This window comes from Vibrio lentus, from assembly GCF_002875945.1.
In the GTDB taxonomy this organism is placed as follows: Bacteria; Pseudomonadota; Gammaproteobacteria; order Enterobacterales; family Vibrionaceae; genus Vibrio; species Vibrio apostichopi.
In genome coordinates, this window is record NZ_MCZK01000139.1 from 28,324 (window position 1) to 79,135 (window position 50,812).

Here is a 50,812-nt window from a genome sequence, read left to right on the forward strand (position 1 = left end):
TCTCTATCTCTATCTCTATCTCGTATGAGCATAAAAAAGCCCCAACACGAATGTCGAGGCTTAGAGTATCTTTATCTATGTGGAAGCAGAGTGAATCCGCAGCTCACTACTCTTCGTTGTTTTCCGCAAACTTAGAGGGAGACATACCAAAGTGATGCTTAAACCTTTGGCTAAAGTAGGATGGGTCATTGAATCCAGAATCAAAGGCTACGTCTGACACTTTTTCTCCCGCGAGTAAGCGCTCACAAGCATGTTCGAGACGAACTTCATTCAAGTGTTCCTTGAATGTCTTGTGATAAGCTAATTTAAAGCGTCGTTGTAAGCTTCTCTCAGACATAAACAAATACTTCGCAGCAGTTGCTGTACCAAACTCAGCATCTGCGTAGTGTTCACTCACAAGCTGTGAAACTTTGTTTTTCCACTCTTGTTCCGCACTCACTTTCTGCTGTTCTGAGCTTGAGGTTGTGAGCTTAATCGTCTCGATTTGCTCTATGGTACTCGCCTCAAGGTTTTGCAATACTTGATATTCAATTGGCCAAGACAGCTGGACTTTATTTTGAGAATCCGAGATGAAGGCATTAAGTTCGCCACCACTTTGATTCATCAATAAGGGCAGCTTTTCAATATTAAGATCGGTTGATTTTCCACTGCTGTCATTAATCGCTGATGCCAGTTTAGGGAAAGGCATACCATGATCTCTTATCGTAACGACAAGGTGACCTTTAACCTCTTCAACCAATATCACCATACTCTGTGATTTGAAATTTCGCTTGATGATACTCGCGACCAAGCTATTAAAGATAATATCGAGATTAAAATACAGCAGCGACACATGTCGATGCTTGGTTTCTACACTGATATCCAGCTCTATTCCCGCTTTGGTTAAGTCATCCTTCCAAGCTTTGAGTACCGACTCCAAGATCAAAATCACGTCGTAACAAACCGTTCCCTCTCCCTCTTGGCTATTACTCAATTGAGCTAAACCATTTTTTAACGCTAGGATCGGAGACTTTCCTTGGTCATCATTCCAATTGGGTAGCATTACGGCAATCTGATTCACTTCATCGGACAATTCTTTCGCCGTATGAGAAACCAGTACATTTTTAACAGAGAGTTGCTTTTTGAGCTGTTGATTGGTCGTTAATAGAATCCGACTTTGATGCCTTAACTGATCGGTCTTTAAAGCGACTTGCGCTTTTAAATGTCTATTGGCAAAAGTCACATAGCGTGAACGCCAGAACACCAGAATGGTGACCACACAAATAAGGAGTATCAGGAAACTCGCGGCTGCCCAATTACTTAGATACCAAGGCTCAGCTATCGAGAAACTTTGATTAGTGGAAACAAAACGATAATGCGAGTCCTTCACCGGTTTCACTTCGAGCGTGTAGTCACCGGGAAGCAAGTGGTCTAGCGTGAGCAAGCCTCCCTCAAATTCGCTCCAAGGTTCATTGTCGTTGAGCCTATACTCCATAGCTGGAGCAAACGTCGTGGGTAAAATACCAAGCTTGAAACCAATGGAAGAGCCATAAGGTATCTCTTTTAAATCAATCGTTCTCCCGCCAAGCGATACAGTTTCTTGGTCAACACTGATCTTGCTTAATAAGGCTCGGCTATGAGGTGTCGTCGATACCAATAACTCATTAGACAATGCACTGACCACGCCATACTTAGAGCCTAAAACGAGTCTAGACGATTGATTTTCTTCACTGTAAAACAACGCACAAGCGCCCGCCGCTAATTCATTGGTGATCAAGCCAAATGGAGAACCGATGTGTTTATGCAACTGTCCATCGAGCCCGTAATAGCTGACCCCCTTAGATGATCCTAACCACACACCATTGTCATCGCTGATTAGACAATTCGGGCTGATATTGTCTTCGACAAGAGCGATCTCTTCGATGATATTGCTGTCATAAGGAATTCGGTACACACCGTAACTGCCAGCAAACCACTGAGAACCGTCCCTCGCTTGCTCAATATCGACAACTTTGCCAAATCGCTCACTCGAACGACTGAAACTGATTCTCTTATCGATAAATGAATAGAAGCCATGATCCGTACCGATGTAAACACTGCCTTGCAAGCCTATATTGAGGTCTGTAATTTTTGCGGGGAGAAACTTATCAACTAACCAATCTGTGCCGTAAGACGCTAACTGCATGGTCGGGATTGATAAAGAATACAGACTTTGTCCAGACGTCATCCACAAAATTTGGTTAGGCTGCAGAGCAAAATTCTCAACATGAACACCCTGAATCGCTCTCGGCAATTCAAGCGGCTCAGGAGCAAACGTCTGAGTATTAAAACTAAGAATGCCCTCTTCGGTGGCTATCCAGATAGAAGAACCTAAGACCTCAAAATCTTGAACGGGTTTTGTATAAACACGAATTGGAAGATCTTCACTTTGTGAATCGACCAAGTACAGGCCCATAGATGACGCGACCCAAGATAAATGTTCATCAACAGGCTGCACTTTGTTGATCACAACGCTACTCGAGTGCATCCCCATTCCGTTCAGTGGCGTTCGAGAAAAAGTCTCACTAAACAATGAAAAATAGCGAATGCCATTATTGGTCGCGACCCACATACCACCTGCATGATCATTAATCAGCGAGTATATTTTCTCACCCGGCAATGAAAAGTCTTGATTGGTCGCACGCTTGAAGTGAGTCGTTTGTCCCGTGATAAAATTGTAACTCACTAGCCCATGCTCAGTACCAATCCAATATTGGTCTGAGGTTTCAGCGAGAGATAGCACATGTGACCCCCGAACATAAGTCACTTGATCTGGGTTCGAGAGATCGACAATGACCGCGCCATTTAAGGTGCCGATGACGAGTTCACGCCGAGTGTTAGAGAAATAAACCGTTTCTATGTGATTCTTTTCCGATGCCGTGATGTGCGTAAACTCTTGTTGGTCAGAAAGATAGACACCAGCACTGGTCGCTAAGACCCACTTCGACAAGACCCACTCAGCATCGTTAATCGTAATATCACTGCTGTTGTTGTATCGGTACAACTTAAGCAGTGAATAGGTATTAAATTCTAAAGATTGAGTGTTATACGTATAGAAATTAGCGCCATCTGTGACCCAAATAAAGTCACCAGACGCACCGATATTAGCGATCTCAGCTCCGGGGCTCAAACTGAAGGCGAGTTCATTGCCGATACCAGGGCTATGTCGGTAGACCTCGTTGTCAAAAAACGTCCAAAACTCGTCATTTAGAAAAGCAACGCTTTCCGATGAAAACTGCAGAAGACTTCCCTTGCGCGGAAGTAGAGCTCGACCATCATAAAAGAGCACTTTCCCATGCACATCATGGATCCACAATCCGCCTCCCGCACCTAGATAGAGATTTTTGGCCGCAAGGAAGTTCCCCTGCGCTTGAACAGGCAAAGGATAAAAAACAGAGGGTGAGGTATTTACCGCTAATACGTTAAATGAAACGCTCATTAACATGAACATTCTTAAGATAATTTGAAACAACGTTTAATCCTGAACAGCAACAACACGTGAGGTCTCTGTCGCAATAATGTCTCATTATTGTTTACACAGAAGTTGAGTTTTTTTGTGCTTATTATTATCTTTCTATTTTAGCGGAAATTATCGAAGGAGGAAGAAGGTTTCTTGTTTGTTGGAAGGTTTTATCTTAGCGGTCACGAAAATGCCGCAAAAAGCGGCATGATTCATAAATTATCGAGAGCAAAGTAGAGTAAAAAATACTCGCTATTGATTACTTTGCACTTAAGCAGCTTGTGTAGCTGTCTGTAAGTTGTTGAAGAAAATCGAAATAACTTCCACTCTTCACCTCAACACTTGAGCCAATCGGGTCAAGTTGACCTTGTTTAGCGTTACTTCCACGCGTCACTGATTCGATTACAGCAGGTGTAAATTGCGGCTCAGAGAACACGCACTGAACATTTTCACGTACCAGCGTTTTCTTAATAGCAATTAGGCTTTTTGCACCCGGTTTACGTTCAGGGCTTACCGTGAAGTGACCTAGGTTATTCAGCTCAAACTCTTGCTCAAAATAGCCATACGCATCATGGAACACGTAGTAACCTTCGTCTTTGACTGGTGCAAGTTGCTCACGAATAGACTGTTGCTTCTCTTTCAATGCAATCAAGAATGAGTCTAGGTTCTCTTGATATGCCATTGCGTTGTCAGGGTCAGTTTCAATCAACTTAGCTGAGATGTATTTTGCTGCTACTTCAACTTGGTTGATACCTAACCAAAAATGAGGGTCGTGGCTGCCGTGATTGTGCCCTTCATGAGCATCGTGATCATGCTCTTCATGTCCGAACTCTCTCAAGTTAATACCAGGAATCTCACTGATCTGGATAACGTTCTCTTTTGAACCAATTACCTTAGTCAAGAAGGCTTCAAGGTCAGGACCAAACCAAACAACCATATCCGCACCATGAACTTTTTTCACATCAAATGGCTTAAGTGCATAATCGTGCGGCGAAGCGTTGCTGTTCATCAACACACCCGGTTCACTAACGCCTTGCGTTAATTCCGTCACAATCATTTGAATTGGTTTAAAACTTGTTAAAATAGTATTGGCACTTGCAACACTTGGCGCTAAAAGCAAAGTAGCAAGTATAAAAGATGAACGTGACATAATCCCTCGATAATAGAAAAGTAGCTTAGGCTTGAGGTAAATGTTACATTATAACATTAGCGAATTGCAAATGAGTTCTATTCATGGATAACTTAATCCAACTAGATTCTGTGAACGTCGAATTTGACGGTCGAAAAGTTTTAGACAACATCTCTCTAAATTTAGAGCGTGGCAGAATCACTACCCTAATTGGGCCAAATGGCGCGGGAAAATCAACCTTAGTTAAGGTACTACTAGGGCTCCAGCACAAATATTCAGGAAAGATCACCAAATCAAAAAAATTAAAAATTGGTTACGTTCCTCAAAAGCTAAAGCTGAACGATTCTCTGCCTCTCAATGTGGAGCGTTTCCTTAAGCTCACCGGAAAGTTCAGCAAACAAGAAATTCTAGAATCTTTGATGCTAGTAGGTGCTGAGCACCTAATGAAAAGTAACATGCATCAACTGTCTGGTGGCGAAAACCAACGCGTGCTGATCGCTCGCTCTCTTTTGAAAAGACCCGACCTGCTCGTTCTTGATGAACCCGCACAAGGTGTTGATGTTCAGGGACAAATAGATCTTTACGACCTGATAGATTCCATTCGTCACCGTTTTGGTTGCGCTGTCTTTATGGTTTCACACGACTTGCATTTAGTAATGGCAAAAACAGACGATGTGATCTGTTTGCATCACCATATCTGTTGCTCGGGCGCACCGGCTGATATCAAACACCACCCTTCTTATATCGCCTTGTTCGGTACTGCGGTTCAAGAAAGTTTGGCTTTCTACCACCACCAACATGACCACCATCACCATGACCTGGCAGGCCAGCCAGTTTCCGGGGATGTGCACGACTGCTCCAACCATAAACACGGACACCACCACTAATGCTTGAGTTTCTTTTACCTTCTATTCTTGCAGGCTTAGGCATTGCTCTTATTGCTGGTCCACTGGGTTCGTTCGTGGTTTGGCGCAAGATGGCTTACTTTGGTGACACCCTTGCACACGCCTCTCTAATGGGCTTAGCGCTTGGTTTCTTATTCAATATTAACTTGTACTTAGCACTGCTGATTTGTTGTTTGATGCTGGCGGTGTTGCTGGTTACGTTACAAAAGCAAAAGCTGGTCGCGACCGATACCCTACTCGGTATTTTGGCGCACAGTGCACTCTCATTAGGTCTTGTAGCAGTCAGCTTCTTAGACAATGTTCGTGTTGACTTGATGAGCTACCTATTTGGTGACTTGCTTGCGGTATCGCCAACGGATTTAGTGTTTATCTATGCGGGTGCTGCTGTGATTGGGGTGGTATTAGCTATCTTTTGGCGACCACTATTATCAACGACCGTTAACGAAGATCTCGCGGCGGTTGACGGCATTAACATTGATTTAATGCGTCTTATTTTGATGTTACTTGTGGGTATCGTAATTGCGGTAGGTATGAAGTTTGTTGGTGCGTTAATCATGACATCACTACTCATCATTCCTGCAGCAACGGCAAGAAAGTTCGCCAATACACCCGAACAAATGGCATTCCTTGCATCGATAATTGGTTCTATCGCTGTGTTCGGAGGATTGAGCTTGTCATGGTTCTACGACACACCAGCCGGACCTTCTGTTGTTATCAGTGCTGCGGCAATGTTTATGTTGTCTCAAATGTACAGAACCCGCGCCTAAAGAGAAAAGTCGGAGTTCATTCTGACTTTTAAAAACCAACCGTTGATGCGGCAGTCGTTTACAAAAGAATCGTTATACAAAGTAATCAGTTACAAAAGAAAAAGGCTTGGTCAATGACTAAGCCTTTCTTATATCGTTCAGTTAGCTTCTATCTCATTCGATAAAAGCCAGCTGATTACCAACCCGTGATTTCACGTAGGCCTTTACCGATGTCAGCAAGAGACTTAACAGTCTTAACGCCTGCTGCTTCTAGTGCTGCGAATTTATCTTCAGCAGTACCTTTACCGCCAGAGATGATTGCGCCAGCGTGGCCCATACGTTTGCCCGGAGGAGCAGTAACACCAGCGATGTAAGATACAACTGGCTTAGTTACGTTTGCTTTGATGAACTCAGCAGCTTCTTCTTCCGCAGTACCACCGATCTCACCAATCATTACGATTGCTTCAGTCTCTGGGTCTTCTTGGAAAAGTTTTAGGATATCAATGAAGTTTGAACCTGGGATAGGGTCACCACCGATACCAACACATGTAGACTGACCAAAGCCTTCATCTGTTGTTTGCTTAACTGCTTCGTACGTCAGAGTACCTGAACGAGATACGATACCTACTTTACCCTTCTTGTGGATATGACCAGGCATGATACCAATCTTACACTCGTCTGGAGTGATAAGACCTGGACAGTTAGGACCAATCATGCGAACGCCAGTTTCTTCTAGCTTCACTTTAACGTCGATCATATCTGTAGTAGGGATACCTTCAGTGATCGTTACGATCAGTTCGATACCTGCATCAATCGCTTCTAGGATTGCATCTTTACAGAAAGGTGCTGGTACGTAGATAACTGTTGCTGTTGCGCCAGTCACTTCTACTGCTTCACGTACTGTGTTAAATACAGGAAGGCCTAGGTGAGTTTGACCACCTTTACCAGGTGAAACACCACCAACCATTTGCGTACCGTATGCGATAGCTTGGTCTGAGTGGAATGTACCTTGACCGCCAGTGAAACCCTGACAGATTACTTTAGTGTCTTTGTTAATTAATACAGACATTATTTAGCCTCCGCAGCAGCAACAACTTTCTGAGCAGCATCTGTTAGAGATACAGCAGCAATGATATCAACATCAGAATTAGCAAGTACTTCGCGACCTAGGTCTGCGTTGGTACCTTCCAGGCGAACAACTACAGGAACTGTTACGCCAACTTCTTTAACTGCGCCAATAATACCTTCAGCGATCATGTCACAACGAACGATGCCACCGAAGATGTTTACTAGTACTGCTTTAACATTGTCATCAGAAAGGATGATCTTGAATGCTTCAGCTACACGCTCTTTTGTTGCGCCGCCGCCTACATCAAGGAAGTTTGCTGGCTTGCCGCCGTGTAGGTTTACGATATCCATCGTACCCATAGCAAGGCCTGCACCGTTAACCATACAGCCAACGTTGCCATCAAGTGCTACGTAGTTCAGTTCCCACTGAGCTGCGTGCGCTTCGCGCTCGTCTTCTTGTGAAGGATCGTGCATTTCACGAAGCTTTGGCTGACGGTACATTGCGTTTGAGTCAATGTTGATCTTGCCGTCTAGACAAAGAAGGTTACCTTCATTTGTAATAACAAGCGGGTTAATTTCTAGTAGAGCTAGGTCGTACTGAGCGAACATTTCACCAAGACCCATGAAGATCTTAACGAACTGTTTAATTTGATCGCCAGCTAGGCCAAGTTTGAATGCCAGTTCACGGCCTTGGTAAGCTTGAGGGCCAACTAGAGGATCGATCGCAGATTGGTGAATCAACTCTGGAGTTTCTTCAGCGATTTTCTCAATGTCCACACCGCCTTCAGTTGACGCCATGAATACAATTTTGCGAGTTGCACGGTCAACAACAGCACCTAGGTAAAGTTCGTTAGCAATGTTCGATGCTTCTTCAACTAGGATCTTAGTTACAGGCTGACCATTAGCGTCTGTTTGGTAAGTCACTAGGTTTTTGCCTAGCCACTTTTGTGCAAACTCTTTAACGCCTTCTTTAGTGTCATGTAGCTCTACGCCGCCCGCTTTACCGCGACCACCAGCGTGTACTTGACACTTAACGACTTTCTTGGCTGTACTGATACGGCCTGCAGCTTCGAAAGCTTCTTGTGCTGTATCACATGCGAAACCTTCTGGTACAGGCAAACCGAATTCTGCAAACAGCTGTTTGGCTTGGTATTCATGCAAATTCATTTTGATATTCCGTTTATTTTCCCTTAAGGGATTATTATTTCCATAACGACACAGTTTCCTGTGGTACGTCTGTAGGGTCTTCTCAAATCAACTGTTGTCCATTTTCTAATGGCTTTACAGTTCAATTGAAGGCCAGACGTTGAGCAGCCTAGCCTTTGAAACTTTTTACGTCTAGCTAACTGGGTTAACTAGACGTTTTAGAGATACTAAACGTCTAATAGCAGACGTGCAGGATCTTCTAGAAGCTCTTTGATTGTCACTAGGAAGCCAACTGATTCACGGCCATCGATTAGACGGTGATCGTAAGAAAGCGCTAGGTACATCATTGGTAAGATCTCAACCTTGCCATCAACAGCCATTGGACGATCTTGGATTTTGTGCATACCCAAAATTGCCGCTTGAGGCGGGTTGATGATTGGCGTAGACATTAGAGAGCCAAATACACCACCATTCGTGATAGTGAAATTACCTCCCATCAGCTCATCAACAGTTAGCTTGCCGTCACGGCCTTTGATTGCTAGCTCTTTGATGCCTTTTTCGATGTCAGCGAAACCTAGTGTGTCACAGTCTTTCAGTACTGGAGTCACTAGACCACGTGGCGTTGATACTGCCATGCTGATGTCGAAGTAGTTGTGGTAAACGATATCTGTACCATCAATAGAAGCGTTAACTTCAGGGAAACGTTTCAGCGCTTCTGTTACTGCTTTCACGTAAAAAGACATGAAACCAAGACGCGTATCGTGACGCTTCTCGAATTGGTCTTTGTACTGCTTACGAAGATCCATGATTGGCTTCATGTTCACTTCGTTGAAAGTAGTCAGCATCGCTGTGCTGTTCTTCGCTTCTAGAAGACGGTTTGCAACTGTCTTACGTAGGCGAGTCATTGGCACGCGTTTTTGGCTGCGAGCTGCTGCTGGCGCTTCAACTACAGGTGCAGATGCTGCTGCCGGAGCCGCTTTCGCTGCTGCTAGATGTGCGTCGATGTCTTCACGAGTAATACGACCACCAACACCAGTGCCTTTAACGTCAGCTGGTTGTAGGTTGTGTTCTGCAAGAAGACGACGAACAGCAGGGCTTAGTGCGTCATTGCTTTCTTCTGTAAGTGCCGCTTTGTGGCGCTTATCAGGAGAAGCTTCTGTATCTTCAGTCGTGTCTTTCGTTGGTTCACCAGCGACAGCACCAGGTTTGATTTTCGCAAGAAGCTGCTTAGAAAGTACCGTAGCACCCTCTTCTTCAATGATAGCTTCCAGAACACCCGCTTCAGGAGCCGGCACTTCTAGAACTACTTTATCTGTTTCGATGTCTACAATGACTTCATCACGTGCAACGGCTTCGCCTGGTTTTTTGTGCCAAGTCGCTACTGTTGCATCAGCCACAGATTCAGGTAAATCTGGAACCAGAATTTCAATTGTCATGTCTGTATTTTCCTTTTACTTCTAGTTCTTAAGTAGGGTCAAAGCGTCGTCTACTAACGCTTTTTGTTGTTTCAAGTGTACCGACATATAGCCAACAGCTGGTGACGCTGATGCAGGACGACCTGCGTATTGAATATCAGCACCCACTGGGATAGCAGCTCGGAAATTATGTTGGCTACTGTACCAAGCACCTTGGTTTTGTGGCTCTTCTTGACACCAAACGTAATCGACTACATTTGTGTATTGAGCGATTGCAGCTCTCACGTCCTCGTAAGGGAACGGGTAAAGTTGCTCAATACGTACAATAGCGACATCGTCTTGCTCGTTCTTACGTCTTTGGTCAAGAAGGTCAAAGTAAACCTTACCTGAACAGAACACGACGCGTTTTACGTTCTCAGGAGCCAGATCATCAATTTCTGCGATAGCTGGTTGGAACGTACCGTCTGCAAGATCTTCAAGAGAAGACGTACACAGAGGGTGACGAAGCAATGACTTAGGTGACATTACAATCAATGGACGACGCATTGGTCTAACGACCTGACGACGAATCATGTGGTAAACCTGAGCTGGCGTTGAAGGAACAACAACCTGCATGTTTTGTTCAGCACATAACTGAAGGTAACGTTCAAGACGAGCAGAAGAGTGCTCAGGGCCTTGACCTTCATAACCGTGAGGAAGCAGCATGGTTAGGCCACATAGACGTGCCCACTTTTGCTCACCTGACGAGATAAATTGGTCAATAACAACTTGCGCACCATTTGCGAAGTCACCAAATTGTGCTTCCCAAAGGGTTAGACCGCTTGGCTCTGCTGTTGCATAGCCGTACTCAAATGCCAACACAGCTTCTTCTGACAATACCGAGTCAAACACTTGGAATGGCCCTTGTTTGTCATGAATGTTCGCCAGAGGAACATACGTGCTTGCGTCAGTTTGGTTATGAAGTACTGAGTGACGGTGGAAGAACGTACCACGACCTGAATCTTGGCCAGAAATACGAATACGCTTTCCGTCATCAACAAGCGTTGCATACGCCAGTGTTTCCGCCATACCCCAATCGACTTGTTTCTCACCATTAATCATGGCAGTACGATCGTTGTACAGTTTATTTACACGGCTTTGAAGCTTGTGACTATCAGGGTACTGACAAATTTTTGAACCCAGCTCTTTCAGACGCTCGATATCAATTTTGTTGTCCCATTCGATGTTCCAGTCATGACCTAGGTATGGAGACCAGTCAACAGAGTGCATGGCCATTGGGCGCCACTCTTTAACTACAACTTCACCGTGATCAAGAGCATCGCGGTATTCGTTAACGAGTTGAGTTGCCGTATCAATACCAAATTCTCCGCGCTCCATCAGCACATCAGCGTATAGCTTACGTGGTGTTGGGTGCTTCTTGATTTTTTGGTACATCAAAGGTTGAGTTGCATTCGGCTCATCGGCTTCGTTGTGACCGTGGCGACGGTAACAAACCAAGTCAATAACAACATCACGTTTAAATGTATTACGGTAATCCAGCGCTAGACGAGCAACAAAAGCAACCGCTTCTGGATCATCTGCATTTACGTGGAAAATCGGAGCCTGAACCATCTTAGCGATGTCAGTACAGTACATTGTAGAACGAGTATCGCGAGGGTTAGAGGTTGTGAAACCAACTTGGTTATTCACAACGATACGAACCGTACCACCCACACAAAAACCACGAGCAAGTGACATGTTAAATGTCTCTTGTACAACCCCTTGGCCTGCAATTGCAGAATCGCCATGGATAGTGATTGGTAGTACTCGGCTGCCATCATTATCGTCTAAGCGATCTTGACGTGCGCGAACCGAACCAATAACTACTGGGTTTACGATTTCTAAGTGTGACGGGTTAAATGCTAATACTAAGTGAACATTCCCACGTGGCGTAGCGAAGTCAGCAGAGAAACCTTGGTGGTATTTCACATCACCGGTTCCCCATGTGTCGTCGTGCTTATCCGCAAATTCGTCAAATAGGTCTTGTGGCTTTTTACCAAGCACGTTGACCAACATATTTAGACGACCACGGTGAGCCATACCAACAACAACTTCACGCATGCCTTGACCACCAGCGTGACGAATAATTTCCTTCGTCATTGGGATCAACGCATCACCACCTTCCAATGAGAAGCGTTTTGCGCCAGGGAATTTAGCACCAAGATAGCGCTCAAGACCTTCAGCAGCAGTTAGCTCTTCTAGGAAAGCTTGCTTTTCTTCTTTATCGAAAGAGGGTTGACCAGAAACAGACTCTAAACGTTGTTGAATCCAACGCTTTTGCTCTGTGTTAGTCATGTGCATGTATTCAGCACCAATCGAACCACAATAAGTTTGCTTTAAAGATTTGTACAAATCTCTAAGCACCATCGTCTCTTGGCCAATAGCGTAAGAGCCGACGTTAAATGTCTCATTGAGGTCATCTTCGGTAAGAGTGTGGAAAGAAGGATCCAGTTCAGCGACTGTATCTCTTTTCCATAAACCTAGGGGGTCTAGGTTTGCTGCTTGATGCCCTCGGAATCGATAAGCATTAATCAGTTGCAGAACCTTTACTTGTTTCGCATCGACATCAGGATCACTAACTTGGACACTGTAATGCTTTGTTTCTTGAGCGAGTCGACGGAAGTATTCACGAACGCGAGAGTGTGGTTGTTCCACCGCTTCTGAAGCTTGCACAGGCAATTCTTCAAATACGCTTCTCCATTCGTCACTTACCGAGTCGGGGTCACTTAGATACAGTTCGTAGAGTTCTTCTACGTACGTTGCATTGGCGCCAGCCAAGTGTGAAGACTCGAGCCATGCCTTCATCACGCCGTTGTGCATATTTTCCCTTAACCAGTAGTTTTCACGTTTGCTGCGGTCTATGCCGAGCTATTAAAAGGCCGCCCCAAAACTTCTAGGGCGGCAATTTTTATATAACTTAAACCGAACGATTCACGAGCATGGTCTTGATGTGACCAATCGCTTTCGTCGGATTTAATCCCTTAGGACAAACACTTACACAATTCATGATGCCATGGCAACGAAAAACGCTAAATGCATCATCAAGATCGGACAGACGTTCGTCTGTCGCCGTATCTCGGCTATCTATTAGCCAACGGTATGCTGCAAGTAGGCCAGCTGGTCCGATGAATTTATCTGGATTCCACCAGAATGATGGGCATGAAGTCGTACAACATGCACACATAATACATTCATACAAACCATCTAAATGAGCACGCTCATCAGGGCTTTGTAGGTTTTCACGAGCCGGTGGCACATTGCCATCAGACACTAAGAACGGCTTAACTTTTTCGTAGTTATCGTAGAACTGAGTCATGTCTACGATTAAATCACGCACAACAGGCAAACCTGGAAGTGGGCGAATTACGATCTTATCTTGGCCAGAAAGTGCAGACAGCGGCGTGATACACGCCAATCCGTTTTTACCATTCATGTTCAAACCATCAGAACCACATACACCTTCACGGCATGAACGACGGAATGAAATCGTTGGATCTTGCTCTTTCAAAAGAATAAGCGCGTCCAAAAGCATCATGTCAGAGCCTTCTTCCACCTCTAGGGTGTACTCTTTCATGTAAGGCTTCTGGTCCACATCGGGGTTGTAACGGTATAAAGAGAAATTCAGTTTCATGGTCATATCTCCTTAGTACGTACGTGCTTTAGGCGGGAATGCTTCACGATGGATAGGTTCCATGTTCACGCCACGCTTAGTCATACTTTCTGATTCAGGGTTGTAAAGTGAGTGGCATAGCCATTGCTCATCATCACGATCTGGGAAGTCAAAACGAGCATGTGCTCCTCGACTCTCTGTACGGAAGTTTGCTGCAACCGCGGTTGCGAATGCCGTTTCCATCAAGTTTTCAAGCTCTAAACACTCAATACGTTGCGTGTTGAACTCAGTCGACTTGTCTGAAAGGTGTGCGTTCTTAAGACGCTCACGAATCACTTTCAGCTCTTCTAAGCCGTCAGCCATCGCTTTACCTTCACGGAATACAGAGAAGTTGTTCTGCATACATTGCTGAAGATCTTTACGAATTACCGCAGGGTCTTCACCGTCAGTACTGTTTTCCCAACGATTGTAGCGCTCTAGTGAACGTTCAATGTCGGCTTCAGTTGCAGGTTTTGCTTCAGCTTGTTTGTTCAAAGTCTCACCAAGGTGAAGACCTGTCGCACGACCGAACACAACCAAATCAAGTAGCGAGTTGCCACCTAGACGGTTTGCGCCGTGTACTGATACTGAAGCGATTTCGCCACAAGCGAATAGACCTTGAATTTCAACGTCTGTACCGTCTTCAGTTTGTTTGATTGCTTGACCAGAAACCTGCGTTGGAACACCGCCCATCATGTAGTGACACGTTGGGATTACAGGAATTGGTTCTTTAACAGGATCAACGTGAGCGAAGGTACGAGAAAGCTCACATACACCCGGTAGACGAGATTCAAGCGTCTCTTTACCTAGGTGATCAAGTTTCAGCTTGATGTGTGGACCCCATGGACCATCACAACCACGACCTTCACGAATCTCAACCATCATCGAACGAGCTACAACATCACGACCTGCCAGATCTTTAGCATTCGGAGCATAACGTTCCATGAAGCGCTCGCCGTCTTTATTGAGAAGGTAACCACCTTCACCACGACAACCTTCTGTAACCAAAACACCTGCGCCAGCGATACCCGTTGGGTGGAACTGCCACATTTCGATGTCTTGCATTGGAACGCCAGCACGAATCGCCATGCCAACACCATCACCAGTGTTGATGTGAGCATTGGTTGTTGATGCGTAAATACGACCAGCACCACCAGTAGCAAGGATTGTTGCCTTCGCTTTGAAGTAGCAAACCTCACCCGTTTCCATACAAAGCGCGGTAGTACCTAAAATTGCACCATCTTCGTTTTTAACAAGATCCAGTGCATACCACTCAGAGAAAACCGTCGTTTTGTGTTTAATGTTTTGTTGGTAAAGCGTGTGTAGCAGTGCGTGACCAGTACGGTCGGCTGCAGCTGCGGTACGAGCCGCTTGCTCACCACCAAAATTCTTAGATTGGCCACCAAACGGACGTTGGTAAATACTGCCGTTATCAAAGCGAGAAAATGGAAGACCCATTTTTTCTAATTCGATAACCGACTCAGGGCCATTTTTACACATGTACTCGATAGCATCTTGGTCGCCGATGTAATCGGAACCTTTTACCGTATCGTACATGTGTTGTTCCCAGTGATCTTCATGCGCATTACCAAGAGCAACGGTGATACCACCTTGCGCAGATACAGTATGAGAACGAGTTGGGAAAACTTTAGAAAGCAACGCACAAGATAGGCCTTGCTCAGAAATTTGTAGCGCGGCGCGCATACCAGCACCACCAGCACCGATTACTACAGCATCAAACTCACGAACAGGAATAGTCACTTACGCACCCCACAAAATAAACAGACCAGAGAAGAAATATCCTAGAAGAACCGCAACAACACCGACTTGAAGACCAACGCGCAATTTTGCACATTTGATGTAGTCAGTTAGTACTTGCCACAAGCCGATCCACGCGTGAACCAAAATTGAAGTAAGCGCTAACATGGTGAAGACTTTAGTGAAAGTACCACCAAAGAATTGCGTCCAAGATGCGTAAGAAATATCACCTGAGAAAGCACAGAAGCTCACTAGGTAGATAGTGTAAAGCGTCATAATGATGGCTGTTGCACGAATCAATAGATAATCATGCACACCATTACGACCAAAAGTAGAAACGTTGTTTACCATACTAAGATCCCCGCTAGTAGAGACAATACCGCTGTTGCTGCGAATGCAACCTTTGCGCTCTTAGCGCCAGATTCCAGCTCTTCAAAGTGACCAAGGTCCATAAGAAGGTGACGAATACCACCAGCAATGTGGTAAGCCAAAGCGGTTAAAATGCCCCACAGAATAAACTTCACGAAGAAACCGTCGACAATGTCGCTAGCTTCCATAAAGCCTACAGGGGAAGAGAGGGAAATGGATAGTAACCAAAGCAGAATTCCGATCGCAACAAAAGTAATCACCCCAGACACACGGTGTAGGATGGAAGCTATTGCTGTGATAGGAAAGTGGATGGTCTGTAAATCTAAATTAACAGGTCTTGTCTTTCTTTCTTTCACGGGCTCGCTCACTCAGCTCCATTGAGCATGATGGTCATTAAATAACCTTATGTATTGTTATGGACAAAATTTGATTGCAAACCTTCAAAATTTAACATTAACTTAACAAATAACGTAAGTTGAGCCTTAGATAATTGTAAAATAATTGTTAACCGCCAGGTTTCTGAAGACACCTCACATTTCTTCTTAGCCTTGCATTTATAAGGTTTTAACCAAACTTTTCAGCGCCACTATACGGCTGGCAACATTCTAATACAATTGATGCAACAAATAATGCTACACAGAACAGATTTTTAACGAATTTAATGTAAAAAACACTAACAAGTGCACACAAAGCTGCAGAAAAATTGACTTTCTCACGTAAGACCAGTAAAAAAATGGCACATAAACATCCTGGACGGATTAATAATAACAAAGGAGATTGTTATGGCGGATAAGAAAGCTACCCTTCATATTGAAGGTCAAGCACCGATCGAATTGCCGATTACAGAAGGTGTACTTGGTACTCCAGTCATCGACGTTCGTACACTAGGTTCTAATGGTTTTTTCACTTTTGATCCTGGTTTTCTTGCCACTGCATCTTGTGAATCGCAAATAACTTATATTGACGGTGGAAAAGGTATCCTTCTACACCGTGGTTATCCAATTGATCAACTGGCCAATAACGCTGATTACTTAGAAGTTTGTTACATTCTTTTATACGGCGAAGCTCCTTCTCGAGCTCAATACGAAGAGTTCAAGACGACTGTCACGCGTCACACCATGGTTCATGAGCAAATTGCTAGTTTCTTCCACGGCTTCCGCCGTGATGCTCACCCAATGGCTGTTATGTGTGGTGTGGTAGGTGCGCTTGCTGCGTTCTATCATGATTCATTAGATGTTAATAACGACACACACCGTGAAATTGCGGCATACCGCCTAATTTCAAAAATGCCAACACTGGCTGCAATGTGTTACAAATATTCTATCGGTCAACCGTTTATCTACCCGCGCAATGACCTAGGCTACGCAGAAAACTTCCTACACATGATGTATGCAAACCCATGTGAAGAATATGAAGTAAACCCTGTTGTTGCTCGCGCAATGGACAAAATCTTTACGTTACATGCTGATCACGAACAGAACGCTTCAACGTCAACAGTTCGTTTAGCAGGTTCTTCGGGTGCAAACCCATTTGCTTGTATTGCAGCTGGTATCGCGTCTTTATGGGGCCCTGCTCACGGCGGTGCTAATGAAGCTTGCCTAATGATGCTTGAAGAGATCGGTAGCGTAGACAACATTGAAGAATACGTAGCAAAAGCAAAAGACAAAGATGACCCATTCCGCCTAATGGGCTTTGGTCACCGTGTCTACAAGAACTACGATCCACGTGCAACGGTAATGCGTGAAGCGTGTCACGAAGTACTGAAAGAGCTGAACATTCAAGATCCACTACTTGACGTAGCAATGGAACTTGAGCGCATCGCTCTTTCTGATGAGTACTTTGTCTCGAAGAAACTATACCCGAACGTAGATTTCTACTCAGGTATCATTCTGAAAGCGATCGGCATTCCTGTATCAATGTTCACAGTAATCTTCGCGATGTCTCGTACTATCGGTTGGATTGCACACTGGAACGAAATGCACAGCGATCCGACGAACCGTATCGGTCGTCCTCGTCAGTTGTACACTGGTGAAGAACAACGTGATTTCCAAGCTCTACACGAGCGCGAATAGTAAGGTTTCGACTTTTCTAATCGATTGAAATCAAAAAGGGTTGATGTATTAGCATCAACCCTTTTCTTTTATATGCTCTCGACTCCGTCATCCTCAAGAGTGAGTGACGAGCGAGTTGGGGATCTCATTAATTGTATCGACAAGCTTTTAGAGATTCCCTACTCCTTCCTTCGTCAGTCTAGGGAATGACGAATTACATATGAACTCTCTAAGTAGAGTCCATTAGAGTTCTAATTAGCCCGCGCCTCATCAAAGGATACAAATTTATAGCTACTCGTCATCCTCAAGAGCGGGAAACGAGTGAATTAGGGAACTCTTATTCCCATCTCGTCACTGGATTACACTGGATTATCAATATCGATAAATTCTACGTCTAAACCGTGCTCTTTCGCTAACCACTCACCTAATGCCTTCACACCATAACGTTCTGTTGCGTGGTGACCTGCTGCAAAGTAATGAATATCTTGCTCACGCGCTGAGTACGTAGTGCGCTCTGAGATCTCACCAGAAATAAACGCATCAATACCTTGAGAAGCCGCTAACTCAATATAGTCTTGACCACCACCGGTGCACCAACCAACAGTCGTAATCATTTTGTCTTGGTTTTCTGGAGCAATATGTAATGGCTTGCGATTCAGAGCTTGGCCAATCTTTTCTGCGAATTCTGAACCGGTCATTGCCGCTTTCAACTTGCCAAACATCGCAACTGATTGTGGGTGCCCTTCTAAACCGCCTTCAACTTCGATATCAAGCAACTCTGCAAGCTTAGCGTTGTTGCCTAGCTCAGGGTGAATATCAAGAGGTAAGTGATAACCCAAAAGGTTGATGTCGTTTTTGATCAAGGTACGGATACGCTTGCCCTTCATGCCGCGAATCGCTTCTGATTCACCTTTCCAGAAGAAACCATGATGAACCAACAAAGCATCAACATTCAATTCTACCGCTCTGTCAATTAGCGCTTGGGAGGCCGTAACACCGGTAACGATGCGCGTTACTTCTGACACACCTTCAACCTGTAAACCATTCGGGCAGTAATCTTTAATCTGCTGTGGCTGCAGTTTTTCGTTAAGTAGCTTTTCTAATTGTAAGTTATTCATTTTTATTTCCAGCTTACCTTTATAATAACGTCGTTATATCAATTTACGGGTAGAATGTCGAAAGCCCCAGGGTTATGTTTATATAGAGCTACGTTTATGAAAAACGGATCTGTTGATGAAAAGCAGATGATTGAAGTTTATGAGGAACAGATGACAGCACTGCAACGTTTTTACCAATGGGTTATCGACTCGCCACCGTTACTGGAAATCAAACCACCCGTATCTGATCTCAGAGCCTTCTCAAGCCCTCATACCATCGATTCATCACATACATACAATGGTAATCCTAGGTTAGGTTTCCTCTACCAGTACCTATGTGAGCAAGTCATCGCTGCTTCGGATAACTATTCGATCAAGTACGATGAGATTCAGATTAATGTGGATGGCAGAACACTAGGTGCAATTGACTTTATTCTCGAAGAAAAGAGCAGCCAAAAGCTACAACATTGGGAAGTGGCGATTAAGTTTTACTTACTCCATGAACAGACATGGTTTGGTCCTAACTCTCACGACCAATTAGATAAGAAGCTCGATCGAATGTTGAACCACCAGCTAGGTATGTCATCTTCACCTGCCTTTGTTGAGCAATATCCAGAGATCGATACCGACTCAAAGCACCTCCTCATGCAGGGTCGTCTATACACCAATCCATTCTTAGACCAAAAAGTACCTACTGAATGTTTGGGCTACGACATTAATTCAAGCCAAGTAAACGGTTTTTGGTGTTATCAAAACCAAGCTCATTTAATTACTGAAGTACTCTACCCTCTCATCAAAGAGCAATGGGCAGCTGGCACTGATGACTTCACCAGTGAACCTATCACCGAGTTTGGTGATCGCTTTGTTCACGGACAAACCAAGTCAGGGCAGTTTTGGTTTGTGATGCCACAAAGTTGGCCACACGGATAATCTACTCAGCCATTGAGTAGCCTTAGCCACTTGCTTACAGACAAATAAAAAGGGCTGATGCTTTCACATCAACCCTTCTTCTATTTACATCGCGACTCTAGTAATCGAGATTCGATTATAGGCCAGCAGCTGCAAATACTTGATTAACAATCTCTTGAGCTTCTGCTTCGATTGCTTTTAGGTGCTCTTCACCTTTAAAGCTTTCACAGTAGATCTTGTAGATGTCTTCAGTACCTGATGGACGAGCAGCAAACCAACCGTTCTCAGTCGTCACTTTTAGGCCGCCAATCGCAGCGCCATTACCTGGAGCATGCGTTAGGCGTGCAGTAATTGCATCACCAGCAAGCGTCTCAGCTGAAACCATCTCTGGAGATAGCTTCTTAAGCACGTCTTTTTGTGCGCCATTGGCTACTGCTTGAATACGGTTGTACTTAGATTCACCGTGTTTAGCAGCAAGTTCTTCGTAGTATTCTTGTGGGTTCTTACCAGTAACAGCTGTGATCTCAGCCGCAAGTAGACAAAGAATCAGGCCATCTTTATCTGTTGACCAAGGCGTACCGTCTTTACGTAAGAAAGATGCACCCGCACTCTCTTCACCACCGAAACCAAACTGACCGTTATAAAGGCCATCAACGAACCATTTGAAACCAACTGGCATTTCGCAAAGCTCGCGACCTAGATCAGCAACAACGCGGTCAATCAGAGCACTTGATACCAGTGTCTTACCAACAGCAACGTCTTTGCCCCAACCTTCACGGTTACGGTATAAGTAGTCAATACACACTGCTAGGAAGTGGTTTGGATTCATTAGGCCTTTTGGCGTAACAATGCCGTGGCGATCGTAATCTGGGTCGTTACCAAACGCTAGTTGATAGTCATCTTTAAGAGCCAGTAAACCTGCCATCGCGTATGGAGAAGAGCAGTCCATACGAACCACACCGTCTTTGTCTAGAGACATAAACTGGAACGAAGGGTCAACCGCTTCACTAACAAGAGTAAGGTCTAGGTTGTACGCTTTACCAATTTGACGCCAGTAATCAATACCGCTGCCACCCAGTGGATCAACACCAATTTTGATGTTTGCTTTCTGGATCGCTTCCATATCAACCACGTTAACCAAGTCAGCAACGTACGGTGCAACCAGATCCACTTCTTTTACTAAGTCAGACTGTTTAGCCTGTGCGATAGGAGTGCGCTTAACGCCTTGCATTTGCTCAGCAATGATCACATTTGCACGGTCTTCGATTGCTTGAGTCAATTCAGCTTCAGCTGGACCACCGTGAGTCGGGTTGTATTTAATACCGCCGTCTTGTGGTGGGTTATGTGACGGCGTGATAACAATGCCGTCCGCTTTTTTATCATTCACTAGGTTGTGCGTAAGAATCGCGTGCGAGATACCAGGTGTTGGAGTAAAGCCATTTTTTTCTTGAATAATAACTTCAACACCGTTCGCTACAAGCACTTCGATAACCGTAGAAAACGCAGGCTCAGAGAGAGCGTGAGTATCTTTACCTAAGAAAAGTGGGCCTGTTGTACCCTGCTCAGCACGAACCTCAGCAACCGCTTGTGCGATCGCGAGAATGTGGTTTTCGTTAAATGTTGATTTGTCTGCTGTACCGCGATGACCTGAAGTACCGAACAGTACTTTGTGATCAGGGTTAGTAGCATCCGGCTGCTGTAAGAAATAGTTAGCCACTAAAGCCGGAATATTATGAAGATCTTCCTGCTGAGCTTTCTGCCCGGCACGAGGGTGCATAGCCATTTTTCGACATCCTTATATATAAAATTTAAAAACAAAAAAAACCTCATAATATCTTCTTATCCATGGATATTATGAGGTTTAAATCAGATTTCGTTAAATTGAACCTGTTACTTTTTCTATCAATTCTGCTTGGAAACTCATGCGGCTCATAAGCTGCTCAACCATCTGTCTTTTACGGCTTGTATTGTTATTAGTAATAACCCAAAAAGGACTTTGTGGAATGGCTTTAGGCTTAGTGGTATTGCCGTTTGCAAGTAATGTCTCTTCATTGTCTGCAAAGTAAACACGCTTACGGCCTTTTACTTGAGTTGCTTCAGAAAAGCTTTCAGCGTCAATTTTATGCAGTGTCGATAACACTAGCATGAAACGATCAATGGCTTTCTTTAATGATGCAAACTCATCTGATATTAGTAATGAGCGCATTTCTTTAACGCCATCGAACTTCTCTGGAGTAAAGCCTACCTCTTTGCTAACAACGATACCTTTTGGCTCAACGCTCTCTTTGAACGGAACCATGCCTGGGCGATCTACTTGTAACAAGCGGCGCAGAATATCTGAAGCGCTTTCGCCAATACGTTCTGTCTGACCCGCGATATAACGGTATAGGTCTTCATCAACCTCAATTGTTTTCATTCGCTTTTCACAATCTCAATGTTTAAACTCAGGGGGATTATAGCGAGATCCGCGCGGATACTCTACGTCAAACCCACCATGAATAAGATAAAAATGTCAGTACAGCTCAACTATAAAATAGAAGGTGCGGGTCACACCATTGTTTTGATCCATGGTTTATTTGGTAATCTGGACAACCTTGGCTTGCTGGCTAGGGATCTAAAAGCCGATCATCAAGTGCTCAGCATTGATCTTCGTAACCACGGTCAGTCCTTTCATAGCGAGACTCACGACTATCAAGCAATGGCGCAAGACGTTGCTCAGCTGTTGAATGATCTTGAACTAAAAGATGTCACTGTGATTGGTCACTCTATGGGTGGCAAAGTCGCAATGGCACTTACCCAGCATCTTGAATTAAATAAGCTGGTTGTGTTGGATATGGCACCGGTCGCCTACACTCAAAGTCGTCACGACAACGTATTCGCAGGCCTACAAGCGGTTATCGAAGAACAACCAACGTCACGATCAGACGCACTAAAGGTTCTCGCGAAACATATCGAGATTGATGGGGTTCGCCAGTTCCTAACCAAGTCTTTGTTCAAATCAGAGCAAGGCATCATGGAATGGCGCTTCAACGTCGCGTCACTGCTCGCCAATTACTCGCAGATCATTGGTTGGGAACCGATTGATAAAACCTCGGTCAAAACCTTGCTGATAAAAGGTGGGGATTCTGATTACCTCACGGCTGAACACCAAACCGCCGTTCAACAGCAGTTTTCCAACGCAAAGGCACATGTTATCGCCAATACTGGACACTGGTTACACGCGGAAAAACCAGCCGAAGTGCTCCGTGCAATCAGAAAATTCATCGCTTAAATATGTTGATTCGTCGATATAAATGAGAGCTGTGTAATCACAGCAGATTAACTTTATCTCACAAGAGTGATATAGTGCGCCCAAGCAAATTTGGTATATAAGGTTCCCATGCTTTACGACTACATGAACATCATTGAATCTATTGGTTTAGATCTTCTGTTTGCCGCGATTTTCTTTCTAATCGGAATGGCAATTAAAGACGTTCTAAAGGAAGGTAATGTTCCTGCATTTGGTCGTCGCATCGTATGGTTAGTACTTTTCCTTGGCTGCGCAGGTTTTATCGCAAAAGGGATAATCCAACTAAGCTGGGAAGGAACTGGAATCTAACGATTTCCTCCGAACTTTATTACACCGACAACAGACAAAATTAAAGGTAATGATTCTATGGCAAGTGTAGGTCTCTTCTTTGGTAGCGATACAGGTAACACTGAAGCTGTTGCTAAGATGATTCAAAAGCAATTGGGCAAGCAGCTCGTTCAAGTTCAAGACATTGCAAAAAGCAGCAAAGAAGATATCGATAACTTCGATCTACTGCTGCTTGGTATCCCTACGTGGTACTACGGCGAAGCACAATGTGATTGGGATGATTTTTTCCCTGAGCTAGAAGCTATTGATTTCTCAACGAAGCTTGTTGCTATCTTTGGTTGTGGCGACCAAGAAGATTACGCAGAATACTTCTGTGATGCTATGGGTACTATCCGTGACATCGTTGAAGCGAAAGGCGGTACTATCCTAGGTTACACATCAACTGAAAGCTACGAATTCGAAGCATCGAAAGGTTTAGTTGAAGGCGATGACAGCCAATTTGTTGGTCTATGTATTGACGAAGATCGTCAACCTGAACTGACTGACGAGCGCGTAACCAACTGGGTTAAACAAATCCACGAAGAGATGTGCCTAGCAGAGCTAGAAGACTAATTCTCTCGTCGTTGTTAATTGTTACAATTAATAACAACAGTATAGATACGAAAAAACCTCCATCATGGAGGTTTTTTGCTATTTAAGTTTACGGATTAACATTCCGCTTCGAGTGCTTCGTCATCATCTTCTCTAAATTGAGGTTTCTTTCTCACATACAAGGTGCGTTGTATTTCTGATACCACATTCCCCTTGTTATCTTTTACGTAGATAATAAACTCAGGAAAGCACTTCTCCCCTAACTGAGTTTGACGATATATATCATCAAGTTGACCTTGGCTTATCTCGAAATCAGCGTACAGGTCAGACTGGCCAGGCTTGATAAAGTTGATGCTTGCTTCTTTATCCCAAACATAATATCGCTCACCTAAAATACCCATTAACATCAAAGAGTAAACAGGATCGGTTAGGGAAAATATACTGCCGCCATATTGAGTACGATTGGCATTTTTATTCCACCAACGTAGCTTGAGCACTGTCTTGACTACCCTAAAATCAGCGCTGATATGAGCGATCTTAATGCCAGCCCCCCAAAAAGGAGGCCAAATGTTGAGAGCGAATTTTACGATGTTGGGTTTATATATTCTTGCAAGTTGCTTATTCATAACAACATTCCGTGTTCACATTAGAATTACCGCCACCTTGACTGGTCGTACCTCTACTATAAGTGAGATACTTCCAATTTACAAAACAGATTGTGATGTCAGTGAGTAACCCTTTGAAGTTCGTGGTTTATTGTTATGCCTGACTAAACTATAATGGTATTAATATTGAATTCTGTTAATTGCTGCAGATCATCAACAGGAAAGTATATGTCAGACAATAATCAAGCGCTAAAAGATGCTGGTCTTAAAGTGACCCTCCCACGGCTCAAAATTTTAGAAGTATTACAACAACCAGACTGCCAACATATTAGTGCTGAAGATTTATATAAAAAGCTGATCGACTTAGGTGAAGAAATCGGCCTTGCGACCGTTTATCGCGTACTGAACCAATTCGATGATGCTGGCATTGTAACTCGCCACCACTTTGAAGGTGGTAAGTCTGTATTTGAACTTTCAACACAGCATCACCATGATCACCTAGTATGTTTAGACTGCGGTGAAGTTATCGAATTCTCTGATGATCTTATCGAAGAAAGACAAAAAGAAATCGCTCAACGCTACAACGTACAGCTAACCAACCACAGCTTGTATCTGTATGGTAAAAGCATCACTGGGGATTGCAAAGGCAACCCAGACGCACACAAAGCGAAGAAATAACTCAGAACGCTGGCTTAGGCCGGCGTTTTTAGATAGGGCTCACGCGGTATTAAGATTCACATCAGCTTGACCCACAATTTGTTATTTTATCCAGATACAAAAAAACCGGCTCTAGGCCGGTTTTTTATTAAGTGTATCTTGAGAAACTAAGCTTTAGGACACTGAGCTTTGGAAAACTGAGCTATAGGGCTCTAAGCTGTAGAAAGCGAAGCCATTAAGCTTCAGCTTTACCCCAAGTGTCACGTAGGCCAACCGTACGGTTGAATACTAGCGCGTCTGCTTTAGAGTCTTTCGAATCTACACAGAAGTAACCTGTACGTTCAAACTGGTACGCTTGCTCTGCCACACCTTCTGCTAGGCTAGGTTCAACAAAACCGTTTAGCGTAACAAGTGACTCAGGGTTAAGCGTTGCAGCGAAATCATCAGCCGCGGCTGGGTTTGCCACAGTGAATAGACGATCGTACAAACGAATCTCAGCAGGCAGTGCTTTATCAGCCGATACCCAGTGGATAACGCCTTTCACTTTACGGCCATCTGCAGGGTTCTTACCTAGTGTTTCATTGTCGTAAGAACAGAAGATAGTCGTAATGTTGCCTTCTGCATCTTTTTCGATACGCTCAGCTTTGATCACGTAAGCACCACGTAGGCGAACTTCTTTACCTAGAACCAAACGCTTGTACTTCTTGTTTGCTTCTTCACGGAAGTCGTCACGTTCAATCCAAACTTCGCGTGTAAATGGAACTTCACGAGTGCCCATTTCTGGCTTGTTCGGGTGGTTTGCCACTGTCAGTGTTTCTACAGTATCAGCGTCGTAGTTTTCAATCACGACCTTGATTGGATCAAGAACAGCCATTGCACGAGGTGCATTTTCGTTGAGATCATCACGGATACAAGATTCAAGTGAACCGAACTCAATCATGTTCTCTTGCTTAGTCACACCAATACGCTTACAGAATTCACGGATAGAGCTTGAAGTGAAACCACGACGACGTAAACCAGAGATAGTTGGCATACGTGGATCGTCCCAACCTTCAACTAGGTTTTCAACCACAAGTTGGTTCAGCTTACGCTTCGACATTACCGTGTATTCAAGATTCAGACGGCTAAACTCGTATTGACGAGGTTGGCAATCAATCGTGATGTTATCTAGAACCCAATCATACAAACGACGGTTATCTTGGAACTCAAGAGTACAGATAGAGTGCGTAATGCCTTCTAACGCATCAGAAATACAGTGTGTGAAATCGTACATTGGGTAAATGCACCATTTGTCTGCAGTCTGATGGTGGTGAGCAAAACGTACACGGTAGATAACTGGATCGCGCATAACCATGAAAGATGAGCTCATGTCGATCTTAGCACGTAGACATGCTTTGCCTTCTTCGAAGCCACCGTCGCGCATTTTCTCAAATAACGCTAGGTTTTCTTCAGGGCTACGATCGCGGTATGGGCTCGCTTTACCAGGCTCTTTTAACGTGCCACGGTATTCACGGATCTGCTCAGGACTTAGCTCGTCAACATACGCTAAGCCTTTATTAATTAATTCCACAGCATAAGCGTAAAGCGTATCGAAGTAGTTTGATGAGTAACAAATATCACCAGACCATTCAAAACCTAACCAACTTACATCATTCTTAATTGACTCAACGTATTCAACGTCTTCTTTTTCAGGGTTTGTATCATCGAAACGAAGATTACATTGTCCCTGGTAGTCCTGAGCAATACCAAAGTTCAAGCAAATAGATTTAGCGTGACCAATGTGCAGGTAGCCATTTGGCTCCGGCGGGAAACGAGTATGCACGCTACTGTGTGTACCATCCGCTAAATCTTTATCGATAATTTGGCGAATGAAATTCGATGGACGAGCCTCAGCTTCACTCATCTATAGCACCTCTATGTATTTAGTATTGTCAGGGAAAGTTATCTTCCATACCCAAGAAAAAGGCGGCTCTTGCTGCCTATCAAAGATAGAAAGATCATTGTTGCTAATCATCCACAATTCTTCGCCTTTGCACAATAAGAACCGTCCGTTAATTGTGATTATTTCTGCTATTCGATGAAGAATAGAACGAACCTTGTGCACTGGCCTAAAATGACAGGCACAAAAAAGCCTCCCGTGTGGGAGGCTTTCAATTTGAAACTTAGTTAAGAGCTGTTGTTACGTCTTAATAAGTACTTCCTTTACTATGGAAGTTTTACATCAGATAGGTCTTCACCTGCACCGATAGCTTTCATTTCGCCAGCGACGATTTCAGCTAGTGGACCAAGGATAACCTGTAGGTTGTTCTCACCTAGTTTAACCACACCTTTAGCGCCAAGTTTCTTAAGAACAACTTCATCAGCGATAGAGCGGTCTTTAAGAGTTAGACGTAGACGAGTGATACAAGCATCGATTGAAGTCAGGTTTTCGTGACCACCTAGAGCTTTCAGGTATTGACGAGCAACATCACCTTTTGGCGCGTCACCAGCAGGAGCGGCTGCAGCTTCGTCATCATCTTCACGACCAGGCGATTTCAAGTTGAAAGCGCGGATTGCGAAAGAGAAAGTGAAGAAGTATAGAGCACCGAATGCTAAGCCAATCAATAGTAGAGTGAATGGTTTAGTTGCTAGACCCCAGTTCAATACGAAGTCGATTAGACCAGCAGAGAAACCGAAACCGTGCAGAGTACCAAACATGTTTGCCACTACTAGAGACAGACCTGTAAATACAGCGTGCATTGCGTATAGAGCAGGAGCTAGGAATACGAACATGAATTCTAGCGGCTCTGTGATACCGGTTAGGAATGAACAGAATGCAACTGAGAACAGTGCGCCACCAACTTGGCTACGTTTTTCAGCAGGAGCAGCTAGGTACATTGCAAGTGCAGCACCTGGTAGACCGAACATCATTACTGGGAAGAAACCGTTCATGAATACGCCAGCGCCTTTATCGCCACCGAAGAAACGGTGTAGGTCGCCAGATTTAACTGTTTCAGTCACTTCTTTAACAACAGTAGTGATCTCTGGAGTTACTGAGTTAGCGAATGTGAATGTGTGTTCTTGGCCAACAACTAGAGTTTTCGCTAGTGATGGGTCAACACAAAGTTGAGTGATGTTAGCGAATGCGCCTTGACCAGCAACAACGATTTCTTGACATGTCCCCATACCGAACCAGAAGTATGAGTTCAATACGTGGTGTAGACCTACAGGGATTAGTGCACGGTTAAGAGTACCGTAAACGAATTGGCCAACAGCACCAGACGTTGATACCGCGTGAGCTAGTGCATCTAGACCAGATTGAATACCAGGCCAAACCACACCAGACACAGCACCTGCAACAAGTGCAAATAGACCGGCCATGATAGGTACTAAACGTTTACCCGCGAAGAAAGCCAGCCACTCAGGAAGGCGTGTTGCATGGAAAGCGTTATAAGAGTGACCTGCGATGATACCTGCGAAGATACCGCCGAAGAATGACATGTTAACGTCAGCATTGATTGTCGTTGCTGTCGCTGTTAGTACGAAGTAAGCAACTGCACCAGCAAGACCCGCTGCGCCGTTACCGTCTTTAGAAAGACCAATCGCGATACCTAGACCAAATAGCAGTGGTAGGTTACCGAAGATAGCACCACCAGCTTCTGCCATGAATGGAATATCAAGTAGATCGCCTTGACCTAAACGTAATAGAAGCGCCGCAATCGGAAGCGTTGCGATAGGTAGCATTAACGCCTTACCCAGCTTCTGTGCATATCCTAGAATATTCACCAGTTGTTTCCCCCTATAGGATTTTTAGAATTCGTTTGAGAAACTTATTTTAGTCGCTCAATTTAGTCCTATTCAGTGTATTCAATTAATTTTGCTCCGCAAATTAAAAGCTTACCATTTGTGATCCTAATCACCAGTTTTCACCAAATCCAAAGGTTTTTGCTAGCGAGATCATAAAACTTATTTTATCATTCAAAAAAATGAACATTTATAGATAAAATTGAAATCTAATTACTAGGCCTAAACAGCGGTATTCGAAGGTAACAACACCCTATGAATAGCTTCTAATACTAAGCCTAACTGTATAATAAAAACTAATTGTTCATATATTTTTCAACAAGTTAAATACGCTTCACACTTAGAAGCCGTTTGCCTAAAAAGATAAATCGTTACGTAAATGATGCTCGCAAACTAAGTCCACATTTAGGTAACGAATAGAATTTTAAAGATCTCACGATATAAGGATTAGCTGACTATGTACGCGCTAAGTAACTGTAAAATTTACACTGGTAGTGATGTTCTCACTGATCATGCTGTTGTAATCGAAAACGAACTGATCAAAAAAGTCTGTCCAATCTCTGAATTACCAGAAGGCATTGAGATTCGCGACCTAAATGGTGCGAACCTAAGCCCGGGTTTCATTGACCTACAACTGAACGGTTGTGGCGGTGTAATGCTGAACGATGAGATCACTGCTGACACAATGCAGATCATGCACAAAGCAAACCTGCAATCCGGTTGTACTAGCTTCCTTCCAACGCTGATCACTTCATCAGATGAAGATATGCGTGCCGTTATCACGGCAGCTCGCGAGTACCACAACCAATACCAAAACCAATCTTTAGGCCTACACCTTGAAGGTCCTTACCTAAACGTTGCGAAAAAAGGCATCCACAGCGTCGATCACATCCGCAAATCTGATAGCGAAATGATTGAGCTTATCTGTGAGAACAGCGACCTTGTTGCGAAAGTAACACTGGCTCCTGAGCTTAACGACCCAGAACACATCGAGCGTCTACGCAAAGCTGGCGTAGTTGTTTCAATTGGTCACACCAACGCAACGTATGCAGAAGCGCGTCAAGGCTTTGAGTCAGGTATTACATTTGCAACTCACCTGTTCAACGCGATGACACCGATGGTTGGTCGTGAACCTGGCGTTGTTGGCGCGATTTACGATACTCCTGAAGTTTATGCGGGCATCATCGCTGACGGCTTCCACGTTGATTACGCAAACATTCGAATTGCGCACAAAATCAAGGGAGAAAAGCTTGTATTAGTGACGGATGCCACAGCTCCTGCAGGTGCTGACATGGAATACTTTATTTTTGTCGGTAAGAAAGTATATTACCGTGATGGTAAGTGTGTTGATGAAAACGGCACACTAGGCGGCTCGGCTCTGACTATGATTGAAGCAGTTCAGAATACAGTTGAGCACGCTGGTATCGCTTTAGACGAAGCTCTTCGCATGGCTACGCTATACCCAGCTACGGCTATCAGTGTAGAAAGCAAGCTAGGTCGAATCAAAAAAGGTATGGTTGCAAACCTTGCTGTATTTGACCGAGATTTTAACGTTAAAGCGACTGTTGTTAACGGACAATACGAGCACAATTAAGTATGAATGGCGGACAAATAGGTAACGTAGATTTAGTTAAACAACTAAACAGTGCGGCGGTATACAGACTTATAGACCAACAAGGGCCTATCAGTCGTATACAAGTGGCTGATGTAAGCCAACTCGCACCGGCAAGTGTTACAAAAATTACCCGCCAACTTTTAGAGCGCGGCCTAATTAAAGAGGTTGCGCAGCAAGCGTCTACTGGCGGTAGACGCGCTATCTCCCTAACCACAGAAGTAGAGCCTTTTCATTCTGTTGCTGTGCGATTAGGTCGAGACTACATTCAAATAAGCCTTCATGACCTTGGTGGTCGTGAGTTGGCTTTCTTACAGCAAGACCTTAATTATTCAGATCAGTCAGACCTTACCCAAGGCTTGGTGAATAACTTGAAGGCTTTCATTGCTGAGCATCAACCAAAGATCGATCAGTTGATCGCGATTGGCGTGACTCTCCCTGGCTTGGTAAACCCGACAACCGGTGTTGTTGAGTACATGCCAAACACAGATATCGACAACTTGGCTTTGAGCGACATTATTCGTGACACATTCCATGTCGCTTGTTTTGTTGGAAACGACGTTCGAGGAATGGCGTTAGCTGAGCATTACTTCGGCGCAAGTAAAGATAGCCAAGATTCTATTCTTGTCAGTGTTCACCGTGGTACTGGCGCAGGCATCATCGTTAATGGCCAAGTTTTCTTAGGCCATAACCGTAACGTGGGTGAAATTGGTCACATCCAAATTGACCCGCTAGGTGAGCAATGCCAATGTGGTAACTTCGGTTGTCTTGAAACTGTAGCGGCAAACCCTGCCATTGTTGAACGAGTTCAAAAACTCATTAAACAAGGTTACGAGTCTTCGCTAACAGAGCTTGAACACATCACCATCCAAGACGTTTGTGACCATGCTATCAATGGTGATGAACTTGCTAAGCAAAGCTTGGTTCGAGTGGGCAATCAGTTAGGTAAAGCTATCGCAATGACGATTAACCTGTTTAATCCTCAGAAAGTCATCATTGCTGGTGATATTACCAAGGCACAAGAGATTGTTTTCCCTGCAATTAAGCGCAATGTAGAGAATCAGTCGTTAACGACTTTCCATAGCGGCCTGCCTATTGTAGCATCACAGATCGATAAGCATCCCACGATGGGAGCTTTTGCAATGATTAAGCGTGCCATGCTCAACGGCGTGCTACTTCAAAAGCTACTCGAAGACTAAAGAAAACCATTTTGATTTTCCGCGGGCCGTGTTTGTATAAACACGGCCCGTTTTTTTAAGCTAGGGAACTACAACAACAAGTTATGGAACTTATATTAATATCCACTGCGTTTATTGCAGGATTTATTGCTTTAAAGTGTCACCTTCCCCCATTGGTCGGCTTTTTGGTCGCAGGCTTCGGGCTTTTTGCTCTTGGCTTTGAAACCAATGACACCATCATTACTTTGGCTGATCTAGGTGTCACCCTACTCCTCTTTACTATTGGCTTAAAACTCGATATTAAAACCCTACTCTCTAAAGAGATCTGGGCTGGCGCTACAATCCACAACCTTTTATCCACTCTGTTTTTTGCGGTCGCCCTGTTTGGTTTTAAATTCCTAGGTATTTCCTCGTTGGCTGCCATGTCAATGGAACAGATCGTCCTACTCGGATTTGCCCTCTCATTCTCTAGTACTGTATTCGCAGTGAAGTCTCTGCAAGAGAAAGGGGAAATGAATGCAACCTACGGAACGTTAGCGATTGGTATTCTGGTCATGCAGGATATCTTTGCCGTGGTCTTCTTAACTGCATCGACAGGCAAAATTCCAGAATGGTATGCCATCGCACTGTTCGCTTTACCATTCTGTCGTCCGTTGTTCTACAAAGTCCTCGATTGGGTTGGTCACGGCGAAATGTTGGTGCTGTTCGGCATTTTCTTCGCATTGGTCGTCGGTGCAGGCTTGTTCCAGTTTGTAGGGGTTAAACCAGATCTAGGTGCTCTGATTTTGGGTATGTTGCTAGCCGGTCACCCAAAAGCTTCAGAGCTGTCGAAATCGCTGTTTAACCTCAAAGAGCTTTTCCTTGTCTGCTTCTTCTTGAATATTGGATTATCCGAGCAACCTACCATTCAAGGCTTTATGCTAGCAGTCTTGTTCTTATTATTACTGCCCGTGAAAGGCGTTCTTTACTTCTTAGTGCTTAACCGCTTTAAGTTCCGTGTTCGAACATCTCTACTCACTTCACTATCACTGTTTAACTACAGCGAATTTGGCCTCATTGTTGGTGGCCTTGCCTTTAAGATGGGTTGGATGTCTGGTGATATCTTGGTTGCCGTGGCTATTGCGGTTTCATTGTCGTTCTTGATCGCCGCACCTCTAAACCGAGCGGGTCATAAGCTTTATCAACAATCTGGTAAATGGTTAAAAGAACATGCCGCAGAAAAGCTTCACCAACGTGATAAACGAATTGACCCAGGTCGTGCTCAGGTATTGATTCTAGGTATGGGACGCATTGGTACTGGTGCCTACGACGAGCTACGTTCACGCTACGGCAAAGTGAGCTTAGGGGTCGAGGTTCGTGAAGAAGCGGCACATAACCATAGAAGCCATGGAAGAAACGTAATTTCTGGTGATGCGACTGACCCTGATTTCTGGGAACGCATCCTAGATACAGCAAACGTAAAGCTGGTGATCTTGGCAATGCCTCATCACCAAGGTAATCAAACCGCTTTAGAGCAATTGAAGTCACGTAACTTTAAAGGCCAAATTGCCGCGATTGCTGAATACCCAGATCAACTAGAAACATTAAAAGAAAACGGTGTCGATGCAGCTTTTAATATCTATAGCGAAGCAGGTAGCGGTTTTGCTCGCCACGTTTGTGAGCAGTTAAACCCAAACATCAGTAAAATCTAGTCCTAAACATTGTCTCGTTAACCTCTCAAAATTGCTGTTCTTTTGCACTTTTGAGAGGTTTTTGTTTAAAAAACCAACCGCAATTAGACACCACTCACCAAAACCACGTTAAAAATAGATAATTTCTAACAGAAACCCCTTTATATTATTTTTTTGCTCACATTCGGTTGCTTTTTTTAGCCAGAATGGCAAATTGAATACAGTTGATTTAGAAATTATTTAAAAGGAAGTTCTATGTGTTCAGTATTTGGCATTCTCGACATTAAAAGTGATGCCGCAGCACTTCGCCCTATTGCTTTAGAAATGTCTAAAAAGCTTCGTCACCGTGGTCCAGACTGGTCTGGTATCTATGCCGGTGAAAAAGCCATTCTTGCTCACGAGCGTCTAGCTATCGTCGGCCTAAACAGTGGTGCTCAACCACTATATAGCCAAGACAAGAAACACATTCTTGCAGTTAATGGTGAAATCTATAACCACAAAGAACTTCGCGCACGCTATGAAGATAAGTACCAGTTCCAGACTGACTCTGATTGTGAAGTCATTCTTGCGCTTTACCAAGAAATGGGTGCCGACCTTTTAGAAGAACTTAACGGTATTTTCGCTTTCGTTTTATACGACGAAGAAAAAGATGAATACCTAGTGGGCCGTGACCACATCGGTATCATCCCGCTTTACCAAGGCTACGATGAGCACGGTAACTATTACGTAGCTTCAGAAATGAAAGCACTCGCTCCTGTGTGTAAGACGATCAGTGAGTTCCCTCCTGGTAGCTTCTACTCTTCAAAAGATGCAGAGCCTCAACGCTACTACATCCGTGATTGGAACGAGTACGCTGCCGTTCAAGGCAATAGCACAAGCAAAGAAGAGCTGACTGAAGCACTAGAAGCTGCGGTTAAGCGTCAACTAATGACTGACGTGCCTTACGGTGTACTTCTATCTGGTGGTCTTGATTCATCAATCACATCTGCTGTTGCTAAACGTTTTGCGGCAATGCGTATTGAAGATGATGAGCAATCTGAAGCTTGGTGGCCGCAACTGCACTCATTTGCTGTTGGTCTAGAAAACGCACCTGATCTGATCGCGGCTCGTGAAGTTGCAGATAAGATTGGTACCGTACACCACGAGATGACTTACACCATTCAGGAAGGCTTAGATGCAATCCGTGATGTTATCTACCACATTGAAACTTATGATGTAACGACCATCCGTGCTTCAACGCCGATGTACTTACTTGCTCGTAAGATCAAAGCAATGGGTATCAAGATGGTACTTTCTGGTGAGGGTGCTGATGAAATCTTCGGTGGTTACCTGTACTTCCACAAAGCACCAAACGCGAAAGAGTTCCACGAAGAAACTGTGCGTAAGCTTCTTGCTTTAAGCATGTTTGATTGTGCTCGTGCGAACAAATCGTTGGCTGCATGGGGTGTAGAAGGCCGAGTACCATTCTTGGATAAAGAGTTTATCGACGTCGCTATGCGTCTGAACCCTGAAGACAAGATGTGTGGCAACGGTAAGATGGAGAAACACATCCTACGTGAGTGTTTTGAAGACTACCTACCAGACTCAATCGCATGGCGTCAAAAAGAGCAATTCTCTGACGGCGTAGGCTACGATTGGATTGATACGCTGAAAGCAACCGCTGAAGACAAAGTAACGGACAAACAGATGGAAACGGCTCAATTCCGCTTTCCTTACAACACGCCAACGACAAAAGAAGGCTATGCTTACCGTGAAATCTTTGAGGAGTTATTCTCTCTAGAATCAGCTGCAGAGTGTGTTCCTGGTGGCCCTTCTGTTGCATGTTCATCAGCAAAAGCCATTGAATGGGATGAGTCATTCAAAAACTGTGTTGACCCATCTGGTCGTGCGGTACAAGCTGTTCACAACGACTCTTACTAGGTCTAGGTCTAGGTCTAGGTACCAGTCAAAAACAAAAAAGGCGCATGATGCGCCTTTTTTAAGCCTGTTTTTTATTGCTGTATTTATGCATGAGCTTGTAGTGCTTCGTTCTCAATACTGATCGGCACAACTTGACTGATCATTTTTACCAGCATAATAGATCGAGCTTCACCATCTTTCTGATGGAAAATAGCCTCGACCCCAGCAAACTGACCACTATTGATTTTGACCACTTGCCCTGATTCAAACTCAACACAGCACTCTTCAGGTTCATCTTCGCAACACTTCTCAAACTCTTTCAGTTCATACACTAAGTCGCCTTGGACTTCGTGTGGCCTTGCGCCAAACTTAATAAAATCGACGACACCACGCGTTGAACGAACAGTGGTAAAACTTGGACCTTGTTCGTAATCAAAGCGTACAAAGATGTAAGATGGGAATAGCGGTTCTTTGACCTGCTTCTCTTTCCCTCTAACGACCTTCTTGACATCGATTTGAGGATAAAAGCACTCTACCCCCTGATTCTCTAAGTGTTGTTGAGCACGCTTCTGATCACCGCGCTTACAATAAAGTACATACCAACGTTTCATTTTACTAGCCATTTTCTATTTTGGGACATATTACCACAAGCCTAAAACGGTTAATCACCGTTAATAAAATGAATCCTGATAAGCAATAAATTATGCGTAACAGACCAACTTATCAACAAAAAGCCATAAGGACAAAAAGTGGTTAAGCATTGTACAGGGAACATTTACAGATAAAAAGACGCATTGTTGTAAGCCTATGTATGCTACATACATAAAGAACGCCATGCTATTTATTTTTTTTAAAACCATCCAGCAAGCCAATGAATTCCATCATTAGCATTCGATTATTCTTTTAAATAGAACATTATGCACTCAGCTCAAAACTGGAAAATTAGTTTGCAGCGCGCATTGTCTGGGCAACATTTTCAATAAAAACCCATACTTTCATAAACTTATAAAAAATAAGTTGTCGTGACCATAAAAGACGGCTATTGCAGATGGTTATTCCACTCTGTATACATAAGTGACTATAAAATCTTTTAATACCTAAAATTAGTAAAACTTATGCCAAGCAATCACAACATATTTGGCCACCCTAGAGGCCTATTTCTACTTTTTAGCACCGAGCTATGGGAACGTTTCTCCTACTATGCAATGCGTGCAATTCTTGTTTTATTTCTTACCGATACCACTATCAATGGTGGTCTTGGTTGGTCAACAAAAGATGCCCTCGATCTTTATGGTATCTACACAGGTTTAGTCTATATCACGCCATTAATCGGCGGCTGGCTTGCCGATAACTACTTAGGACAACGTAAATCGATCCTAGTAGGCGGTGTGTTAATGGCATTAGGTCAATTTACGCTCGCTCTTCCTAACGGCGCGATTGGCTTAGACCAAGTCAATGCTCTTTATTTAGGTTTAGCACTGCTTATCAGTGGTAACGGTATGTTTAAACCAAACATCTCGACCATGGTTGGCGACCTATACCAAGAAGGCGATAACCGACGTGACGGTGCTTTCACCATTTTCTACATGGGCATCAACTTAGGCGCGCTACTGGGTGGCTTAATTTCAGGTGCTGCAGTCGATTCATTCGGTTGGAAAGCTGGCTTCCTTGCCGCTGGTATCGGTATGGTTATTAGCTTAGTTATGCAGTTGACGATGGCTCAATCATGGTTAGGCAACATTGGCTCAGTACCTGCAGCTGCACGAGCGAAAGAGCTGAATAAATCGAAAGAGAAAACACCACTGACCAAAGAAGAGTTCGACAGACTAAAAGTTATTCTGATTATGGGTCTGTTCGTAATTGTTTTCTGGGCTGGCTTTGAACAAGCTGGCGGTCTGATGAACATCTACACTCAGCAATATACTGACCGTATGATTGGTGGTTTTGAAGTTCCAGCCGCATGGTTCCAATCTCTGAACCCATTCTTCATCATCACCCTCGCACCTATCATTGCGGCATTTTGGGTCAAGCTTGGTAAGCGTGAACCAAACTCTCCTGTGAAATTTGCGATGGCTTTGTTCTTCCTAGCTCTTGGCTTTGTGTGCATGATGGGCGCAGTAATGGAGCAAGGTGGCGATCTAACAGTGAAGACATCAATGCTTTGGCTAGTCGGTGCTTTCTTCTTCCATACCCTTGGCGAGCTTTGTCTATCTCCTATTGGCCTGTCGTTGGTCACTAAGTTAGCTCCGCTTCGTCTAGCATCGTTAATGATGGGTGCATGGTTTGGCTTCAATGCCGTTGCAAACTACGTAGCTGGCCTTGTCGGTTCTCACGTTGGTGAGCTTGGCGCAATGTCTATCTTCGGTGGTATCGCAATTACAGCGACAATCAGTGGCGTCTTACTGCTTCTTTGTGCTGGCAAACTTGTATCATGGATGCATGGCGTAGAAACCAACATGACGCTTGAAGCAGAGCCAAAAGCAGAAACTTCTGTTGCTTAATAGCTAGATCTATTTCAAGAAGAAACATCAAGATCAAAAAGGGCTGCTCAATGAGCAGCCCTTTTTATTATCTATTCAATCGACATATCAGTTAGCGATGAAGCGCCACTAGTTCAGCCATCATATCGATGTGTGAGTCTCTGTCGTTGAGACACATAATGTAGCTAAAGTCAGAACCACCAGCATCAATGAACGTCTCTTTACACTGGTCTGAAATCTCTTCTAACGTTTCTAAACAGTCCACTGAGAATGCAGGCGCCATAATATCAATCTTCTTGATGCCTTTGCTTGGAAGCGTTTCAAGCGTTTCGTCAGTATAAGGCTTCAACCACTCCTCACGGCCAAATCGAGATTGGTAGGTCATGGTGATGTCTTCCGTGGATAACCCTAACTCCGCAGCAAGCAATTTAGTCGTCGCTTCACAATGTTGTGGGTAGATATCGCCTTCATCGGCCAACCTTTTCGGGATGCCGTGGAATGAACACACCAAGTGATCGCCTCTGCCATTTTCTTCCCAATGGCTACGAACACTTTCAGCCAATGCTTTCGCATAGCTAGGGTGAGAGTAATAATCTCGAATAAAGCGATAGCTCGGGATAACAGGCATTTGTTTGAAGGCTTTAGTTAAACCATCAGAAACGGCTGCTGTCGTTGTGCCTGAGTACTGAGGGTATAAAGGCAATACGATGATGTCTTCAACGCCCTGCTCCATTAATTGCTCAACGCCCGTCTTAAGGCTTGGGTTGCCATAGGTCATTCCCAATGCAACCGGCATCTGTAATTTTGTTTGTAGCTTTTCAGCTTGTCTCTGCGAATAAACAAGCAGTGGTGAGCCTTCATCCATCCAAACAGACTGATAAAGCTTAGCCACTTTAGGTGCACGAATCGGTAGAATCACCCCATGTAAAATAGGACACCAAAGCCAGCGTGTTAGGTTTACCACTCTTTTATCGTGTAAGAACTCACTTAAAAATCGGCGAACGCCAGCTGGAGTCGCGGTATCTGGTGTTCCTAGGTTAACCAGTAAAACGCCCTGCTTTTTATTATTTTCCATAGCTACCTGAGACCAATGTGTGATTTTCTGGAACGTAATATACTAATCTGCATAAGTTTAAGATCATTGTTACGCAACTAAATTTAAGAATAGTCGCTCTTAACCTGAGTTATCGCAACATCACCTTGATCGTTAGCCGCACGAGTCTAAGCCGTAATACGGAAATTATGCACAATCGATTTTATCTAGATTGGTATACGACTAAAAATTGAAACAAAAAAAGCGACCTTAAAGGTCGCTTCCAATATATCAAATTCTAAAACTGGCTGTTAGCCAATTATGCTAGTGCTTTCTCAAGTTCTGCACTAACTTCAGCAACTTGCTTAGTACCGTCGAACTTAAGGTACTTAGTGTTGCCTGCTTCAGCTTCTTTACCGTAGTAAGAGATAAGCGGAGCTGTTTGATCGTGGTATACACCTAGACGTGCACGAACTGTTTCTTCTTTGTCGTCATCACGAACCACTAGCTCTTCGCCAGTGATGTCATCTTTACCTTCTTCTTTAGGCGGGTTGTACACATTGTGGTATGTACGGCCAGAAGGAAGGTGAGCACGACGACCAGCCATACGCTCAACAATCACATCATCAGCTACGTCGAATTCAACAACGTAGTCTACTGCGATACCCATTTCTTTTAGGCCATCAGCTTGTGGGATTGTGCGTGGGAAACCGTCTAGTAGGAAACCTTTCTCACAGTCATCTTGAGCGATACGCTCTTTGATAAGACCAAGGATAATTTCATCAGAAACTAGCTGACCCGCGTCGATTACTGATTTAGCTTGCTTACCAAGCTCAGTACCCGCTTTGATAGCAGCACGTAGCATGTCACCAGTTGAAATTTGAGGGATACCAAATTTGTTCATGATGAAGTTAGCTTGAGTACCTTTACCCGCGCCAGGAGCACCTAGAAGAATGATGCGCATGTTTAATCCTCTTATAAAAATTATGATTTATACCGAAGCTCACTATCCCGCCTTTCTGGTTTAATTTAGGTCAAACAAGAGAGGTTAGGTAACAACTGAGGCTAAGCACAACTGTGAACAGAAGCAAAACGGTAAGTTTCGGTATAACGTTTAAAAATCATACAACTGGAGACGATAGGTTCATAGTCCCAGCTGATTAGGTCGAGCATTCTATCACATTAATATTCAATTTGGCTGAAATTAAGACTAAAGAATGTATCGACAGCGTTTGCGTTCGTCTTGTTAGCGACTTTAGCCACATTTCGATGAAGTTAAGCGACGTTCATAAAAAAAAGCCCGCATTAGCGAGCTTTTAATTATAATTATGAGCTTAGCCCAAAGTCGAAAGACTAACGTTTTGTCAGTAGTTCGTTGATTGCACCTAAGAATTGTGACGGATCTTCCATTGAGCCCTTTTCAGCAAGCATTGCCTGACCAAGTAGTAGCTCAACCCAGCGACCAAACGCCTGTTCGTCCGCTTCATCAGCCATCTGTTTAACTAACGCATGCTCAGGGTTAATCTCAAAAATGTACTTAACTTCAGGAGCAGCTTGACCCGCAGCTTCTAGAAGTTTAGCCATTTGAGTGCCCATCTCGAAATCATCGGTAACAACAACAGCTGGCGTGGTTGCTAGCTTGAATGTCGTGCGAACCTCTTTAACACGATCACCAAGGTAAGCTTGAGTGCGATCAACAACAGACTTGAATTCTTCTTCCGTCTCTTTTTGCTTCTCTTTCTCTTCTTCACCTTCAAACTTGCTTAGATCTAAGCCCGCTTTTGTGATCGATTGGAACTGCTTACCGTCGAAGTCAGTAAGGTAATTCATCACATACTCATCAATACGATCGTACATGAGAACAACTTCGATGCCTTTCGCTTTGAACTGCTCTAGGTGAGGGCTGTTCTTAGCTGCAGCATAGCTGTCTGCCGTTAGGTAATAGATCTTGTCTTGACCTTCTTTCATACGTTCAACGTAAGAAGCTAGGCTGATGGTTTGCTCAACAGAATTTTCTTCCGTTGACGAGAAACGAAGGAGACCAGCGATTTTTTCTTTGTTCGCCATGTCTTCTGCAGGGCCTTCCTTCAATACTAGGCCGAACTCTTTCCAAAACTCCAAGTACTTGTCGTTGTCATTCTTCGCCATGCGCTCAAGCATCGTCAGAACACGCTTAGTACATGCACCACGAAGAGACTGAGTCACTTTGTTGTCTTGAAGGATTTCACGAGATACGTTAAGCGGCAGATCATTTGAGTCAATTAAGCCACGAACGAAACGCATGTAAGATGGCATAAACTGCTCTGCATCATCCATGATGAATACACGCTGTACATAAAGCTTTAAGCCACTCTTGTGATCACGGTTCATCATATCCCAAGGTGCTTTCGCAGGGATGTAAAGCAAGCTGGTGTAATCGTTCTTACCTTCAACTTTGTTGTGGCTCCACGTTAATGGATCAGCAAAGTCGTGAGAAACGTGCTTGTAAAACTCTTGGTACTCTTCTTTCTCGATATCAGATTTGTTACGAGTCCAAAGCGCTTGAGCTTTGTTGATCTGTTCCCAATGCTTATCTTCGGTGTCTTTACCTTCGTCATCTTTAACCGCAGTTAAGATAGAAACCGGGATGCCGATGTGATCAGAGTATTTACCAATCACTTCACGTAAACGCCACTCGTTCAAGAACTCTTTGCCGTCTTCACGCATATGAAGAATGATGTCAGTACCACGAGATTCTTTAGTGATGTCTTCAATGGTGTAGTCACCTTCACCCGCTGAATGCCATTGCACAGCTTCATCGCTTGCCAGCCCAGCAGCGCGAGTTCGAACCGTTACTGCGTCTGCAACGATAAATGCAGAATAGAAACCAACACCAAATTGGCCAATAAGTTGAGAGTCTTTGCTTTGGTCATCAGACAGCTTTGAGAAAAAGTCAGCCGTACCTGATTTAGCAATCGTGCCCAAATGCTCGATAACGTTGTCGCGGGTCATGCCGATACCGTTATCAGAAATAGTCAGAGTGTTGGATTCTGCGTTGAATGATAATTTCACGCCTAAATCCGCATCGCCTTGATAAAGGTCGCCATTTGATAGCGCTTGAAAACGAAGTTTGTCAGCCGCGTCAGATGCGTTAGAGATCAGCTCACGTAGGAAAATTTCTTTGTTCGAATACAGTGAGTGGATCATTAGATGAAGTAGTTGTTTTACTTCAGATTGAAAGCCACGAGTCTCTTTATTTTGCGTTGCTGTTTCGCTCATTTTTACTCCAAAACATCTATACTTTATGTTGAATACCGAAAGAGGCATTACACAGGATACCACTCTTATGTTCATTAACATGAGGATGACAAATGTAAATTCAAGGTCAAAAATCATAAAAACACTGTTTTTTTGATCTGTTTTTATTATCCTTGAGGCTGATAAATATAAAAGAACATAAAAGAAGCCATGATTTGGTGAAGAATGAACGGAACTTCACCTGAGATTTGTCTATTTCGCACCCAAAATCATCCAAAATAGAAGAATTCAATGAGCAATATCGGCACAAAGTTTATTCTCGCACAGCGGTTCGTATTCGACCCAAACAGCAATTCACTTGTTGATCAGGCCAGCGACGGTGAAGTCGTCCGCCTTGGTAGCAATGAAAGCCGCATTCTCCTGATGCTGTCAGAAAGACCCAATGAAGTTATCACTCGTAACGAATTACACGAATATGTTTGGCGGGACCAAGGCTTTGAGGTGGACGACTCCAGCTTAACGCAAGCGGTATCGACACTCAGAAAAATGCTCAAAGACTCAACCAAGTCTCCAGAATTCGTAAAGACTGTGCCAAAGCGTGGCTACCAGTTTATCGCTTCTGTTGAACGTTCAGCGCCACTTTCTTCAAGCGAACAGCCTGTCATGGCTGAAATCGTAGAAAGTGAGATGGAACCGACGTTAGCGTTTACTACAACAGCCGAAGAAGTGGTCACCGAGATGACCGAGTCAGAGCCTGTAACTAAAGTTCAAGAGACTAACGCTGAAGTAGAACCAAAAACTACCACCAACGTTGCCGCGAGCAAAAGCAGCAATAAGTGGACAAGCTTTAGTATTCTGCTCGTTGCGCTCATCATGCCAATTCTGGTATTAACGTTTACTAATCCAGCTGAATCCGAGTTCAAAACACTGGCTGAAGTGGATGGTGTGAAGGTTCAATCACCAGTTAACCACCCAGACCTCAGCAGTTGGCTTCCCGCGATAGAGAAGTGTGTATTACGTTACAACACCAATCACAGTGGCATGCTAAAGCCGACTGAAGTGATCGCAACAGGTGGACAAACCAACAACCTTGCCCTCAACTACATTCACCCGCAAGATTACTCGAGCGAAAACGTAACCCTAAGAATTTACGCAGACCAGTCGGATGTAAACGACATTTGTAACGGAGGTCAGTAACATGAAATTAAAAGTATCGATTATTTTACTGGTTCTATCTGCATTTTTAAGTGGTTGGTTGTATTGGGGCAGCGATGCAAAAGTAGAGCGCTTACTCACTCAGCATGAATGGCAATCGAAAATAGTGACGCTGATCAGCGACAACAAGCAAGCTGACTCAATCGGCCCGCTTCGTAAAGTTGAGCTATCATCGAATGCGAAATACCTACCAAATGGTACATACCTGAGAATGTCAGTAGTTAGACTTTACGGTACTCAAACTGAGCCTGCGAATGTCATCAACATTTCTGAAACTGGTCAGTGGGATATAAACGACAACTACCTATTAGTTTCACCAACAGAGTTTAAAGATGTGACTTCAGCTCAGCGCCAAGACTTTTCGGAAGGGCAACTCGAACTTATCACTCAGGTTATCAAAATGGATGCCGAGCAGAGCCGACGCATTGATATCGTTAACCCGAAAGCACTATTACTGACTAGCTTGAACCACGGTTCTACGGTGTTGTTTTCAAACTAACTCTCTCGAGTAATAAATAAAGGGGCATTACGCCCTTTTTTTGTATCTAACTTCCGACATGAAATCTATCGATTGGATTAATTCACCTACCCTATTGTCGAACTCTTCTCTTAACCAAATTTTCAAGTAACTGCTCGTCAAAATGGCATTTGAAATATTAACGTTTGCCGTTAGCATCAAGTTACTGTTATAGAATTTAAAAGGTTAATCATGGCTACAGAATCAAACTCGGTAAGTACGTCAATCACCAAGGCAACAATCGCAATACACTATTGTCGTCAATGTAACTGGATGCTTCGCTCTAGCTGGTTATGCCAAGAGCTGCTGCATACCTTCAGTGAAGAAATTGAACAGGTGAGCTTACACCCAGATACAGGAGGTCGATTTGAGATCTTTTGTAATGGAGTGCAGATCTGGGAAAGAAAAGCGGATGGAGGTTTTCCTGAGGCGAAAGTACTGAAGCAAAGAGTGCGAAACATCATTGCTCCAGACAAAGACCTCGGCCACGTAGACTCAAAGTAAGCCTTAGCCGAGGCTTTACTTGTTTAGCTTCAGCCTGCCAGCGTGGTGTTGAATGGGCTTTAAGCTAACCGCTTACAGCTGGCCACTCACAAGTAACTCGCCTTCAAGGCTAACCACTTTAAATGTACCGTTTTCGTATAACCCATAGCTTGCAGCATGATCATTTCGTGGGAATGTCGCCGAGCTTGGGTTAAATATGAAGATGCCATCCTGATATTCAGCGACAGGAATATGAGTGTGACCATGGGCAATCACATCGCCCGCTTTTAACGCTGGGCGCTTACTTGAGTTGTAAAGGTGACCATGAGTTAAGAAGATACGCTGGCCTGACTCTAGTAACACCCACGAGTAATCAACCATCATAGGGAAAGACAGCAGCATTTGGTCCACTTCACTGTCGCAATTACCACGAACCGCGATGATCTCTTGAGAAAATTCATTCAGTTTTTCAGCAACCGCTGGCGGGTTATACCCTTCAGGAATCGGATTTCTCGGACCATGATTCAGGATATCGCCAAGCAACACTAAATATTGAGCACCAGATGCTTGGTATAACGCTAATACCTTTTCTGTCGCTGGCAGTGACCCATGTAAATCTGAAGCAAAAAATAATTTCACACGTACTTCTCCATAAAACTTATGAGGCTATTGTACGTATCGAAAAGCTAAACGTCACCTCTCGCCATGCCGTTGATCACGATATTATTGTAACTAACCATACCGACTATCTTATTGTCATTGACCACTGGGGCGCGACTGATACCAAAACGTTCAAACAAGCGCGCACAATACTTCACATTCATATCAGCAGACACTGTCAAAGCAGGCTTGGTCATAATTTCATAAACGTTGGTTCGCTTTGGAGAACGGTTCTTAGCCAGTACTTTTTTGGCAATGTCATTCATCAACACGATGCCGTACTCATCATCCTCGTGGCGTTTATCAACGATGATGGCTTTCACTTTGTGTTTTTTCGCCATCTCAATCGCTTCCAATACTGTGGTTAATCCATCAATAATCACGTACGTATTGGCCATTACATCGCCCACACGGATCTTTTCGCTGGAACTCATAGTTCATCCTCCACAACCTTAGTTAACGTTTCGACTTGATGAGCGACGCCGACCGCATCTTCCACATCAATCTGCACAGCAATGCCCTGACCAGACTCTTGATCGAACTCCCCCACTTCACCGATGGTTTCAAGAATATGCCTCGCCAAATGCTCTTCAACCACAAACAGCAGCACATCTTTTTGCACCTCTAACGTTAAACCGAAGAAAGTACGTTTTTGGTTTAAGCCCTGCCCTCGGGCATTGTTAATCACCGTAGCACCGGTTGCACCCGCATCACGCGCGGCATCGAGCACGATGTCTGTCTTGCTCTCTTCTACAAACGCTAAGATAAGTTTAAAGCGCATCTTTGCTCTCCTTAGAGGATTGTGATCGGTTTAGCCATTGCGTTATTTGGGCGTACGCCATCACAGATATAATTGGAAATAAGCTTGCGAATGCAATCAACCCGAAGCCATCGATCACCGGATTTCTTCCGGGCACCGTTGAGGCTAATCCCAAACCAAGTGCCGTGACTAAAGGAACCGTCACCGTTGAGGTCGTCACACCGCCAGAATCGTAAGCTAATGGAATAATCAATTTGGGGGCATAGAAGGTTTGAATGACCACAATGACATAGCCAAAAATGATGTAGTAATGAATCGGGTCTCCAGCCACGATGCGATAACTGCCCAGAGAGATGCCAATCGCAACGCCTAACGCCACGGCGATTCTCAAGCCATTAATACGAATACTGCCACCAGACACTTGGTTTGCTTTAATGGCCACAGCGATCAGTGAAGGCTCGGCTATCGTGGTACTAAACCCAATACAGAACGCGAACAGGTAGACCCAATAATAATCAAACCAAGCCAATGCTTGACCTGAACTCAGTTTGAACTCCGTTAGAAAACTCGATTCCGTCAGCTGCATCGCCATTGTTTCACCGAGAGGAAACAGCGCGAGTTCTAACCCCATCAAGAATAACGATAAGCCAAGAATTACGTAGAAAAAGCCGAGTAACACTTTAGCGAGATTGGTAACAGGTTTGCGTAATACCGCCAACTGAAAACCAAAGATAATGACCGCAATGGGGATCACATCAGTAACGGTACCAAGAAAGGTGTCGACAAATTGCTGCACGCTGATCATGTCACCACCATTCCATACACCATGACAAACATCATGGGTAACAGTGAAGCAAAAGCAATCAAACCAAAGCCATCGATCATAGGGTTACGCCCCTTAATCGCAGACGCGAGACCCACCCCCAATGCTGTAACCAAAGGAACGGTAATGGTCGATGTTGTAACGCCTCCAGAATCGTAAGCAATCCCGATGATGTTCTCCGGAGCAAAAGCCGTAAGCACCACCACCCCAATATAACCACCAATGATCATGTATTGAATTGGCCAGCCTTTTAATATTCGTAGCACGCCAAGCAAAATGGCGATGCCCACCGACAACGCCACAGTAAATCGTAAGCCATTCGCGTAGTGCTCCATCTCTTCTAAAGAGTTAGGAATAACACCACCCTCGGCAGCCACTTCTGCCGCTTCCGCAGCAACGGCTGTCAAAGCAGGCTCCGCAATGGTTGTGCCAAACCCCAAACAAAAGGCAAAGGTCAGTAACCAGAACACGCTCCCCTTGCGTGCAAACGCTTGAGCCATTGACTCACCGATAGGGAAAAGCCCCATTTCGAGTCCAAAAATGAAGAAGGTCAGCCCTAAGACAACGAGTACTAAACCCAATAAAATGGATAACAGATGAGGAAGGGGTTCTTGAAGGACAGCGAGCTGAAAGAAAGCAATGACCGCTACAATTGGCAATAGATCCCTTAAGCTGCCTAGCATGGCTTTAAACAAAGCTAGCATTGCCCTCATCGCGATTCCTTCTCGTTGAGATAATGTCTGGTTATAAGTTACTCATAATGATGGCAAATCCTTATCAAAGCTTATGTGACAAATATTACGCAGTTGGTAACATATCCGAGTAAAATCCATAAATGTGATAACGGTACACATCCTAAGTTGGTGAATTTAATTTCAATCTTTCATAAATTGAAAACACGTAATTTAGGTATCATACGATTGAAACCAACTGATCGTTATAGTGATTTTTTCGTATTGGTTGGCGATTAAAAACAAGCCATGTCTATAATTATGTTTAATAAGGAGATTGGTATGAAGATATTGTTAACTGGTGGTACTGGATTTATTGGCTCTGAATTGATCAAGAGTTGGAACACTGACGACGTGACTTTACTGACACGAAGTCCTGAAAAAGCAAAGCAAAGCCTGCACCATCTGAACCAGAACAACCTTCATTACATACAATCCCTTGATGAACTCAACGACCTCAATAACTTCGATGTGGTGGTTAACCTTGCTGGCGAACCGATTGCAGACAAGCGTTGGAGCGAACAGCAAAAAGAGAGAATCTGTAGTAGCCGCTGGCACATCACAGAAAAACTGGTCGAGTTAATTCATGCCAGCAGCAACCCACCCAAGGTTTTTATTAGCGGGTCAGCCGTTGGCTATTATGGCGATCAACAACAACAGCCATTTGACGAATCATTACAAGTTGAGGATGAGAGTTTCCCTCATAAAGTCTGTGCGCACTGGGAAGAGATAGCCAAACGAGCTCAATCAGATAACACGCGTGTGATCCTACTTCGAACAGGTATTGTGTTGGGCGAAAATGGCGGTGCACTGAAGAAAATGCTAATGCCCTACAAACTTGGTGTAGGTGGGCCTTTAGGTTCAGGCAAGCAGTACATGCCATGGATTCACATGCTCGATATGGTGAGAGCCATCAACCACTTGTTGACTATTCCTCAGGCTCAAGGCGAGTTTAATATGTGCGCTCCGCACCCTGTGACGAACAAACTGTTCAGCAGCACATTAGCCAAACAATTGGGCCGACCTCATTTCTTGTTCACACCGAAATGGGCAATGTCGCTTCTAATGGGTGAATCATCATGCTTGTTATTCGACAGCATTCGCTCTAAACCAAAGAAACTCACCGAAATGGGATTCATCTTTAGTTACTCAAGAATCGAGCCTGCACTAAAAAATTTGTTACAACATCAAGACTAATTCTTTACCCTAGCGTTCTAGAGACTCTAATAAAGGATTAAGCGTGAACAAGTCGATTCTTATCACTGGTTGTTCAACGGGTATTGGTTACACATGTGCTCATGCGCTTCAAAAGCGTGGTTTTCATGTCATTGCATCGTGTCGTCATCCGCGAGATGTACAACGTCTGCAAGATGAAGGACTGACCTGCATACAGCTCGACCTTTCTAATCAAGAAAGCATTGAGCAAGCTGCACAGCTTGCTATTGAGCTGGCGCCTAACGGATTGTATGGCTTGTTCAATAACGGCGCTTATGGTCAGGCAGGAGCCTTAGAAGACTTGCCGACACAAGGGCTCAAAGAACAGTTCGAAACGAATTTCTTTGGTTGGCACCATCTCGTTTGTCAGATCCTCCCGCACATGCGTGAGCGCGGCGAAGGTCGCATCGTCCAAAACAGTTCTGTCTTAGGCTTTGCTGCCATGAAGTATCGTGGTGCTTACAACGCTTCGAAATTCGCGCTTGAAGGATGGACAGATACGTTACGTTTAGAACTTCATGGTAGCGGGATACATATCTCGTTATTACAACCCGGTCCAATTGAAACCCAGTTTAGAAACAACGCCCTGAAAGCATTCAATAAATGGATCACCATTACTGGCAGCGCTCATCAGGAAGCTTATCAACAGCAAAAAGACCGGCTCGAAAAAGAATCTTCAAACAACGCTTTTGTTCTGCCTCCGGAGAGCTGTGTAAAGCCCGTATTACACGCCTTAACAGCGCGCAAACCTAAGCTAAGATACCGAGTTACAACACCGACTAAAGTCTTCGCTGTGTTAAAAAGGATTCTACCGAGTCGCTGGCTAGACCCTATTTTGAGAAAAGCTGCATAAATTGCTAACTTTGAATGCAACGTCGCAAACTTTAATGTAATGATGTAATTTTTCCGTAACAATAAGATGTCATGATTTACCCTATCTCATCGATTATCCCCAATTGATGAATCGACTTCTGGATATTTCATGACTTTAAACCGCCTGAATTGGGTTGGTGTGAGTCTGGCTATTACGTTGTTTATTCTGTTTTGAATATCTTACGCAACGCCTCACTAACCACCTCAAAGATCACGCTATGCTTCAATGTTGATATGACAACTCTATCAACACTGAAGCATAGCGTTTTTTAATTTGTCTCTTTTAGCTGAGATAATTAAGTTAGATCTTGAAGTTACCAGCATCTCCCCCCATATTTGCAACGTACCCACAAAACACACCTCAAGGAACGTAAATGCAATCTCCGCATATTGTTGAACTTAATGAGCAGAACTTTCGTCAAGTATTAGAAATCTCAATGCAGACGCCTGTACTCATCCACTTTTGGGCACCAATGAGCCAAGAAAGTGCTCAGGTGATCCCTGAACTGCAAACATTAACTCAGCAATACAACGGCGCTTTTACTTTAGCTCTGTTGAATTGTGAACAAGAGCAGGCAATTGCTAGCCAATTTGGCGTACAAGCACTCCCTACTATTGCACTGTTTGTTAACGGTCAGCCTGTCGATGGTTTAGGTGGTCCACAAAGCATCGAAGCGATTGTTGAAATGTTAGGAAAACATCTTCCTAGCCAAGACGAACTCGCACTGCGTCAGGCTCTCGAACAGATGCAAGCAGGTGAACACGCACAAGCTCTCGCAGCCATGCAGCAACTACCAGCAGAGTTGACCAGCAAAGGCGAGGTAAAACTGGCGATCGCAGAATGTTTGCTAGAAACGCAGCAATTTGAGCTGGCTGAAACTCAACTGTCGACGATCCCTCTTGAATATCAAGACAACTACTACAAAGGCTTAGTCGCTAAACTCGAACTGCATAAACAAGCGGCAGACAGCCCTGAAATTCAAGCGCTAGAAACAACGCTTCAGCAAAATCCAAGTGATGCTAAAACAGCCTCTGACCTAGCACTTCAATACCACCAAGTGAACCGTAGCGAAGAAGCAATGGATTTACTGTGGTCATTCTTAGCGAAAGACCTCAACACCCTAGATGGTGATATGAAAAAAGAATTCATGGATATCTTAAGCGCACTTGGACAAGGCAATGCAGTTGCGAGCAAATACCGCCGCCAACTGTACTCTCTGCTTTACTAATTCGAACGCGAACAAGTTGATAAGTACTGAGGAAAAATCACTCAGATAAATGATAAAAACCTCAGCAATCTTATCGTATAACACAAAGTAAAATGGGTCATAAAATCAAGGTTTTATGGCCCATTTCTCGTTTATAAATTTGCTCGAATTTTAAATATGAGCCAGTATGAGTAAAGAACTATCAAAACTCACACTTGCAAAGGATTTTGGGCTCTTCTCCGCTTA

General features: G+C 44.1%; 44 protein-coding genes. 19 read left to right on the forward strand and 25 right to left on the reverse strand.

The genetic code is table 11. The features are described 5' to 3' along the window. Positions 1–106: 106 nt before the first annotated feature. Both BCT49_RS15260 and znuA read right to left on the reverse strand, forming a co-directional pair. The gene (locus BCT49_RS15260) at positions 107–3,457 is read right to left on the reverse strand and encodes a helix-turn-helix domain-containing protein (RefSeq protein ID WP_102436375.1); all 3,351 of its coding nucleotides are present in this window, start codon (positions 3,455–3,457) and stop codon (positions 107–109) included. A 280-nt stretch (positions 3,458–3,737) separates the two neighbouring features. After that, positions 3,738–4,628 (reverse strand): zinc ABC transporter substrate-binding protein ZnuA, encoded by an 891-nt coding sequence (gene znuA, locus BCT49_RS15265; protein WP_102436323.1) that lies wholly within the window; start codon positions 4,626–4,628, stop codon positions 3,738–3,740. 83 nt (positions 4,629–4,711) lie between these two features. Between znuA and znuC the strand changes: the two genes are divergently transcribed. Both znuC and znuB read left to right on the forward strand, forming a co-directional pair. Beyond that, positions 4,712–5,494, forward strand: coding sequence for a zinc ABC transporter ATP-binding protein ZnuC (gene znuC / locus BCT49_RS15270; RefSeq protein WP_102436325.1), 783 nt, complete (start codon positions 4,712–4,714; stop codon positions 5,492–5,494). After that, complete coding sequence (gene znuB / locus BCT49_RS15275; protein ID WP_102436327.1) at positions 5,494–6,279, forward strand: zinc ABC transporter permease subunit ZnuB; 786 nt, start codon at positions 5,494–5,496, stop codon at positions 6,277–6,279. Before znuC ends, znuB begins: the two co-directional genes overlap by 1 nt. A gap of 175 nt (positions 6,280–6,454) precedes the next feature. Here znuB and sucD read toward each other — a convergent pair whose 3' ends face one another. The 8 genes from sucD to sdhC all read right to left on the reverse strand — a co-directional run bounded on the left by sucD (position 6,455) and on the right by sdhC (position 16,070). Next, a complete protein-coding gene (gene sucD / locus BCT49_RS15280) occupies positions 6,455–7,327 on the reverse strand; it encodes a succinate--CoA ligase subunit alpha (RefSeq protein ID WP_004734209.1) in 873 nt (290 codons plus the stop codon). Further along, the gene (sucC, locus tag BCT49_RS15285) at positions 7,327–8,493 is read right to left on the reverse strand and encodes an ADP-forming succinate--CoA ligase subunit beta (protein WP_004734210.1); all 1,167 of its coding nucleotides are present in this window, start codon (positions 8,491–8,493) and stop codon (positions 7,327–7,329) included. Before sucC ends, sucD begins: the two co-directional genes overlap by 1 nt. A gap of 206 nt (positions 8,494–8,699) precedes the next feature. Further along, the gene (odhB, locus tag BCT49_RS15290) at positions 8,700–9,908 is read right to left on the reverse strand and encodes a 2-oxoglutarate dehydrogenase complex dihydrolipoyllysine-residue succinyltransferase (RefSeq protein ID WP_017106130.1); all 1,209 of its coding nucleotides are present in this window, start codon (positions 9,906–9,908) and stop codon (positions 8,700–8,702) included. Positions 9,909–9,929: 21 nt separating this feature from the next. Further along, positions 9,930–12,746 carry a 2-oxoglutarate dehydrogenase E1 component gene (sucA, locus tag BCT49_RS15295; protein WP_102436329.1) on the reverse strand — a complete coding sequence of 939 codons (2,817 nt, stop codon included), beginning with the start codon at positions 12,744–12,746 and terminating at the stop codon, positions 9,930–9,932. A 97-nt stretch (positions 12,747–12,843) separates the two neighbouring features. Continuing rightward, entirely contained in the window at positions 12,844–13,557 is a 714-nt protein-coding gene (locus BCT49_RS15300; protein ID WP_009847320.1) for a succinate dehydrogenase iron-sulfur subunit, read from the reverse strand. Between the two features lie 12 nt (positions 13,558–13,569). Continuing rightward, positions 13,570–15,336, reverse strand: a complete 1,767-nt coding sequence (gene sdhA / locus BCT49_RS15305) for a succinate dehydrogenase flavoprotein subunit (RefSeq protein ID WP_009847321.1) — start codon at positions 15,334–15,336, stop codon at positions 13,570–13,572. Then, positions 15,337–15,684 (reverse strand): succinate dehydrogenase, hydrophobic membrane anchor protein, encoded by a 348-nt coding sequence (gene sdhD / locus BCT49_RS15310; RefSeq protein WP_004734215.1) that lies wholly within the window; start codon positions 15,682–15,684, stop codon positions 15,337–15,339. It lies immediately after the preceding gene. Next, positions 15,678–16,070, reverse strand: a complete 393-nt coding sequence (sdhC, locus tag BCT49_RS15315; RefSeq protein ID WP_012604532.1) for a succinate dehydrogenase cytochrome b556 subunit — start codon at positions 16,068–16,070, stop codon at positions 15,678–15,680. The genes sdhD and sdhC overlap by 7 nt, the downstream gene beginning before the upstream one ends. A 414-nt stretch (positions 16,071–16,484) precedes the next feature. Here sdhC and BCT49_RS15320 point away from each other — a divergent pair, with 414 nt between their 5' ends. Continuing rightward, on the forward strand, positions 16,485–17,774 hold the full coding sequence (locus BCT49_RS15320; RefSeq protein WP_004734217.1) for a citrate synthase: 1,290 nt from the start codon (positions 16,485–16,487) through the stop codon (positions 17,772–17,774). A 338-nt stretch (positions 17,775–18,112) separates the two neighbouring features. Here BCT49_RS15320 and BCT49_RS15325 read toward each other — a convergent pair whose 3' ends face one another. Beyond that, positions 18,113–18,871: a Nif3-like dinuclear metal center hexameric protein gene (locus tag BCT49_RS15325; protein ID WP_102436331.1), complete on the reverse strand. Its 759-nt coding sequence runs from the start codon at positions 18,869–18,871 to the stop codon at positions 18,113–18,115. 150 nt (positions 18,872–19,021) lie between these two features. Between BCT49_RS15325 and BCT49_RS15330 the strand changes: the two genes are divergently transcribed. After that, positions 19,022–19,780, forward strand: a complete 759-nt coding sequence (locus tag BCT49_RS15330; protein WP_102436377.1) for a DUF1853 family protein — start codon at positions 19,022–19,024, stop codon at positions 19,778–19,780. Between the two features lie 115 nt (positions 19,781–19,895). Here the strand turns inward: BCT49_RS15330 and pgm are convergent, their stop codons facing one another. Then, the gene (gene pgm / locus BCT49_RS15335) at positions 19,896–21,542 is read right to left on the reverse strand and encodes a phosphoglucomutase (alpha-D-glucose-1,6-bisphosphate-dependent) (protein ID WP_102436333.1); all 1,647 of its coding nucleotides are present in this window, start codon (positions 21,540–21,542) and stop codon (positions 19,896–19,898) included. Positions 21,543–21,635: 93 nt separating this feature from the next. Further along, positions 21,636–22,175, reverse strand: a complete 540-nt coding sequence (seqA, locus tag BCT49_RS15340; protein WP_102340823.1) for a replication initiation negative regulator SeqA — start codon at positions 22,173–22,175, stop codon at positions 21,636–21,638. A gap of 93 nt (positions 22,176–22,268) precedes the next feature. Between seqA and BCT49_RS15345 the strand changes: the two genes are divergently transcribed. The 3 genes from BCT49_RS15345 (at position 22,269) to fldA (ending at position 23,948) form a co-directional block, all read left to right on the forward strand. Then, positions 22,269–23,030 carry an alpha/beta fold hydrolase gene (locus tag BCT49_RS15345; protein ID WP_102436335.1) on the forward strand — a complete coding sequence of 254 codons (762 nt, stop codon included), beginning with the start codon at positions 22,269–22,271 and terminating at the stop codon, positions 23,028–23,030. Positions 23,031–23,138: 108 nt separating this feature from the next. After that, entirely contained in the window at positions 23,139–23,357 is a 219-nt protein-coding gene (locus tag BCT49_RS15350) for a DUF2788 domain-containing protein (RefSeq protein ID WP_004734223.1), read from the forward strand. Between the two features lie 57 nt (positions 23,358–23,414). Continuing rightward, positions 23,415–23,948, forward strand: a complete 534-nt coding sequence (fldA, locus tag BCT49_RS15355; RefSeq protein ID WP_017106122.1) for a flavodoxin FldA — start codon at positions 23,415–23,417, stop codon at positions 23,946–23,948. Positions 23,949–24,043: 95 nt separating this feature from the next. Here the strand turns inward: fldA and BCT49_RS15360 are convergent, their stop codons facing one another. Next, positions 24,044–24,553, reverse strand: a complete 510-nt coding sequence (locus BCT49_RS15360) for a DUF4442 domain-containing protein (protein WP_102436337.1) — start codon at positions 24,551–24,553, stop codon at positions 24,044–24,046. Between the two features lie 207 nt (positions 24,554–24,760). On the opposite strand from BCT49_RS15360, the gene fcrX reads away from it, so the two are divergent. Beyond that, positions 24,761–25,210: a ferric iron uptake transcriptional regulator FcrX gene (gene fcrX, locus BCT49_RS15365; protein ID WP_004734226.1), complete on the forward strand. Its 450-nt coding sequence runs from the start codon at positions 24,761–24,763 to the stop codon at positions 25,208–25,210. Between the two features lie 214 nt (positions 25,211–25,424). Here fcrX and glnS read toward each other — a convergent pair whose 3' ends face one another. Together glnS and nagE are read right to left on the reverse strand one after the other, a co-directional pair. After that, positions 25,425–27,092, reverse strand: coding sequence for a glutamine--tRNA ligase (glnS, locus tag BCT49_RS15370; protein ID WP_102436339.1), 1,668 nt, complete (start codon positions 27,090–27,092; stop codon positions 25,425–25,427). A 302-nt stretch (positions 27,093–27,394) separates the two neighbouring features. Continuing rightward, positions 27,395–28,954, reverse strand: a complete 1,560-nt coding sequence (gene nagE, locus BCT49_RS15375; protein ID WP_102436341.1) for an N-acetylglucosamine-specific PTS transporter subunit IIBC — start codon at positions 28,952–28,954, stop codon at positions 27,395–27,397. Positions 28,955–29,429: 475 nt separating this feature from the next. Between nagE and nagA the strand changes: the two genes are divergently transcribed. From nagA to asnB, 4 genes are all read left to right on the forward strand, one after another. Continuing rightward, positions 29,430–30,566, forward strand: a complete 1,137-nt coding sequence (nagA, locus tag BCT49_RS15380) for an N-acetylglucosamine-6-phosphate deacetylase (protein WP_102436343.1) — start codon at positions 29,430–29,432, stop codon at positions 30,564–30,566. Positions 30,567–30,568: 2 nt separating this feature from the next. Then, positions 30,569–31,783: a DNA-binding transcriptional regulator NagC gene (nagC, locus tag BCT49_RS15385; protein WP_017106117.1), complete on the forward strand. Its 1,215-nt coding sequence runs from the start codon at positions 30,569–30,571 to the stop codon at positions 31,781–31,783. An 83-nt stretch (positions 31,784–31,866) separates the two neighbouring features. Next, positions 31,867–33,453, forward strand: coding sequence for a cation:proton antiporter family protein (locus BCT49_RS15390; protein ID WP_102436345.1), 1,587 nt, complete (start codon positions 31,867–31,869; stop codon positions 33,451–33,453). A gap of 234 nt (positions 33,454–33,687) precedes the next feature. Continuing rightward, a complete protein-coding gene (asnB, locus tag BCT49_RS15395) occupies positions 33,688–35,352 on the forward strand; it encodes an asparagine synthase B (protein WP_102436347.1) in 1,665 nt (554 codons plus the stop codon). A gap of 83 nt (positions 35,353–35,435) precedes the next feature. On the opposite strand, the gene rfaH is transcribed toward asnB, so the two are convergent. After that, positions 35,436–35,942, reverse strand: coding sequence for a transcription/translation regulatory transformer protein RfaH (gene rfaH / locus BCT49_RS15400; protein ID WP_102436349.1), 507 nt, complete (start codon positions 35,940–35,942; stop codon positions 35,436–35,438). A gap of 504 nt (positions 35,943–36,446) precedes the next feature. On the opposite strand from rfaH, the gene BCT49_RS15405 reads away from it, so the two are divergent. Beyond that, positions 36,447–37,832, forward strand: coding sequence for a peptide MFS transporter (locus BCT49_RS15405; protein WP_102436351.1), 1,386 nt, complete (start codon positions 36,447–36,449; stop codon positions 37,830–37,832). A gap of 91 nt (positions 37,833–37,923) precedes the next feature. Here BCT49_RS15405 and hemH read toward each other — a convergent pair whose 3' ends face one another. The 3 genes from hemH to htpG form a co-directional block, all read right to left on the reverse strand. After that, on the reverse strand, positions 37,924–38,886 hold the full coding sequence (hemH, locus tag BCT49_RS15410) for a ferrochelatase (protein WP_102281167.1): 963 nt from the start codon (positions 38,884–38,886) through the stop codon (positions 37,924–37,926). Between the two features lie 277 nt (positions 38,887–39,163). After that, the gene (gene adk, locus BCT49_RS15415; protein ID WP_009847341.1) at positions 39,164–39,808 is read right to left on the reverse strand and encodes an adenylate kinase; all 645 of its coding nucleotides are present in this window, start codon (positions 39,806–39,808) and stop codon (positions 39,164–39,166) included. Between the two features lie 389 nt (positions 39,809–40,197). Continuing rightward, complete coding sequence (gene htpG / locus BCT49_RS15420) at positions 40,198–42,102, reverse strand: molecular chaperone HtpG (RefSeq protein WP_102436353.1); 1,905 nt, start codon at positions 42,100–42,102, stop codon at positions 40,198–40,200. A 270-nt stretch (positions 42,103–42,372) separates the two neighbouring features. Between htpG and BCT49_RS15425 the strand changes: the two genes are divergently transcribed. The 3 genes from BCT49_RS15425 to BCT49_RS15435 all read left to right on the forward strand — a co-directional run bounded on the left by BCT49_RS15425 (position 42,373) and on the right by BCT49_RS15435 (position 44,317). Further along, entirely contained in the window at positions 42,373–43,278 is a 906-nt protein-coding gene (locus tag BCT49_RS15425; RefSeq protein ID WP_102436355.1) for a transcriptional regulator, read from the forward strand. A gap of 1 nt (position 43,279) precedes the next feature. Beyond that, the gene (locus BCT49_RS15430) at positions 43,280–43,795 is read left to right on the forward strand and encodes a regulatory protein ToxS (protein ID WP_102436357.1); all 516 of its coding nucleotides are present in this window, start codon (positions 43,280–43,282) and stop codon (positions 43,793–43,795) included. 210 nt (positions 43,796–44,005) lie between these two features. Next, complete coding sequence (locus tag BCT49_RS15435; RefSeq protein WP_198595870.1) at positions 44,006–44,317, forward strand: SelT/SelW/SelH family protein; 312 nt, start codon at positions 44,006–44,008, stop codon at positions 44,315–44,317. Positions 44,318–44,389: 72 nt separating this feature from the next. Here BCT49_RS15435 and yfcE read toward each other — a convergent pair whose 3' ends face one another. From yfcE to BCT49_RS15460, 5 genes are read right to left on the reverse strand one after another with little or no spacing between them, the layout of a single operon-like run. After that, complete coding sequence (yfcE, locus tag BCT49_RS15440) at positions 44,390–44,935, reverse strand: phosphodiesterase (protein ID WP_102436359.1); 546 nt, start codon at positions 44,933–44,935, stop codon at positions 44,390–44,392. Positions 44,936–44,982: 47 nt separating this feature from the next. Continuing rightward, complete coding sequence (locus BCT49_RS15445; protein ID WP_102436361.1) at positions 44,983–45,390, reverse strand: CBS domain-containing protein; 408 nt, start codon at positions 45,388–45,390, stop codon at positions 44,983–44,985. Continuing rightward, positions 45,387–45,737, reverse strand: coding sequence for a P-II family nitrogen regulator (locus BCT49_RS15450; protein WP_009847348.1), 351 nt, complete (start codon positions 45,735–45,737; stop codon positions 45,387–45,389). The genes BCT49_RS15445 and BCT49_RS15450 overlap by 4 nt, the downstream gene beginning before the upstream one ends. Beyond that, positions 45,727–46,521, reverse strand: coding sequence for a DUF1538 domain-containing protein (locus BCT49_RS15455; RefSeq protein ID WP_102436363.1), 795 nt, complete (start codon positions 46,519–46,521; stop codon positions 45,727–45,729). The genes BCT49_RS15450 and BCT49_RS15455 overlap by 11 nt, the downstream gene beginning before the upstream one ends. Further along, positions 46,518–47,252 (reverse strand): DUF1538 domain-containing protein, encoded by a 735-nt coding sequence (locus BCT49_RS15460; protein ID WP_102436365.1) that lies wholly within the window; start codon positions 47,250–47,252, stop codon positions 46,518–46,520. The genes BCT49_RS15455 and BCT49_RS15460 overlap by 4 nt, the downstream gene beginning before the upstream one ends. A gap of 300 nt (positions 47,253–47,552) precedes the next feature. Here BCT49_RS15460 and BCT49_RS15465 point away from each other — a divergent pair, with 300 nt between their 5' ends. The 3 genes from BCT49_RS15465 (at position 47,553) to BCT49_RS15475 (ending at position 50,587) form a co-directional block, all read left to right on the forward strand. Beyond that, entirely contained in the window at positions 47,553–48,467 is a 915-nt protein-coding gene (locus BCT49_RS15465) for a TIGR01777 family oxidoreductase (protein ID WP_102436367.1), read from the forward strand. Positions 48,468–48,510: 43 nt separating this feature from the next. Continuing rightward, entirely contained in the window at positions 48,511–49,338 is an 828-nt protein-coding gene (locus tag BCT49_RS15470) for an SDR family oxidoreductase (protein WP_102436369.1), read from the forward strand. 394 nt (positions 49,339–49,732) lie between these two features. Then, positions 49,733–50,587, forward strand: a complete 855-nt coding sequence (locus BCT49_RS15475; RefSeq protein WP_102436371.1) for a co-chaperone YbbN — start codon at positions 49,733–49,735, stop codon at positions 50,585–50,587. Positions 50,588–50,812 lie beyond the last annotated feature (225 nt).

Excerpts from the sequence above, each read along its gene's own strand:
- BCT49_RS15475 (WP_102436371.1), top strand. The coding sequence starts at position 49,733 with ATGCAATCTCCGCATATTGTTGAACTTAATGAGCAGAACTTTCGTCAA.
- sucC (WP_004734210.1), bottom strand. The coding sequence starts at position 8,493 with ATGAATTTGCATGAATACCAAGCCAAACAGCTGTTTGCAGAATTCGGT.
- adk (WP_009847341.1), bottom strand. The coding sequence starts at position 39,808 with ATGCGCATCATTCTTCTAGGTGCTCCTGGCGCGGGTAAAGGTACTCAA.
- BCT49_RS15460 (WP_102436365.1), bottom strand. The coding sequence starts at position 47,252 with ATGAGGGCAATGCTAGCTTTGTTTAAAGCCATGCTAGGCAGCTTAAGG.
- BCT49_RS15425 (WP_102436355.1), top strand. The coding sequence starts at position 42,373 with ATGAGCAATATCGGCACAAAGTTTATTCTCGCACAGCGGTTCGTATTC.
- BCT49_RS15445 (WP_102436361.1), bottom strand. The coding sequence starts at position 45,390 with ATGAGTTCCAGCGAAAAGATCCGTGTGGGCGATGTAATGGCCAATACG.
- BCT49_RS15390 (WP_102436345.1), top strand. The coding sequence starts at position 31,867 with ATGGAACTTATATTAATATCCACTGCGTTTATTGCAGGATTTATTGCT.
- BCT49_RS15330 (WP_102436377.1), top strand. The coding sequence starts at position 19,022 with ATGACAGCACTGCAACGTTTTTACCAATGGGTTATCGACTCGCCACCG.
- nagA (WP_102436343.1), top strand. The coding sequence starts at position 29,430 with ATGTACGCGCTAAGTAACTGTAAAATTTACACTGGTAGTGATGTTCTC.
- BCT49_RS15325 (WP_102436331.1), bottom strand. The coding sequence starts at position 18,871 with ATGAATAACTTACAATTAGAAAAGCTACTTAACGAAAAACTGCAGCCA.
- pgm (WP_102436333.1), bottom strand. The coding sequence starts at position 21,542 with ATGGCTATGCACCCTCGTGCCGGGCAGAAAGCTCAGCAGGAAGATCTT.
- BCT49_RS15450 (WP_009847348.1), bottom strand. The coding sequence starts at position 45,737 with ATGCGCTTTAAACTTATCTTAGCGTTTGTAGAAGAGAGCAAGACAGAC.
- BCT49_RS15405 (WP_102436351.1), top strand. The coding sequence starts at position 36,447 with ATGCCAAGCAATCACAACATATTTGGCCACCCTAGAGGCCTATTTCTA.
- rfaH (WP_102436349.1), bottom strand. The coding sequence starts at position 35,942 with ATGAAACGTTGGTATGTACTTTATTGTAAGCGCGGTGATCAGAAGCGT.
- BCT49_RS15350 (WP_004734223.1), top strand. The coding sequence starts at position 23,139 with ATGCTTTACGACTACATGAACATCATTGAATCTATTGGTTTAGATCTT.
- znuB (WP_102436327.1), top strand. The coding sequence starts at position 5,494 with ATGCTTGAGTTTCTTTTACCTTCTATTCTTGCAGGCTTAGGCATTGCT.
- htpG (WP_102436353.1), bottom strand. The coding sequence starts at position 42,102 with ATGAGCGAAACAGCAACGCAAAATAAAGAGACTCGTGGCTTTCAATCT.
- BCT49_RS15465 (WP_102436367.1), top strand. The coding sequence starts at position 47,553 with ATGAAGATATTGTTAACTGGTGGTACTGGATTTATTGGCTCTGAATTG.
- odhB (WP_017106130.1), bottom strand. The coding sequence starts at position 9,908 with ATGACAATTGAAATTCTGGTTCCAGATTTACCTGAATCTGTGGCTGAT.
- BCT49_RS15435 (WP_198595870.1), top strand. The coding sequence starts at position 44,006 with ATGGCTACAGAATCAAACTCGGTAAGTACGTCAATCACCAAGGCAACA.
- sucA (WP_102436329.1), bottom strand. The coding sequence starts at position 12,746 with ATGCACAACGGCGTGATGAAGGCATGGCTCGAGTCTTCACACTTGGCT.
- seqA (WP_102340823.1), bottom strand. The coding sequence starts at position 22,175 with ATGAAAACAATTGAGGTTGATGAAGACCTATACCGTTATATCGCGGGT.
- BCT49_RS15455 (WP_102436363.1), bottom strand. The coding sequence starts at position 46,521 with ATGATCAGCGTGCAGCAATTTGTCGACACCTTTCTTGGTACCGTTACT.
- hemH (WP_102281167.1), bottom strand. The coding sequence starts at position 38,886 with ATGGAAAATAATAAAAAGCAGGGCGTTTTACTGGTTAACCTAGGAACA.
- fcrX (WP_004734226.1), top strand. The coding sequence starts at position 24,761 with ATGTCAGACAATAATCAAGCGCTAAAAGATGCTGGTCTTAAAGTGACC.
- BCT49_RS15345 (WP_102436335.1), top strand. The coding sequence starts at position 22,269 with ATGTCAGTACAGCTCAACTATAAAATAGAAGGTGCGGGTCACACCATT.
- sucD (WP_004734209.1), bottom strand. The coding sequence starts at position 7,327 with ATGTCTGTATTAATTAACAAAGACACTAAAGTAATCTGTCAGGGTTTC.
- BCT49_RS15260 (WP_102436375.1), bottom strand. The coding sequence starts at position 3,457 with ATGAGCGTTTCATTTAACGTATTAGCGGTAAATACCTCACCCTCTGTT.
- BCT49_RS15320 (WP_004734217.1), top strand. The coding sequence starts at position 16,485 with ATGGCGGATAAGAAAGCTACCCTTCATATTGAAGGTCAAGCACCGATC.
- sdhD (WP_004734215.1), bottom strand. The coding sequence starts at position 15,684 with ATGGTAAACAACGTTTCTACTTTTGGTCGTAATGGTGTGCATGATTAT.
- BCT49_RS15360 (WP_102436337.1), bottom strand. The coding sequence starts at position 24,553 with ATGAATAAGCAACTTGCAAGAATATATAAACCCAACATCGTAAAATTC.
- fldA (WP_017106122.1), top strand. The coding sequence starts at position 23,415 with ATGGCAAGTGTAGGTCTCTTCTTTGGTAGCGATACAGGTAACACTGAA.
- BCT49_RS15300 (WP_009847320.1), bottom strand. The coding sequence starts at position 13,557 with ATGAAACTGAATTTCTCTTTATACCGTTACAACCCCGATGTGGACCAG.
- nagC (WP_017106117.1), top strand. The coding sequence starts at position 30,569 with ATGAATGGCGGACAAATAGGTAACGTAGATTTAGTTAAACAACTAAAC.
- BCT49_RS15430 (WP_102436357.1), top strand. The coding sequence starts at position 43,280 with ATGAAATTAAAAGTATCGATTATTTTACTGGTTCTATCTGCATTTTTA.
- asnB (WP_102436347.1), top strand. The coding sequence starts at position 33,688 with ATGTGTTCAGTATTTGGCATTCTCGACATTAAAAGTGATGCCGCAGCA.
- znuC (WP_102436325.1), top strand. The coding sequence starts at position 4,712 with ATGGATAACTTAATCCAACTAGATTCTGTGAACGTCGAATTTGACGGT.
- znuA (WP_102436323.1), bottom strand. The coding sequence starts at position 4,628 with ATGTCACGTTCATCTTTTATACTTGCTACTTTGCTTTTAGCGCCAAGT.
- glnS (WP_102436339.1), bottom strand. The coding sequence starts at position 27,092 with ATGAGTGAAGCTGAGGCTCGTCCATCGAATTTCATTCGCCAAATTATC.